Origin of the sequence: Streptomyces sp. NPDC058685 (assembly GCF_042714725.1) — a bacterium.
Classification (GTDB): Bacteria; Actinomycetota; Actinomycetes; order Streptomycetales; family Streptomycetaceae; genus Streptomyces.
This window is the reverse complement of record NZ_JBHXSL010000018.1, coordinates 1-57,025: the sequence shown is the minus strand read 5'-3', so window position 1 is coordinate 57,025 and position 57,025 is coordinate 1. Positions and strand designations below refer to the sequence as shown.

The 57,025-nt window shown below is 70.2% G+C and carries 51 protein-coding genes (1 of these 51 cut by a window edge); 19 read left to right on the top strand and 32 right to left on the bottom strand.

Going from position 1 to position 57,025, the window contains the following annotated elements; translation table 11 throughout:
* The 3 genes in view from ACFWU3_RS17355 to ACFWU3_RS17345 are tightly spaced (at most 8 nt apart) and all read right to left on the bottom strand, a layout consistent with a single transcriptional unit that may run on beyond the window.
* Nucleotides 1-294, bottom strand: partial view of a 3-oxoacyl-ACP reductase gene (locus ACFWU3_RS17355; RefSeq protein ID WP_384437626.1) — the beginning only. 492 nt of this gene lie to the left of the window's left edge; 294 of the gene's 786 nt are visible here — the first part of the coding sequence; the start codon lies at nt 292-294; its stop codon lies beyond the left edge, outside the window.
* 6 nt (nt 295-300) lie between these two features.
* Nucleotides 301-1,668, bottom strand: coding sequence for an aldehyde dehydrogenase family protein (locus ACFWU3_RS17350; protein WP_384437623.1), 1,368 nt, complete (start codon nt 1,666-1,668; stop codon nt 301-303).
* 8 nt (nt 1,669-1,676) lie between these two features.
* Nucleotides 1,677-3,041, bottom strand: coding sequence for a glutamine synthetase family protein (locus tag ACFWU3_RS17345; protein WP_384437620.1), 1,365 nt, complete (start codon nt 3,039-3,041; stop codon nt 1,677-1,679).
* A 78-nt stretch (nt 3,042-3,119) separates the two neighbouring features.
* Between ACFWU3_RS17345 and ACFWU3_RS17340 the strand changes: the two genes are divergently transcribed.
* From ACFWU3_RS17340 to ACFWU3_RS17330, 3 genes are all read left to right on the top strand, one after another.
* Complete coding sequence (locus ACFWU3_RS17340) at nt 3,120-3,848, top strand: FadR/GntR family transcriptional regulator (protein ID WP_384437617.1); 729 nt, start codon at nt 3,120-3,122, stop codon at nt 3,846-3,848.
* Between the two features lie 133 nt (nt 3,849-3,981).
* A complete protein-coding gene (gene eat, locus ACFWU3_RS17335; RefSeq protein WP_313947347.1) occupies nt 3,982-5,427 on the top strand; it encodes an ethanolamine permease in 1,446 nt (481 codons plus the stop codon).
* A gap of 38 nt (nt 5,428-5,465) precedes the next feature.
* Nucleotides 5,466-6,149, top strand: coding sequence for a gamma-glutamyl-gamma-aminobutyrate hydrolase family protein (locus tag ACFWU3_RS17330; protein WP_384437613.1), 684 nt, complete (start codon nt 5,466-5,468; stop codon nt 6,147-6,149).
* A 134-nt stretch (nt 6,150-6,283) separates the two neighbouring features.
* Here ACFWU3_RS17330 and ACFWU3_RS17325 read toward each other — a convergent pair whose 3' ends face one another.
* Nucleotides 6,284-7,222, bottom strand: coding sequence for a LysR family transcriptional regulator (locus ACFWU3_RS17325; RefSeq protein WP_384437610.1), 939 nt, complete (start codon nt 7,220-7,222; stop codon nt 6,284-6,286).
* A gap of 70 nt (nt 7,223-7,292) precedes the next feature.
* On the opposite strand from ACFWU3_RS17325, the gene ACFWU3_RS17320 reads away from it, so the two are divergent.
* Nucleotides 7,293-8,429: a TDT family transporter gene (locus ACFWU3_RS17320; protein WP_384437607.1), complete on the top strand. Its 1,137-nt coding sequence runs from the start codon at nt 7,293-7,295 to the stop codon at nt 8,427-8,429.
* On the opposite strand, the gene ACFWU3_RS17315 is transcribed toward ACFWU3_RS17320, so the two are convergent.
* From ACFWU3_RS17315 to ACFWU3_RS17300, 4 genes are all read right to left on the bottom strand, one after another.
* Nucleotides 8,353-9,123 (bottom strand): helical backbone metal receptor, encoded by a 771-nt coding sequence (locus ACFWU3_RS17315; protein ID WP_384437604.1) that lies wholly within the window; start codon nt 9,121-9,123, stop codon nt 8,353-8,355. The genes ACFWU3_RS17320 and ACFWU3_RS17315 overlap by 77 nt on opposite strands.
* Nucleotides 9,124-9,150: 27 nt before the next feature.
* The gene (locus ACFWU3_RS17310) at nt 9,151-9,729 is read right to left on the bottom strand and encodes a helix-turn-helix domain-containing protein (RefSeq protein ID WP_384437601.1); all 579 of its coding nucleotides are present in this window, start codon (nt 9,727-9,729) and stop codon (nt 9,151-9,153) included.
* A 186-nt stretch (nt 9,730-9,915) separates the two neighbouring features.
* Nucleotides 9,916-12,537: an ABC transporter permease/substrate binding protein gene (locus ACFWU3_RS17305; protein WP_384437598.1), complete on the bottom strand. Its 2,622-nt coding sequence runs from the start codon at nt 12,535-12,537 to the stop codon at nt 9,916-9,918.
* Complete coding sequence (locus ACFWU3_RS17300; protein ID WP_384437595.1) at nt 12,530-13,693, bottom strand: glycine betaine/L-proline ABC transporter ATP-binding protein; 1,164 nt, start codon at nt 13,691-13,693, stop codon at nt 12,530-12,532. The genes ACFWU3_RS17305 and ACFWU3_RS17300 overlap by 8 nt, the downstream gene beginning before the upstream one ends.
* A 331-nt stretch (nt 13,694-14,024) precedes the next feature.
* On the opposite strand from ACFWU3_RS17300, the gene ACFWU3_RS17295 reads away from it, so the two are divergent.
* Both ACFWU3_RS17295 and ACFWU3_RS17290 read left to right on the top strand, forming a co-directional pair.
* The gene (locus ACFWU3_RS17295; RefSeq protein WP_384437783.1) at nt 14,025-14,933 is read left to right on the top strand and encodes a 5'-3' exonuclease H3TH domain-containing protein; all 909 of its coding nucleotides are present in this window, start codon (nt 14,025-14,027) and stop codon (nt 14,931-14,933) included.
* A gap of 48 nt (nt 14,934-14,981) precedes the next feature.
* The gene (locus ACFWU3_RS17290; protein WP_384437592.1) at nt 14,982-15,824 is read left to right on the top strand and encodes a siderophore-interacting protein; all 843 of its coding nucleotides are present in this window, start codon (nt 14,982-14,984) and stop codon (nt 15,822-15,824) included.
* A gap of 55 nt (nt 15,825-15,879) precedes the next feature.
* Here ACFWU3_RS17290 and ACFWU3_RS17285 read toward each other — a convergent pair whose 3' ends face one another.
* Nucleotides 15,880-16,557: a MerR family transcriptional regulator gene (locus tag ACFWU3_RS17285; RefSeq protein WP_384437589.1), complete on the bottom strand. Its 678-nt coding sequence runs from the start codon at nt 16,555-16,557 to the stop codon at nt 15,880-15,882.
* 138 nt (nt 16,558-16,695) lie between these two features.
* On the opposite strand from ACFWU3_RS17285, the gene ACFWU3_RS17280 reads away from it, so the two are divergent.
* From ACFWU3_RS17280 to ACFWU3_RS17265, 4 genes are all read left to right on the top strand, one after another.
* Nucleotides 16,696-17,175, top strand: a complete 480-nt coding sequence (locus tag ACFWU3_RS17280; RefSeq protein ID WP_384437586.1) for an ABA4-like family protein — start codon at nt 16,696-16,698, stop codon at nt 17,173-17,175.
* A 177-nt stretch (nt 17,176-17,352) separates the two neighbouring features.
* Entirely contained in the window at nt 17,353-17,937 is a 585-nt protein-coding gene (locus tag ACFWU3_RS17275) for a sigma-70 family RNA polymerase sigma factor (RefSeq protein WP_352207604.1), read from the top strand.
* A complete protein-coding gene (locus tag ACFWU3_RS17270; protein ID WP_384437583.1) occupies nt 17,934-18,677 on the top strand; it encodes an anti-sigma factor domain-containing protein in 744 nt (247 codons plus the stop codon). The genes ACFWU3_RS17275 and ACFWU3_RS17270 overlap by 4 nt, the downstream gene beginning before the upstream one ends.
* Nucleotides 18,678-18,690: 13 nt before the next feature.
* Nucleotides 18,691-20,058 (top strand): cryptochrome/photolyase family protein, encoded by a 1,368-nt coding sequence (locus ACFWU3_RS17265; RefSeq protein ID WP_384437580.1) that lies wholly within the window; start codon nt 18,691-18,693, stop codon nt 20,056-20,058.
* Between the two features lie 44 nt (nt 20,059-20,102).
* On the opposite strand, the gene ACFWU3_RS17260 is transcribed toward ACFWU3_RS17265, so the two are convergent.
* Nucleotides 20,103-21,377 carry a class I SAM-dependent methyltransferase gene (locus ACFWU3_RS17260; protein WP_384437577.1) on the bottom strand — a complete coding sequence of 425 codons (1,275 nt, stop codon included), beginning with the start codon at nt 21,375-21,377 and terminating at the stop codon, nt 20,103-20,105.
* A gap of 396 nt (nt 21,378-21,773) precedes the next feature.
* Between ACFWU3_RS17260 and ACFWU3_RS17255 the strand changes: the two genes are divergently transcribed.
* The gene (locus ACFWU3_RS17255; protein ID WP_384437574.1) at nt 21,774-22,697 is read left to right on the top strand and encodes an ADP-ribosylglycohydrolase family protein; all 924 of its coding nucleotides are present in this window, start codon (nt 21,774-21,776) and stop codon (nt 22,695-22,697) included.
* Between the two features lie 4 nt (nt 22,698-22,701).
* On the opposite strand, the gene ACFWU3_RS17250 is transcribed toward ACFWU3_RS17255, so the two are convergent.
* From ACFWU3_RS17250 to ACFWU3_RS17200, 11 genes are all read right to left on the bottom strand, one after another.
* The gene (locus tag ACFWU3_RS17250) at nt 22,702-25,530 is read right to left on the bottom strand and encodes a DEAD/DEAH box helicase (protein ID WP_384437571.1); all 2,829 of its coding nucleotides are present in this window, start codon (nt 25,528-25,530) and stop codon (nt 22,702-22,704) included.
* Between the two features lie 218 nt (nt 25,531-25,748).
* Nucleotides 25,749-26,717 (bottom strand): twin-arginine translocase subunit TatC, encoded by a 969-nt coding sequence (gene tatC / locus ACFWU3_RS17245; RefSeq protein ID WP_384437568.1) that lies wholly within the window; start codon nt 26,715-26,717, stop codon nt 25,749-25,751.
* Nucleotides 26,718-26,778: 61 nt separating this feature from the next.
* Nucleotides 26,779-27,072: a Sec-independent protein translocase subunit TatA gene (gene tatA / locus ACFWU3_RS17240; protein ID WP_313947331.1), complete on the bottom strand. Its 294-nt coding sequence runs from the start codon at nt 27,070-27,072 to the stop codon at nt 26,779-26,781.
* Nucleotides 27,073-27,292: 220 nt separating this feature from the next.
* A complete protein-coding gene (locus tag ACFWU3_RS17235; protein WP_328860053.1) occupies nt 27,293-27,490 on the bottom strand; it encodes a hypothetical protein in 198 nt (65 codons plus the stop codon).
* Between the two features lie 47 nt (nt 27,491-27,537).
* The gene (locus ACFWU3_RS17230; protein WP_384437565.1) at nt 27,538-27,801 is read right to left on the bottom strand and encodes a hypothetical protein; all 264 of its coding nucleotides are present in this window, start codon (nt 27,799-27,801) and stop codon (nt 27,538-27,540) included.
* Nucleotides 27,802-27,816: 15 nt separating this feature from the next.
* Nucleotides 27,817-28,773: a helix-turn-helix transcriptional regulator gene (locus tag ACFWU3_RS17225; RefSeq protein ID WP_384437562.1), complete on the bottom strand. Its 957-nt coding sequence runs from the start codon at nt 28,771-28,773 to the stop codon at nt 27,817-27,819.
* Nucleotides 28,774-28,790: 17 nt separating this feature from the next.
* Nucleotides 28,791-29,747, bottom strand: coding sequence for a helix-turn-helix transcriptional regulator (locus tag ACFWU3_RS17220; RefSeq protein ID WP_384437559.1), 957 nt, complete (start codon nt 29,745-29,747; stop codon nt 28,791-28,793).
* A gap of 127 nt (nt 29,748-29,874) precedes the next feature.
* Complete coding sequence (locus ACFWU3_RS17215) at nt 29,875-30,249, bottom strand: FKBP-type peptidyl-prolyl cis-trans isomerase (protein WP_328860055.1); 375 nt, start codon at nt 30,247-30,249, stop codon at nt 29,875-29,877.
* A gap of 43 nt (nt 30,250-30,292) precedes the next feature.
* Nucleotides 30,293-31,234, bottom strand: coding sequence for an FKBP-type peptidyl-prolyl cis-trans isomerase (locus ACFWU3_RS17210; protein ID WP_313947325.1), 942 nt, complete (start codon nt 31,232-31,234; stop codon nt 30,293-30,295).
* Nucleotides 31,235-31,343: 109 nt separating this feature from the next.
* Entirely contained in the window at nt 31,344-32,705 is a 1,362-nt protein-coding gene (pafA, locus tag ACFWU3_RS17205) for a Pup--protein ligase (protein ID WP_313947324.1), read from the bottom strand.
* Between the two features lie 9 nt (nt 32,706-32,714).
* On the bottom strand, nt 32,715-33,983 hold the full coding sequence (locus ACFWU3_RS17200) for an MFS transporter (RefSeq protein WP_384437555.1): 1,269 nt from the start codon (nt 33,981-33,983) through the stop codon (nt 32,715-32,717).
* Between the two features lie 147 nt (nt 33,984-34,130).
* On the opposite strand from ACFWU3_RS17200, the gene ACFWU3_RS17195 reads away from it, so the two are divergent.
* Nucleotides 34,131-35,312 (top strand): LacI family DNA-binding transcriptional regulator, encoded by a 1,182-nt coding sequence (locus ACFWU3_RS17195; RefSeq protein WP_384437552.1) that lies wholly within the window; start codon nt 34,131-34,133, stop codon nt 35,310-35,312.
* Nucleotides 35,313-35,421: 109 nt separating this feature from the next.
* On the opposite strand, the gene prcA is transcribed toward ACFWU3_RS17195, so the two are convergent.
* The 5 genes from prcA to arc form a co-directional block, all read right to left on the bottom strand.
* Nucleotides 35,422-36,186 carry a proteasome subunit alpha gene (gene prcA / locus ACFWU3_RS17190; protein ID WP_313947321.1) on the bottom strand — a complete coding sequence of 255 codons (765 nt, stop codon included), beginning with the start codon at nt 36,184-36,186 and terminating at the stop codon, nt 35,422-35,424.
* Nucleotides 36,187-36,248: 62 nt separating this feature from the next.
* Nucleotides 36,249-37,094, bottom strand: coding sequence for a proteasome subunit beta (gene prcB / locus ACFWU3_RS17185; protein ID WP_313947320.1), 846 nt, complete (start codon nt 37,092-37,094; stop codon nt 36,249-36,251).
* A 146-nt stretch (nt 37,095-37,240) separates the two neighbouring features.
* A complete protein-coding gene (locus ACFWU3_RS17180; RefSeq protein ID WP_037651273.1) occupies nt 37,241-37,459 on the bottom strand; it encodes a ubiquitin-like protein Pup in 219 nt (72 codons plus the stop codon).
* Between the two features lie 137 nt (nt 37,460-37,596).
* Nucleotides 37,597-39,108: a depupylase/deamidase Dop gene (gene dop / locus ACFWU3_RS17175; RefSeq protein ID WP_384437547.1), complete on the bottom strand. Its 1,512-nt coding sequence runs from the start codon at nt 39,106-39,108 to the stop codon at nt 37,597-37,599.
* 261 nt (nt 39,109-39,369) lie between these two features.
* Nucleotides 39,370-41,136 (bottom strand): proteasome ATPase, encoded by a 1,767-nt coding sequence (arc, locus tag ACFWU3_RS17170; protein WP_340472208.1) that lies wholly within the window; start codon nt 41,134-41,136, stop codon nt 39,370-39,372.
* Nucleotides 41,137-41,389: 253 nt separating this feature from the next.
* Here arc and ACFWU3_RS17165 point away from each other — a divergent pair, with 253 nt between their 5' ends.
* Nucleotides 41,390-41,701 (top strand): ferredoxin, encoded by a 312-nt coding sequence (locus tag ACFWU3_RS17165; RefSeq protein WP_313947318.1) that lies wholly within the window; start codon nt 41,390-41,392, stop codon nt 41,699-41,701.
* A gap of 46 nt (nt 41,702-41,747) precedes the next feature.
* Here ACFWU3_RS17165 and ACFWU3_RS17160 read toward each other — a convergent pair whose 3' ends face one another.
* The 3 genes from ACFWU3_RS17160 to ACFWU3_RS17150 all read right to left on the bottom strand — a co-directional run bounded on the left by ACFWU3_RS17160 (nt 41,748) and on the right by ACFWU3_RS17150 (nt 44,863).
* Entirely contained in the window at nt 41,748-42,326 is a 579-nt protein-coding gene (locus ACFWU3_RS17160; RefSeq protein WP_384437542.1) for a hypothetical protein, read from the bottom strand.
* A 253-nt stretch (nt 42,327-42,579) separates the two neighbouring features.
* A complete protein-coding gene (locus ACFWU3_RS17155; protein ID WP_142216178.1) occupies nt 42,580-43,467 on the bottom strand; it encodes a tRNA (adenine-N1)-methyltransferase in 888 nt (295 codons plus the stop codon).
* Nucleotides 43,468-43,615: 148 nt separating this feature from the next.
* Complete coding sequence (locus ACFWU3_RS17150; RefSeq protein WP_384437539.1) at nt 43,616-44,863, bottom strand: site-2 protease family protein; 1,248 nt, start codon at nt 44,861-44,863, stop codon at nt 43,616-43,618.
* A gap of 115 nt (nt 44,864-44,978) precedes the next feature.
* On the opposite strand from ACFWU3_RS17150, the gene ACFWU3_RS17145 reads away from it, so the two are divergent.
* Entirely contained in the window at nt 44,979-45,863 is an 885-nt protein-coding gene (locus ACFWU3_RS17145) for a RecB family exonuclease (RefSeq protein ID WP_384437536.1), read from the top strand.
* 10 nt (nt 45,864-45,873) lie between these two features.
* Nucleotides 45,874-46,545: a response regulator transcription factor gene (locus ACFWU3_RS17140; RefSeq protein ID WP_313947314.1), complete on the top strand. Its 672-nt coding sequence runs from the start codon at nt 45,874-45,876 to the stop codon at nt 46,543-46,545.
* 109 nt (nt 46,546-46,654) lie between these two features.
* Here the strand turns inward: ACFWU3_RS17140 and ACFWU3_RS17135 are convergent, their stop codons facing one another.
* The 3 genes from ACFWU3_RS17135 to metH form a co-directional block, all read right to left on the bottom strand.
* Nucleotides 46,655-48,256 carry an ABC transporter substrate-binding protein gene (locus ACFWU3_RS17135; RefSeq protein WP_384437533.1) on the bottom strand — a complete coding sequence of 534 codons (1,602 nt, stop codon included), beginning with the start codon at nt 48,254-48,256 and terminating at the stop codon, nt 46,655-46,657.
* Nucleotides 48,257-48,784: 528 nt separating this feature from the next.
* Entirely contained in the window at nt 48,785-49,486 is a 702-nt protein-coding gene (locus ACFWU3_RS17130; protein ID WP_313947312.1) for an HAD family phosphatase, read from the bottom strand.
* Between the two features lie 160 nt (nt 49,487-49,646).
* Nucleotides 49,647-53,159, bottom strand: coding sequence for a methionine synthase (gene metH, locus ACFWU3_RS17125; RefSeq protein WP_313947311.1), 3,513 nt, complete (start codon nt 53,157-53,159; stop codon nt 49,647-49,649).
* A gap of 244 nt (nt 53,160-53,403) precedes the next feature.
* Here metH and ACFWU3_RS17120 point away from each other — a divergent pair, with 244 nt between their 5' ends.
* The 4 genes from ACFWU3_RS17120 to ACFWU3_RS17105 all read left to right on the top strand — a co-directional run.
* Nucleotides 53,404-54,168, top strand: a complete 765-nt coding sequence (locus tag ACFWU3_RS17120; RefSeq protein ID WP_384437529.1) for an IclR family transcriptional regulator — start codon at nt 53,404-53,406, stop codon at nt 54,166-54,168.
* A 231-nt stretch (nt 54,169-54,399) separates the two neighbouring features.
* A complete protein-coding gene (locus ACFWU3_RS17115) occupies nt 54,400-55,188 on the top strand; it encodes an MIP/aquaporin family protein (RefSeq protein WP_384437526.1) in 789 nt (262 codons plus the stop codon).
* Nucleotides 55,189-55,218: 30 nt separating this feature from the next.
* On the top strand, nt 55,219-56,745 hold the full coding sequence (glpK, locus tag ACFWU3_RS17110) for a glycerol kinase GlpK (RefSeq protein ID WP_313947308.1): 1,527 nt from the start codon (nt 55,219-55,221) through the stop codon (nt 56,743-56,745).
* A 5-nt stretch (nt 56,746-56,750) separates the two neighbouring features.
* On the top strand, nt 56,751-57,025 hold a 275-nt coding region (locus ACFWU3_RS17105; RefSeq protein ID WP_384437522.1), incomplete at its 3' end, for an FAD-dependent oxidoreductase.

The following is a 57,025-nucleotide window of genomic DNA, read 5'->3' as shown; positions in this document are numbered from 1 at the left end:
GGGCGGGGAGATCCCCGCGTTGTTGAAGGCGATGTCGACGGAGCCGTAGGTGTCGAACGCCGTCTTGAACAGCGCCTCGACCTGCTCGGCGTCGGTGACGTCGACCTGGACGAAGGTGCCCCCGACCTCGTCGGCGGCCGCCTTGCCCGCGATCTCGTCGATGTCGCCGCAGACGACGTTGGCGCCCTCGGAGGCGAGACGGCGGGCCGTCGCCAGGCCGATGCCACTGCCGGCGCCGGTGATGACTGCGGTACGGCCCACCAGTCGGCGGCAGATGTGTGCGGTGTCGGTCATGGGTGCTCAGGCCTCCGTGCTGATGAAGACGTTCTTGGTCTCGGTGAATGCGGTCAGGGCGTCGGGGCCGAGTTCGCGGCCGAGGCCGGACTGCTTGTAGCCGCCGAACGGGGTCGAATAGCGGACGCTGCTGTGGGAGTTGACGGAGAGGTTGCCGGCGGCGACGGCCCGCGAGACGCGCAGGGCGCGGCCGATGTCGCGGGTCCAGATCGAGCCGGAGAGTCCGTAGTCGGTGGCGTTGGCGAGCCGGATCGCGTCGGCCTCGTCGTCGAAGGGCAGGACGGCGGCCACCGGTCCGAAGACTTCCTCGCAGGCGGCCGGGGCGTCGGGGGCGATGTCGGTGAGGACGGTGGGCGCGAACCAGAAGCCGGGGCCGTCGGGGGCGCTGCCCCGGATGCCGGGCAGATCGTCCGGGACGTAGGAGCGCACACGGTCCAGCTGGATCTGCGAGATCAGCGGACCCATCTGGGTCTTCTCGTCGGCGGGGTCGCCCACGACGACGGACTCGATCGCGGGGGCGAGCAGGTCGAGGAACCGGTCGTACACCGTGCGCTGGACCAGGATGCGGGTCCGGGCGCAGCAGTCCTGTCCGCTGTTGTCGAGGAAGGACATGGGGGTGGCCTCGGCGGCGGCCCGGAGATCGGAGTCGGCGAAGACGATGTTGGGGCTCTTGCCGCCGAGTTCGAGCGTCACCCGCTTCACCAGTGGAGCGCTCGTGGCCATGATGCTCTTGCCCACCCGGGTGGAGCCGGTGAACACGATCTTGGCCACACCGGGGTGCTCGACGAGCGCGTTGCCCGTCACGTCGCCCGCGCCCGGCAGCACCTGGAAGAGATGCTCGGGCAGGCCCGCTTCCAGGGCGAGTTCGGCCAGTCGCAGCGCTGTCAGCGGTGTGGTCTCGGCCGGTTTGAGGAGGACGGCGTTCCCGGCGGCGAGGGCGGGGGCGGTGCCCCAGGCGGCGATCGGCATGGGGAAGTTCCAGGGCGCGATCACGCCGATGACGCCGAGGGGTTCGAGGATGGTGATGTCGAGACCGCCGGCCACGGGGATCTGGCGCCCGGTGAGGCGTTCCACTCCCCCGGCGGCGAAGTCGAGGAGGTCGCGGACGTTGCCGGCCTCCCAGCGGGCGTTGCCGATGGTGTGGCCGGCCTCGCGCACCTCCAAGCGGGCCAGTTCCTCGACGTGTTCGTCCACGACGCCGGCGAACCGGCGCAGCAGCCGGGCCCGGTCGGCGGGGGCGGCGGCCGCCCACCCTTCCTGGGCCTTCGTGGCGCGGGCGACGGCGGCGTCGACCTCGGCTGCACTCGTCGCCGGGACGGTCTCGATCACCTGCCCCGTGGCGGGGTTGACCACCTCGTGGTGGGCGTGCGTCACAACGTGCCTCACAGACGTTCGAAGGAGCGGCGAAGCTCCCAGTCGGTCACCGCGGCATCGAACGCCTGGAGTTCGACACGCGCCATGTTGCGGTAGTGCGCGACGACTTCGTCGCCGAAGGCGGCCTTGGCGATGGCGCTGTTCTCCCACAGCTCGGCGGCTTCCCGCAGGGTGGTGGGGACCTGCTCGTATCCGGCGGTGTAGGCGTTGCCGGTGCACTCCTCGGGCAACTCCAGCTTGTGCTCGATGCCGTACAGCCCTGCCGCGACCAGTCCGGCGACAGCGAGGTACGGGTTGACGTCACCGCCCGGGAGCCGGTTCTCGAAGCGCAGGGAGCGGCCGTGGCCGACGACGCGCAGCGCGCAGGTGCGGTTGTCGTAGCCCCAGGCGACGGCGGTCGGCGCGAAGGAGCCGGGCTGGAACCGCTTGTAGGAGTTGATGTTGGGCGCGTACAGCAGCGAGAACTCGCGCAGCGCGGCCAGCTGTCCGGCGAGGAAGTGGCGCATGACCGGGGACATGCCGCCCGGGCCGTCGCCCGCCATGACGTTGGTGCCGTTCTCGTCCTGGAGCGAGAGGTGGATGTGGCAGGAGTTGCCCTCGCGCTCGTTGTACTTGGCCATGAAGGTGAGCGAGACCCCCTCCTGCGAGGCGATCTCCTTGGAGCCGGTCTTGTAGACGGCGTGCTGGTCGCAGGTGATCAGGGCTTCGTCGTACTTGAAGGCGATCTCGTGCTGGCCGGGGTTGCACTCGCCCTTGGCCGACTCGACGGTCAGTCCGGCCGCGGCCATCTCGTTGCGGATACGGCGCAGCAGCGGCTCGATCCGTCCGGTGCCGAGCACGGAGTAGTCGATGTTGTACTGGTTGGCCGGGGTGAGGTCGCGGTAGTGGCGGTCCCAGGCCTGCTCGTAGGTGTCCTTGAAGACGATGAACTCGAGCTCCGTGCCGGCATGGGCGGTGAACCCGTGTTCGGCGAGGCGCTCCAGCTGGCGGCGCAGGACCTGGCGGGGTGCGGCGACGACGGGCGAGCCGTCGTTCCACGCGAGGTCGGCGACGAGGAGGGCGGTGCCCTCGTTCCAGGGGATGCGGCGCAGGGTGGCCAGGTCGGGGTGCATGGCGAAGTCGCCGTAGCCGCGCTCCCACGAGGACATCTCGTAGCCGTCGACGGTGTTCATCTCGGTGTCGACGGCGAGGAGGTAGTTGCAGCCCTCGGTGCCGTGTTCGAGAACCTCGTCGAGGAAGAACGGTGCGGCGAACCGCTTGCCCTGGAGCCGCCCCTGCATGTCGGGGAAGGCCAGGACGACGGTGTCGATCTCACCGCTCGCGATGAGGGCACGAAGCTCCTCGACCCCGAGCGGGGGTTTGCGGTCTGCCACGGGATTACGCCTCCTTGGGTCAGCCGGAAGCCATAAGGTATTACCGAAGACCATTGCCTGGGAAGAGGAAACGGCGACGTGGCGAAGACGAACGATGCGGCCGACCGGCTGACACCCGTGCTGCGCCCCGTACGCGCGGGCAACGGCTTCGAGGAGGCACTGGAGCAGATTCTCCAGCTGCTGCGCCTCGGGCTGGTCCCCGGCGGCGAGCGGCTGCCCGCCGAACGGGAACTCGCCGAGCGGATGGGCATCAGCCGGGTCACCCTGCGCGAGGTGCTGAAAGTCCTCGCCGACCAGGGTCTGGTGGAGAGCCGGCGCGGCCGCTACGGCGGCACGTTCGTGCTGCACCGCCCGGACGCCCACGGCGAGGACGAGCTGCGCCGCCGCGTGGCGGACGTCGACGTCGAGGACACCCTGCGCTTCCGCGAGGTGCTGGAGGTCGGCGCGGCGGGACTGTGCGCCGCGCACGGGCTGACCGACCAGGACGCGAAACGGCTGCGCAGCGCCCTGGCCTCCACGCACGACGCCCCGCTGGCCGCGTACCGGCGCGCGGACACCCTGCTGCATCTGACCCTCGCGGAACTGTCCGGGTCGCCGACGCTGGCCGCCCGGTACGCCGCGGTGCGGGCGACCCTGAACGATCTGCTCGACTGCATTCCGCTGCTCGTGCGCAACCTCGAACACTCCCAGCAGCAGCACAGCGCGCTGGTCGAGGCGGTGCTGGACGGCGACGCCGACGCGGCACGCGAGGTGATGCGGGAGCACTGCGAGGGCACCGCGGCACTGCTGCGCGGCTTTCTGCCCTGATCGGGCGGCCGGCGGGCCGTACGGGGGCGCCCGCGGGCCGATCCGTAACCTCACCTTTACGCACAGGGGTTGCGCATTCCGGATGGCTGCCGCAAAGGTGTCCGCACAAACCTTTGACTGCCAGGAGCGACTCATGGCCGAAGGCACGACCCCGCGCACCACTTCCTCCGCCGACGACGCCTACCTCCAGCGGCGCACCCTGCGCCGGGGCAGCGCCGGCTGGCTGCTGCTCACCGGACTCGGCGTGGCCTATGTCGTCTCCGGCGACTTCGCCGGCTGGAACACCGGCCTCGCCAAGGGCGGCTTCGGCGGCCTCGCGATCGCCACCCTGCTGATGGGCGTGATGTACGCCTGTCTCGTCTTCGCCCTCGCCGAACTCTCGGCGATCCTGCCCACGGCGGGCGGCGGTTACGGATTCGCCCGCCGCGCCCTCGGCACCTGGGGCGGCTTCCTCACCGGCACGGCGATCCTGATCGAGTACATCCTCGCGCCCGCGGCGATATCGATCTTCATCGGTGACTATGTCGAGTCACTCAACCTCTTCGGACTGGAATCGGGCTGGCCGGTCTACCTCGCCTGCTTCGTGATCTTCATCGGCATCCACCTCTGGGGAGTCGGCGAGGCGCTGCGCTTCAGCCTGGTCGTCACGGCCATCGCGGTCGCGGCGCTGCTGATCTTCGTGGTCGGCGCGTTCACCGACTTCTCGGCGGGCGGCCTCGACGACATCGCCGTGGACACGAACGCGTTCGCCTCGAACTCCTGGCTGCCCTTCGGTCTGCTGGGCATCTGGGCGGCCTTCCCCTTCGGCATGTGGTTCTTCCTGGGCGTCGAGGGTGTGCCGCTCGCCGCCGAGGAGGCGAAGGACCCGGTGCGCTCGATGCCGAAGGCCCTCGCCATCTCCATGGGCGTCCTGGCGGTGCTCGCCACGCTCACCTTCTTCGCCGCGACGGGCGCGAGCGGATCGGACGCCCTGAAGGACGCCGGCAACCCGCTCGTGGTCGCCCTGGAGGGCAGCGGCGACCCGACGCCGCTGAGCCGCTTCGTCAACTACGCGGGGCTCGCGGGCCTGGTCGCGTCCTTCTTCTCGCTGATCTACGCGGGCTCCCGCCAGCTCTTCGCCCTCTCCCGGGCCGGCTACCTCCCGCGCTTCCTGTCGCTCACCAGCCGCCGCAAGTCGCCCTACCTCGGCCTGCTGATCCCCGGCGCGCTCGGGTTCGCCCTGGCGGCGGGCACGGGCAACGGCGCGCGGATGCTCAACATCGCGGTCTTCGGGGCGACGATCAGCTACGCGCTGATGGCTCTGTCGCACATCGTGCTGCGGCGCCGGGAGCCGGAGCTTCCGCGCCCCTACCGCACCCCGGGCGGCATCGTCACCTCCTCGGTCGCCTTCGTCCTCGCGCTCTCCGCGCTGGTGGCGACGTTCCTGGTGGACAAGGACGCGGCGTACATCGCGCTCGGCGTCTACGCCGTCGCACTCGCCTACTTCGCGTTCTACTCTCGGCATCATCTGGTCGCGAAGGCACCGGAGGAGGAGTTCGCGGCGCTGGCGGCGGCGGAGGCCGAACTCGAACGCAAGTGACGCGCTTGACGCAACTGCCAGGAACGAACGGAGTCACCGTGTCCAAGCCGCTCATCGGCGTCACCACCTACCTCAACCCCGCCAAGTGGGGGGTGTGGGAGCTGCCCGCGGCACTGCTGCCCGCGGCGTATCCCCGCATGGTCCAGGCGGCGGGCGGGCTCGCGACGCTGCTCCCGCCGGACGAGGACCCGGCCTCGGCCGAGGCGGTCGTGGCCCGGCTGGACGGCCTGGTGATCGCCGGCGGTGCGGACGTGGAGCCCGCGCGCTACGGCGCACAGGCGGACCCGCGTACCGGGCCGCCCGCGCGGGACCGGGACGCCTGGGAGCTCGCCCTGATCCACGCGGCGCTGGCCACGGGCACCCCGCTGCTGGGGATCTGCCGTGGGATGCAGCTGCTCAACGTGGCGCTCGGCGGCACCCTGGTCCAGCACCTGGACGGGCATGTGGGCGGTGTGGGCGTCTTCGGCACCCACACGGTCCGGCCGGTCCCCGGCACCCGGTTCGCCTCCATCACCCCGGAGACGACGAAGGTCCCGACCTACCACCACCAGTCGCTCGACGTCCTGGCCCCGGCCCTGACGGTGGGCGCCCACGCGGACGACGGGACGGTGGAGGCGGTCGAGACCGCGGACGGGTGGGTGCTGGGCGTGCAGTGGCACCCGGAGATGGGCGAGGACGTCCGGGTGATGCGGGCACTGGTGGAGGCCGCGTCGGCGGTCTGACGGGCGGGGCGGCGCGGGCTGTGCTCGGCCGGCGCCCGCCGGCCGGCGGGGCGGCACGGGCCGTTCGGCGCCACCGAGCCGCCAACCGCTCGGGCGGCCGCCCACTGTCCGGGACCACCATCCCGACCCGCCGCTCATCCCCGCGTCAGGGACAGCAGTTCTCTCGCCGGTCCGGTGGGCCGGTGGGAGGACGGCCAGACCGCTCGCAGCGACCGGTCCATGCTCACCGACTCCACCGGGACCTCCGTCAGCCGCCGTGCCGCCACTTCCTCGCTCACCGCGAGCTCGCTCAGCACGGCGGGACCCGCCCCGCTCACCGCCGCCGCCTTCACCGCCGTCGTCGACGCCAGTTCCAGCAACGGCTCCGCCAGGCCCCCGTGGCCGGTGAGGGCCGAGTCGAGCACCTGGCGCGTACCCGATCCGCGCTCCCGCAGGATCAGGGGCTCCGCGGCCAGTTCACCGGCCGTCAGAGGGCGCTTGCGCCGCGCCCAGGGGTGTCCGGGCGCCACCACGACCAGCAGCCGGTCCTGGCCGATCACCGCGCCGTCCAGGCCCTCCGGCACCGACAGGCCCTCCACGAAACCGAGGTCCGCCTCACCCGCGAGCAGTTGCTGGGCCACCGTCGCGGAGTTGCCCGCCAGCAGCGAGACCGCCGTCCCGGGCCGCTGCGAGCGCAGCGCGATCAGCCAGCCGGGCAGCAGATACTCCGCGATGGTCATCGACGCCGCGACCCGCAGGCGCGAGTCGCGCCGCCCCCGCAGCGCCTGAGTCCCCACGTCGAACGCCTCCGCAGCCTCCACGACCCGCCGCGCCCAGTCGGTGACCAGCGCCCCCGCGTCGGTGAGCCGTGAGCCGCGCGGTGAGCGGTCCACCAGGGCGACTCCGAGCTGCCGCTCCATCGAGCGGATCCGGCTGCTCGCGGCGGGCTGGGTGATACCGAGCTCGCGCGCCGCGCGGCCGAGACTGCCGTGCCGGGCGACGGCCAGCAGCAGCTCCAGCGCGCCCAGATCAGGCACGCGGTGAGCCAGCGGTACACGCTCGCCCTGGTCGTCGTCCTTCGGTCCCCTGCTCATAAACCCAGCTTATGGGGCCATAGGAAAAAGATCCCTGGTGGGGAGCGCCGCCCGCCAGGACAGTGGAGACATGGTCACCGCCGTACACCCCCGCAGTCGCACCGTCGCCGACGCGACCACCCCCTCGCGCACGACCGTACGGCTGCCGACGCTGCGCCACTTCGGACCCAACTGGTACGCGAGCGTCATGGGCACCGCCATCGTCGCCAACGCCGGTGCCGCACTCCCCTACGACGTCCCGGGCCTGCGGACCGTCTGCGAGGCGATATGGGCCCTGTCCGCGCTGATGCTGATCGTGGTGCTCCTCGCCCGCGCGGCGCACTGGCTCCACCACCCCGACCAGGCCCGCGCCCATCTGCTCGACCCGGCGATCGCGCCCTTCTACGGGTGTCTGTCGATGGCGCTGCTGGCCGTCGGCATCGGCACGGTCTCCGTCGGCCGGGACGTGATCGGCGAACCGGCGGCGGTCGCGGCCGCGTTCGCCCTCTTCGGCGTCGGGACCCTCATCGGCCTCGTCGTGGCGGTGGCCGTCCCGTATCTGATGGTCGTCCGCCACCGCGTGACACCGGGCACGGCCTCACCGGTGTGGCTGCTGCCCGTCGTCTCCCCCATGGTCGCCGCGTCCCTCGGCCCCTTCCTCGTCCCGCATCTGCCCGCGGGCCAGTGGCGCGAGGCGCTGTTGCTCGGCAGCTACGCGATGTTCGGCATCAGCCTGATCGCCACGCTGGTGATCCTTCCGGTGGTCTTCTCCCGGCTGGTCCACCACGGCCGGCTGCCCCTCGCGCTGACTCCGACGCTCTTCCTGGTCCTCGGCCCGCTCGGCCAGTCGACGACGGCGGTCGGCAAACTCGCGGACGTGGCACCGGACGCGATCCAGGCGCCGTACGCCACGGGGTTCGCCGCCTTCGCCGTGATCTACGGCGTGCCCGTGATGGGCTTCGCGCTGATGTGGCTGATGCTCGCCGGCGCCATGGTGGTGCGGGCGGCCCGGGACGGTATGCCGTTCTCGATGAGCTGGTGGGCCTTCACCTTCCCCGTCGGCACCTGTGTGACGGGCGCGGCGAGTCTGGCCCACCACACCGGGCTGTCGGCGCTGACGTGGTCGGCCGTCGGCCTCTATCTGCTGCTGGTCACCGGCTGGGCGGTGGCGGGGGTGCGCACGGTGCGTGGTCTGCTCGGCGGAACGCTGCTCGCAGCGCCGCGCTGAGGACCGCCGGCGCCTCCGCCAACGACGGCCCGTACCAGGTCAGATGGCGGCCGCTGACGAGCGCCGCCGCCATGTCGGGGAACGCCTCCGGTCCGTCATCGGCGGTGAAGCGGTACGGCTCGTCGGGGAGCACCGCCAACCGGGCTCCGGTGGCGCGCAGTTCGTCCAGGGGGATGCGCGGGTAGCGCTCGGTGTGCCCGGCGTAGGTGTGCGTCACGCCGAGCCTCGCCAGGAGGTCGCCGGCGAAGGTGTCCCGGCCGAGCACCATCCAGGGCCTCCGCCAGATGGGGACGACGGCACGCAAGTGGCCCGGCTCGTCCAGTGGTTCTACGGCCGACCATGCCTCGCGGGCCTCGTCGAGCCAGACCGGCGGGGCGAGACCGCAGCCCGCCACCAGGACCCGGTTCAGTTCGCCGAAGGCCTGGTCCAGGTCGCGTACCTCGGTGACCATGACCTCGACCCCCGCGGCGCGCAGGGCGGAGAGGTCGGGCTCCCGGTTCTCCTCCTCGTTGGCGATCACCAGATCCGGGCGGAGGGCGATCACCGCCGGTACGTCCGGATTCTTGGTGCCGCCGATGCGGGGGACGTCGAGGTCCGCGGGATGGGTGCACCAGTCCGTGGCGCCGACCAGCATCCCGGGCGCGCTGACGGCGACCGCCTCGGTCAGCGACGGCACGAGGGAAACCACACGCATGAGGGCTCCTGAAGGCTGCCGGCCGGTCTACGGTTCCGGTGTCTCGAGGTGCTCGGCGACGGTGACCACGACGATGCGGGTCTCGGGCAGGGTCGCCCGCCACCGGTGCCGTACCCCGCCGGACAGGAACAGGGTGTCCCCCCGGACCAGGCGGTAGGCGCGGCCCTCGGCCTCCAGCTCCACCGCGCCGTCGGCGATGTACATCAGCTCGTCGTTGCGGTGCTGGAACTCTCCGCCGGTGTCGTGCTCCCCGGTGAATTCCAGGGCTTCCAGCTGGTGACGGCCCCGGACGAGCCGTCGCGCTCTCGGCACGGGCGATGCGTCGTCGTCCTCGTCGGCGCGTACGACCGCGATCGTGCGTGCCGCGTCGGACGCGGCGAGCAGCCTGCTCGCCGTGGTCTCCAGGGCGTCGGCGACGCGCTGGAGCGAGCGGACGCTGGGGCGGGCGCGTTCGTTCTCGACCTGGCTGAGGAAGGGGATGGACAGGCCGCTGCGCTCGGCGACCGTGGCAAGGGTGAGGTCGAGCGCGCGACGGCGCCGGCGCACGGCAGCGCCGACGCGGAGACGTTCGGTCTCCTTCGGGTCCTTGCCGTCCTTCTCGTCCATCTGCCGGGCTCCCCTTCCCCTGGTCTGTCTTCACCTTACGCAGCTTCGGGGTCCGACCGCTCCCGCATCAGGTCACGGGCCCGGCTCCGGCGGGGAAAGCCGGACGGGGCGGCCCCCGCCTCCGGCGAGAACCACCCCGTTGCGCTCCGGGTACGGCAGGCAACCCGCCGTCACTGTGCGCGACCGCTACTGCGGTGCCATCCGGTCGGCGATGCCCGGGTTCTCCTCCATCCAGGCCTTCACCGCCTCCTCCTCGTGTCCCGTACCGCGCTTCTGGATCTCGTTCTCCAGGCCGGCGAGCTGCTTCTCGCTGAGCTTGAAGTTCTTGAGCCAGCCGGTCAGCCGCGGATAGTTCTTCGGGAAGTCCTTGCTCGCCACCGTGTGGATCCGGTCCCCCGTGCCGAAGGCCTTCTTGGGGTCCTTCAGCTTGGTGAGGCCGTACTCGCTGTAGGCCCAGTGCGGGGTCCACAGCATGACGGCGATCGGTTCCTTCTTGGCGTACGCCCGCTTCAGCTCGGCGAGCATGCCGGGGGTGGAGCTGTCGACGACCTTGTACTCACCGTCGATGCCGTAGCCCGGCAGAACCTTGTTCTTGAGGATGTTCATGGTCTCGGTGCCCGGCTCGATACCGACGATGCGGCCCTTGAACTCTCCACCGCGGCCCTTGAGATCCTCGAGCGAGTCGACACCCTTCACATAGGAGGGCACCGCGATCTCCAGCGAGGTGGGGCCGTACCACGAGCCGACGTCGGTGAGTTTGTCGCCGTACTTGTCCCAGTACTTCTTCTGGGTGTTCGGCAGCCAGCCGTCGAACTGGACGTCGATCTGGCCGCGCGACATCGCGGTGTACATGGGACCGACCTCGAACTGCTTGAGGTTCATCCTGTACCCGCGCTCCTCGAGGACCGCCTTCCACAGGTACGTGGCGGCGATGTCCTCCTCCCACGGGAACCAGGCGACCTCCAGCGGGCGTTCGCGCTCGTCCTTGCCGTTCGCGGCCTTGCCCGCCTTGGCGACGGGGGTCCACTTGTCGGCGAGCCCGGGGTTCTTGTCCAGCCAGTCGCGTACGGCGTCCTGCTCCTTGCCCTTGCCGGTCTTCTGGATCGTCGCTTCGAGGTCCGTGAGCTGCTTCTCGGTCATCTTGAAGCTCTTGAGCCACTTGCCGACCTGCGGGTTGTCCGCCGAGAAGCCCTTGCGCGCCAGCGTGTGCACGCCGTCGCCCTTGCCCCACGCCACCTTGGGGTCCTTGAGCTTCTTCAGGTCGTAGCTGCTGTAGGCCCAGTGCGGCGACCACAGCGTGGTGACGATCGGTTCCTTCTTCTCGTACGCGCGCTTGAGCTCGGCGAGCATGCCGGGCGTCGAACCGTCGACGACCTTGTACTCGCCCTCCAGGCCGTACTGCTTGAGCACCTTGTCCTTGAGCAGGCCCATCATTCCGGCGCTCGGCTCGATGCCGATGATCCGGCCCTTGAACTGTGCCGACTTCCCCTTGAGGTCCGCCAGCGAGTCGACGCCCTTCACATAGGAGGGCACGGACAGCTCCAGCGAGGTGGGGCCGTACCAGGAGCCGAGGTCCTCCAGTTTGCTCTGGTACTTCTTCCAGTACTGGGCGTGGGTGACGGGCAGCCACGAGTCGGTCTGGAAGTCGATCTGGCCGCCGGCGAGGCCGGTGTAGAGCGACCCGGCCTCCAGCTGCTTGGTCTCGACCTCGTAGCCGCGCTGCTCCAGCAGTTCCTTCCACAGGAAGGTGGACGCGATGCCCTCGTCCCAGGGGATGTAGCCGATGGAGACCTTCTTGCCCTGACCCACGTTCGAGGCGTCGGACGCGTCGGCGGACTTGGTCCCGCCGAACATGCCCATACCGCCGGCGACCAGCGCGAGGACGACGACACCGACGACCGCGACGACGGGCTGCGGGCGGTGGTCCCAGATCTTCAGCCCACCGGTCATGGCCTTGGCCTTGGCGATCGCGCGACGGCCCAGCGGCGAGACCTGACGGCCGAGCGCGCCGGTGATCCGGTCCAGGTACATGGCGAGGATGACGATGGAGATGCCCGCCTCGAAGCCGAGACCGATGTCGACGTTGCCGATGGCGCGGTACACCGCGCCGCCGAGCCCGCCGCCGCCGACCATGCCGGCGATGACGACCATGGACAGGCCCAGCATGATGACCTGGTTGATGCCGGCCATGATCGTGGGCAGCGCGAGCGGCAGTTGTACGCGCAGCAGGGTGTTGCGCGGAGTGGTGCCGAACGCCTCGGCGGCCTCGACGAGTTCCTCGTCGACCTGGCGGATGCCGAGTTCGGTCATCCGTACGCCGGGCGGCAGCGCGAAGACGATGGTGGCGATGATGCCGGGCACCACGCCGACACCGAAGAAGATGATGCCGGGGATCAGGTACACCATCGCCGGCATCGTCTGCATGAAGTCCAGGACCGGCCGGGTCACGGCGCTGACGGTCTTGGAGCGCGAGGCCCAGATGCCGAGCGGGACGGCGATCACCAGCGTGACGATGGTGGCGACGAGCACCAGCGAGAGGGTCGACATCGCGTCGTCCCACAGTTCGATGGAGTCGATGAGGGCGAAGCCCGCGAAGGCGAGCCCGCCGGCGAGCAGTCCGCGCAGCCACCAGGCGACGACGGCGAGCATGCCCGCGAACAGCAGCGGTTCGGGTGCGGAGAGCACCGAGTCGATGCCGTCGTACATCCCGGTGACGACCGAGCTGATGGCGTCGAACAGCCAGGAGAGATGGGACTGGAGCCAGTTGACACCGCTGTCGACCCAGTCGCCGAGATGGAGCCTAGGCACTGGCCACCGCCTTGTCGGCCGCGTCGGCGTCGCCGGTCGTGGCGATGCTCTTCGCGGGGGCGGGGCTCTGCGGCGGCACGGGCGCCGGGGTCATGGGCTCGCCGAGGACGGCGAGCAGCCGGGCACGCGGTACGACGCCGATGAGTTCGCCCTCGTCGTCGATGACGGCGACAGCGACACCGCTGGTGGAGCAGGGCGTGAACAGCTCGATGATCGGGGTGTCCGCGGAGACGGTGGCCGGGGCGGCGGCGAGTACGTCGCGGGCGCCCTTCAGCTCCTTGCCGTTGTCCGTCCTGCTGCCGTACGCGGTCTCCGGGTCGGCCATGATCGCGCCGGCGGTCAGGACGCGGGAGCGGTCGACGTCCTGGGTGAAGGAGGCGACGTAGTCGTTGGCGGGCGTGACGAGGATGTCCTCGGCGGTGCCCAGCTGCACGATCTCGCCGTCGCGCATCACGGCGATGCGGTCGCCGAGACGCATGGCCTCGTTCAGGTCGTGGGTGATGAAGACGATGGTCTTCTTCAGCCGCTTCTGGAGCTCCAGGAGCTGGTCCTGCATGTCGCGGCGGATCAGCGGGTCGAGCGCGCTGAAGGACTCGTCCATCAGCAGCAGATCCGCGTCGGTGGCGAGCGCGCGGGCGAGGCCGACGCGCTGCTGCATACCGCCGGACAGCTCGTCGGGCCAGGAGTTCTCCCAGCCGGCGAGACCGACCATCTCCAGCGCCTCGGCGGCGCGGCGTTCGCGCTCCGGGCGGGCGACGCCCTGGACCTCGAGCCCGTAGCCCGCGTTCTCCAGCACGCTGCGGTGCGGGAAGAGCGCGAAGTGCTGGAAGACCATGCTGATCTTCGTGGAGCGGACGGTGCGCAGGTCGCGCGGGCTCAGGGCGGTGAGGTCCTGGCCGTCGAAGAGCACGCGTCCGGCGGTGGGGTCGAGCAGCCCGTTGAGCATGCGCAGCAGGGTGGACTTGCCGGACCCGGAGAGACCCATGACGACGAAGATCTGACCCGGTTCGACGGCGAACGAGGCATCGATGACCGCTGCGGTCGTGCCGTCGGCGCGGAGCTCATCGCGGTCTGCTCCGCCTTCGAGCCTGCTCACCGCTTCGTCGGGTCGTCTGCCGAACACTTTGTACAAGTGCTCGGCTTGCAGCCTGGACACATACACCTCACCCATCGAACCGAAAACGGTCTGCCACCCCCGACTGGCAGACCGTGGAGCTTTGCGGGGTCGGCCCGCTTGCCCGAGGCAATTGTTGAAACATGCACGGGGTCCGCTCCGGGCCCGCGCCTTCCCTGGCGGGAACAAGCCAAACGAAAGAGTGACCCAGGTCACCTTCGCGGCGCTCAGGGGCCGTTCACCGGGCGGCTCGCGGCCCTCCGTCGCGCCCGCCGGGTCCTTTGTGGGCTCGCGATGGCTCTGCGTGGGGCCCGCCGGGTGCGAGGTGGCTGTCGGTGGGGTGCGGCATCATCGGGGTGTGACGCGACGCCTGATGCTCCTCGACACCGCTTCCCTGTACTTCCGCGCCTATTTCGGGGTCCCCGACTCCGTGCGGGCCCCCGACGGCACCCCGGTCAACGCCGTGCGCGGGCTGCTCGACTTCATCACGCGGCTGGTCCAGGACCACCACCCCGACGACCTGGTGGCCTGCTGGGACAACGACTGGCGGCCGCAGTGGCGGGTCGACCTGATCCCGTCGTACAAGGCGCACCGCGTCGCCGTCGAGACGGAGCGGAGCCTCCCCGACGAGGAGGAGATCCCGGACACGCTGTCTCCGCAGGTTCCGGTGATCGCGGCGGTGCTGGACGCCCTCGGCATCGCCCGGGTCGGCGCGGACGGGTACGAGGCGGACGACGTGATCGGCACGCTCACCGCGCGCGCCACCGGTCCGGTGGACATCGTCACCGGCGACCGTGACCTGTTCCAACTGGTCGACGACGCGCGCGGCCGCCGGGTGCTGTATCCGGTCAAGGGCGTCGGGACGCTCCAGACGACGGACGAGGCCTGGCTGCGCGAGAGGTACGGCGTGGACGGTCCCGGCTACGTCGATCTGGCGCTGCTGCGGGGCGACCCGAGCGACGGCCTGCCGGGCGTGCCCGGGATCGGCGAGAAGACCGCGGCCAAACTGCTGGACGCCTTCGGCGACCTGGCCGGAATCATGGCCGCCGTCGACGACCCGGCAGCGAAGCTCACGCCGTCGCAGCGCAAGCGGCTCGACGAGGCGAGGGACTACGTGGCGGTCGCGCCGACCGTCGTGCGGGTCGCCTCGGATGTCGAACTGCCCCCGTTCGACCCGGCCCTGCCCACGGAACCGCGCCATGCGAAGACCCTCAACGAACTCGCGGCGCAGTGGGGACTCGGCGGCGCGCTGCTGCGCCTGCTGGGGACTCTTCGCGCGTGAGGTGTTAACTTAGGCAAGCCTAAGCAGCACGAGTTCAGGGAGACCGCCGTGGCAGAACGACCGGCCCGCACGTCACCGAAGGCCTATGAATCGCGGGTGGTGCACACCGAGCACCTCACCCCGCACATGGTGCGCGTCGTCCTGGGCGGCGAAGGGCTGGCGGACTTCGGTCTCGACGGCTTCACCGACCACTACGTCAAGCTCCTGTTCACGCCGGAGGGCGTCAGCTACCCGGAGCCCTTCGACATGGACCGGATCCGTGCGGAGTTCCCGCGCGACCAGTGGCCGGCGAACCGCACGTACACGGTCCGGAGCTGGGACCGGGACAGCGGCGAGCTGACGATCGACTTCGTGGTCCACGGCGACGAGGGCCTCGCCGGCCCCTGGGCGGCGCGGGCCCGCGTGGGTGACCTCCTGCGCATCCTCGGTCCCGGCGGCGGCTACGCGCCCGACGCCGCGGCGGACTGGCATCTGCTGGTGGGCGACGAGAGCGCGTTGCCCGCGATCGCCGCGTCGCTGGAGAACATGCCGACGGGTGCGCGGGTGCACGCCTTCGTGGAGGTCGAAGGACCCGCGGACGAGCAGAAGGTCGTCACCCCGGACGGCGTGGAGATCCACTGGCTGCACCGCGCCGGCCGGCCGGTCGGCGAGGCGCTGGTGGCGGCGGTGACCACGCTGGAGTTCCCCGAGGGCACGGTGTGCGCGTTCGTCCACGGCGAGGCCGGCTTCGTGAAGGAACTGCGCCGCCATCTGCGACTTGAGCGGCAGGTACCGCGCGAGCAGCTGTCGATCTCGGGTTACTGGCGACTGGGCCAGAGCGACGAGGCGTGGCGCGCGGTGAAGCGCGAGTGGAACGAGCAGGTGGAACGGGAGCAGGAGCCGGCGGCCTGACGACGGGTCGGGGGTGTACACCCGGGGCCGAGGGCTGATCGGCCGCACCCCGCCTTCACCCCCGCGGCTCCCCCACCCCCGCCGACCTCGCCACCCCTCCCTGTCCGTTCCAGGACACCCACGCCGAACCGTCCGCATGCGCCAGCCTGCGCAGTGACGCCAGGAGCGCGTCCCCGAGGACCGTGCCGACGACCGCGCTCTCCACCACACCCTCCAGGCCCGCCGGGCGCGCGACGTACGCCAGGTCCGCCCGTGCCACCTTCTCCGCCGCGTCCGCGTAGGTGTCGAGCACCTGGGCGAAGTCCCCGTGACCGGCACGCCCCAGCGCGGCCAGTGCCGTCGCGAGCGCGTCCGCGGCCGGGGAGTCGTCCTCGACGAGCCAGCCGCGCCGGGCGATCAGTTCCCGGACCAGCGCACGGGCGGCCTCCCCTTCGGCATCCGCCTCGCCCTCGCCGTACCGGGGGGCGATCAGGTCCGCGGCCACGCCCAGCACGCTGTGCACCGACCTGCCGCCGTCGTCGACAGCGGCGAGTACGTCCGCGACGGCCGCCACCTTGAGGCCGCCGACATCCAACAGGGCGCGGATCAGGCGCAGTCGGCGTTCGTGCGCCTCGTCGTACGCCGCCTGGTTCGGGCTGGTCAACCGGCCGGCAGGCAGGAGCCCTTCCCGGACGTAGTACTTGATCGTCGGTACCGGCACGCCGGTCCTGCGGCTCAACTCCCCTATGCGCACGACGTGTTCATCCTTCCGCCCTTGCCGGTGCACCTGCGCGTCATGGATAGTGAGGCTATCCGATAGTGGGTAGTTCCACTATCCATAGGCCGTTCCCCGGCGACTCGGGCCCATCGGACCCGGAAAGGAGCTAGCGCCATGACCGCCTTCCTCTTCCAGCTCTCCTTCTGTCTGGCGAGTCCGGTGTGGCTGCTGATGATCTTCGCGCCGACCCGGCGCATCACGGCCCGCGTCGCCGCGTCCCCGCTGACCGTCCTCCCCGTGCTGGTCGTCTATGTGACCCTGGCCGTCCCGGTCTTCCCGGAGATCTGGACGGCCGTGAGCAGCCCGGACATCGACAGGTTCCGTGAGCTGACCGAACTGGCGGGCGGCGCGGGCGCCGTGTGGGCGCAGGTCATCGCCTGGGACCTGCTGCTCGGCCAGTGGATGCACCTCGAAGGACGGCGGCTGGGGATCAGTCCCCTGGTGATGAGCCCGCTGCTGGTCTTCACGATTCTGCTCTCCCCGCTCGCGTTCCCCGTCTTCCTGCTGCTGCGCGCGGTGCGGATGCGGTCCGCCACCGGTGCGGCCGGTGGCGCCGACCGCACCACCCGGCCGGTGTCCGTTCAGGGGCGCTAGCCGGGCACATCACGCCCCGGCCGCGCGCGAACCCTCCCCCACCGACGGGTACCTGCGGGACCGCTCGTTCCGCACTCGTGCAACCATCTGCGAACCCGGACCAATCCGCAGCACCAGCAGCACCGAATGCCTGGTGATTCTGTCCGGACGAGATGCCCGCACAGTGGAGGAAGCTGCGTGAACGACGCCGTACGCATCGGCGGTCCCGCCTCGGCGCGACCAGATCTGCAACAGTTGCTCGCCCTGGTGGCCCGCGGTGACCAGGACGCCTTCTCGCGGGTGTACGACGCGGCGTGCGGACCGGTACTCGGCCTGGTCCGGGCCGTGTTGCGGGACCCGGCCCAGTCGGAGGAGGTGACCCAGGAAGTGCTGATCGAGGTGTGGCGCACGGCGGCACGTTTCCAGCCGTCCCGCGGATCGGCCATGACCTGGATCCTGACGCTCGCCCACCGGCGCGCCGTGGACCGCGTCCGGTCGGCGCAGGCGGCCACGGACCGCGAACGGCGGGCCGCGCTGCTGGAGCGGACCCCCGCGTACGACGAGGTCACCGAGCAGGTGGAGGCCAGGCTCGAACGCGAGCAGGTACGGCGGTGCCTCGGCGGACTGACCGAGCTCCAGCGCCAGTCGGTGACCCTCGCGTACTACCGGGGGCTGGCCTACCGCGAAGTGGCCGAACTGCTCTCCGTGCCACTGGGCACGGTCAAGACGAGACTGCGCGACGGGCTCATCCGGCTGCGCGACTGCCTGGGGGTGAGCGCATGACCACCGCTGATCTGCACACGCTGACCGGCGCCTATGTGCTGCACGCGCTGGCGCCCGACGAGCGCGCCGAGTTCGAGCGGCACATGGAGAACTGTCCGTCCTGCGAACAGGAGGTGCGGGAACTCGCCGCGACGGTGAGCAAGTTGGGCATGGCCGCCGCCGTGGTCCCGCCGCCCGCGCTCAAACAGCAGGTGATGCGCAAGATATCCGCCGAGCGCCAGCAGCCGCCGCGCGTCACCCGGCTGCACGCCGGACGGCGCCGCAGCCGCGGGCTGTCCCGCTTCGTGCTGGCGGCCTGTCTCGCCGCGGCCGCGGCCTTCGGCGGGGTCTCCTTCTGGCAGCACCAGGAGGCTCAGGACGCCCGCCGGGCGGCTCAGCGCGCCGAGCAGCAGACGGCCGAACTCGCCGCGGTCCTCGCCGCACCGGACGCCCGGGTCAGCAGCACCAAGCTCCAGGACGGCGGTCGCGGCACGGTCGTCGTCTCCAAGAGCCGCAACCAGGCGGCCTTCCTCGTCTCGGGGCTTCCCAGGCCGCCGGCGGGCAAGGTCTACCAGCTCTGGTTCAACGACGGCGGCACCATGCGGCCGGCGGGACTGATGGACCCGGCCACCGCCGACAACGCGCTCCTGATGGACGGTCCGGTGAACGCGGCCTCCGGCATGGGCGTCACCGTCGAGCCGGCCGGCGGTTCGCCGAAGCCCACCAGCGACCCCGTGGCTCTGATGAACTTCCCCGCCTGAGGAAGGACGGCTCATGAGTGTTGCGGTCATGCTCTTCACCTCCGATCTGCGGGTGCACGACCAGCCGGCGCTGTGCGCCGCCGTGCGCGGCGCGGACGAGGTCGTGCCGTTGTTCGTGGTGGACCGCGGGGTGCAGCGGGCGGGGTTCGCCGTGCCCAACCGCCGCGCCTTTCTGGCGGATTGCCTCGCCTCGCTCGACGCCGGTCTGCGGGAGCGAGGCGGCCGCCTGGTGATCCGTATCGGGGATGTGACCGAGCAGGTGTGCCGGGTCGTCACCGAGACCGGCGCCCGCGCTGTGCACATCGCCGCCGGAGTCAGCGCCTACGCCAAGCGCCGGGAGGAACTGCTGCGCTCGGCGCTGACGGCGGTCCGGTGTGTCCTGCATGTGCACGAGGGCGTCACCACCGCCGTGCCGCCCGGGCAGGTGACACCCGCCGACAGCAACCACCACACGGCGTTCGAGCCGTACTTCGGCAGCTGGACCCGGGCGGGGCTGCGCGCGGTGGTGGCACCGCCGCGCGCCGTGCGGGTCCCCGAGCTTGCGGGCCATCCGCTGCCCCGGCGGACCGCGGTGACCGGGGCGTCGCCCGCGGTCGCCAGGGGCGGTGAGCACGAGGGACGGCAGCGGCTGACCGCCTGGCTCGACCGCGGCGGCGGCATCGAGGGGTACGGGGAGCGGCACGGCGAACTGTCCGGGGACGCCACCTCCCGCCTCTCGCCCCATCTGCACTTCGGCACCCTGTCCGCGGCCGAACTGGTCGGGCGGACACGCGGTTCGGACGGGCCGGGCGCGGAGGCGTTCGTACGGCGGCTGGCACGGCGGGACTTCCACCACCAGGTCCTCGCGGCCCGGCCGGACGCGGCCCACGCCGACTACCGTCCGCGGGGCGACCGGTGGCGCCGGGACGAGAAGGACATCACCGCGTGGAAGGAGGGACGCACCGGCTGCCCCGTCGTGGACGCGGGCATGCGGCAGCTGCTGCACGAGGGCTGGATGCACCACCGCTCCCGGCTGCTCGCGGCGGACTACCTGACGAAGACGCTGTACGTGGACTGGCGCATCGGGGCGCGTCATTTCCTTGATCTGCTGGTCGACGGGGACATCGCCGACAATCAGCTCAACTGGCAGTGGGCCGCGGGCACCGGAACGGAGCCGCGGACGGGCAGGGTCCCCGATCCGCTCGCGTGGGCGCAGCGCCTCGACCCGTACGGCGACCATGTGCGCCGCTGGGTTCCCGAACTCGCCGAGCTGGCCGGGCCCGAGGTGCACCGGCCGTGGGCGCTCGACGATCTGCGGCGTGCCCGGCTCGACTATCCGGAGCCGCTGGTGGACCCGCAGGAGGGCAGGGCACGCTGCGAGCAGGCCCGCGGTCAGGTCTGACCCGGGGCGCTGTCACGAGCCCCCGGGCCCGTGCTCGGGGCCGGTCAGGAAACCGGACCGTCCTTGGTCAGCAGCAACTGCTGGACGTCCAGAGAGCCGGAGCGGAAGCCCGCTTCGGCGTAGGCGAGATAGAAGGTCCACATCCGGCGGAAGGTCTCGTCGAAGCCGAGGGCCTCGACGTCGGCGGCCCGCTCGGTGAAGCGTTCGCGCCACAGCCGCAGGGTCTCCGCGTAGTGCGGTCCGAAACCGTCCCGCGCCGCCACGCGCAGAGCGGTGCAGCCTCCGACGGCCTGCTCGATCGCCTCGATCGACGGCACCATCCCACCGGGGAAGATGTACTTCTGCATCCAGGTGTGCGTGCTGCGGGAGGCGGTCATCCGCTCGTGCGGCATGGTGATGGTCTGGAGGGCGACCCGGCCGCCGGGCGCGAGCAGGCGGTCCAGCGCCATGAAGTAGTCCGGCCAGAACTCCGCGCCGACCGACTCGACGGTCTCCCCGCTCACGATGGCGTCGTAGCGCCCGAGGACGTTGCGGTAGTCACGCAGCAGGACGGTGACCCGGTCCTCGAGACCCGCTCGGCGGATCCGGCGGCGGGCGAGCGACTGCTGCTCCCGCGAGAGCGTCACGGTCAGCACGCGCGCCCCGCGCTGCGCCGCGCGGATGGCCAACTCCCCCCAGCCCGTGCCGATTTCGAGCAGCTGGGTCCCGGCGGTGACGTTCGCCCGGTCGAGCAGACGGTCGATCCTGCGGTGCTGCGCGGCGGCCAGCAGCTGCGGCTCGGCGGGGAATCCGCGGAAGAGGCCGGAGGAGTACGACAGGGTCTCGTCGAGGAAGAGCGCGAACAACTCGTTGGAGAGGTCGAAGTGGTGACTGACGTTTGCCTGGGCGTTCTCGGCGGTGTTGCGGTGCTCGGCGGGCTGCGGGGTCGCCCATGCACCGCGCAGCCGTTGCAGCGTTGCCGGCACGAGTGAGGCGGCGTTCTCGGCGAGCACGGTGAGTACGCCGACGAGGTCACGGGCCTCCCACTCGCCCGCCATGTACGACTCACCGAATCCGATGAGGCCGCTGTGCCCGATGCGCCGGAAGAATCGCTGTGGCTCATGAATCTCCATGAACGGCCCACCCCGCCCGACCGGCTCCCCACCGCCGAGACGCACCCGCAACGGCAGCCTGCCGAGCGCGCGACGCACGAGCCGTTCGGCGACCGCCGTCCGCAGCGGGGACGTCCTGGGCAGGCCGGCCACGTCGGGCCAGCGCCGGGCGTCGACGGGGGCGGTGCGCGGGCGCGCGGGGGACGCTGAGGACACGGACACGGTCACTTCACACCCTCCTGAGGAACATGAACGGGACAAGGCTGTACGAGCAATTCGCGCGAGACCAGGCGAGGTTGAGCCCTGCGGTGCACGGCAGGACGTGAACGGTCGCCGGGTGCCGCATCGAGGGAGCGCCGCACCACGTCCGCCGCGCGCAGATGGGCGACACCGCTGCCCACCATGGCCGTGCGAGACCGGTTGACTGTCATTCCCGCTCCCTCCGAACGGCGTCCGGCACCGTCCTCAGGGTGAATTCGGTGCCGGAGGGGTATCGGATTGGTCGGGATCGATTCGCTGTCCGAGGACGGCCTGTTCCACGGCGAGGCCGAGGACTTGGCAGTCACCGAAGACGTCGGACTCCGCACGCAGGGGGCCGGACAACGCGGCCTCTAGGCTGTCCGGATGCAGCGAACGGAACGGATCATCGGCACGGTCGTCGGTTCGGCGGTCGGTGACGCGCTGGGGGCGCCGTTCGAGTTCCGGGAGGCCGGAGTCTTCCGTACGGAATTCCCCGACGGGGTCGGCCGGATGTGCGGTGGCGGCGGCTGGGACCCCGGCGAGGCGACCGACGACACGCACATGGCCGTGCTGGTGGGGGAATCCCTCGTGGAGCGGAAGGGCCTCGACCTGCCGGACATCTTCGAGCGGTTCCAGCGCTGGGCGGCCGGCGAGCCGAAGGACATCGGTCTCCAGACCGAGGACGTCCTGACGAGCGGCGAACCGTGGGATCTCGCGGCGGCCCTGCACTTCCAGATCACAGGTCGTGCTGCCGGCAACGGCTCCCTGATGCGCGCCTCGACCTCCGCCGTGCACTTCGCGGCGGCGGGCCGCGAGGCCACCATGGCTGCCGCTCGCCGGATCGCCGCCCTCACCCACGGGGACCGGGCCGCCTGGGAGGGCACGGCGATCCTCCATGAGCTGGTCCGCGTGGCTCTGGACGGCGGCGACCCCGTGGCCGCCGTACCGTCCGTGCTTCCCGACGTGGACGCGGCTCACCGCGCACGCTGGTCGACGGTCCTGGCGCCGGACTGGCACCCGGCCGACGCGACGGAGTTCAACGGGGCAGCGTGGCCGTGCCTGGGTTCGGCCCTCTGGGCGCTGCGCACGACGACGTCGTACGAGGCGTCGGTCGCGGCAGCGATCGACCTCGGCGGTGACACCGACACGGTGGCGGCCGTGACGGGCATGCTGTCGGGCGCTGTGTACGGAGCCGGGGCGATCCCCGACCGCTGGGTGGACGCCCTGCATGTACCGCTCCCCGGCTGGGGATCCCGCGTACTACGCGCGCCCGACCTGTCGGCTCTGGCCCAGGCACTGGCCGGCTGACTCCTCAGCCCACCGAGCTGTAGGCAACAACCCCCCGCAGCAACCCCTCCACCGCCTTGCGTGCGTTCTTCGAGACCGTGCTGCCTTCCCTCGGTGCCGCCGCCGCGATCTGGCCCAGTACGTCGATCACCTGCTTCGTCCACCGCACGAAGTCACCCGCCGGCATGTCCGCCTCGCGCAGCACCTCGTCCAGGCTCTTGTCCGACGCCCACTGGTACGCGGCCCAGGCGAAGCCCAGGTCCGGTTCCCGCTGGCCCACGCCCTCCGCCTGGTTGATCTTGAAGTCTTCTTCGAGCGCGTCGAGCCTGCCCCAGATCTGCACCATCTCGCCGAGCGCGACCTTCGCCTTGCCCGCCGGGACCTTCGGGGCCACCGCGTCGTCGGACTGGCGGGCCTCGTAGACCAACGCCGAGACGCACGCGGCCAGTTCGGCAGGGTTGAGCCCCTCCCACACGCCCTCGCGCAGGCACTCGCTCGCCAGCAGGTCGAGCTCGCCGTAGAGCCGGGCGAGACGCTTGCCGTGTTCGGTGACCTCGTCGTCGCGCAGATAGTCCATCTCGGTCAGCAGCGCCACGATCCGGTCGAAGGTGCGGGCGATGGTGTTCGTCCGGCCCTCGATCCGCCGTTCCAGCTGTCGCGTGTCCCGCTGGAGCCGGTGGTAGCGCTCGGCCCAGCGCGCGTGGTCCTCACGCTCGTCGCAGCCGTGGCACGGGTGCGCGCGCAACTCCGAACGCAGCCTGGCGATCTCGCGGTCGTCCGCCGCGGCCGCCCGCTGCTTGCGGTGCCGGTCGGGGACGATGTGGCCCGCCTTGGTGCGCAGCGCGGACGCCAGGTCGCGCCGCGACTGCGGCGACCGCGCGTTGAAGGACTTCGGGATCCGCATCCGCTCCAGCGGCTCCACCGGCACCGGGAAGTCCATCGACGCCAGCCGCTTCACCTGCCGCTCGGCGGTCAGCACCAACGGCCGCGGGCCGTCGTGCTGTTCGAACCCGCGGTGTCCGTTGGTCCGTCCCGCCGGGATGCCCGCGTCGAGCACCAGCGCCAGACCCGCGAACTTGCCCGTCGGCACATGGATGACGTCACCGGGCTTCAGCTTCTCCAGGGAGGACGCCGCAGCGGCCCGCCGCTGGGCCGCGCCCTGCTTCGCCAGCTCGGTCTCGCGGTCCTTGAGTTCGCGGCGCAGCCGCGCGTACTCCTCGAAGTCACCGAGGTGGCAGGTCATGCCCGCGCGGTAGCCCTCCAGGCCCTCTTCGTTCTTCTGGACCTGACGCGAGATACCGACGACGGAGCGGTCCGCCTGGAACTGCGCGAACGACGTCTCCAGCAGCTCGCGCGAGCGGTGCCGCCCGAACTGCTGCACCAGATTGACCGCCATGTTGTACGACGGCCTGAAGCTGGAGCGCAGGGGGTAGGTCCGCGTGCCGGCGAGACCCGCGAGCGCGGCCGGGTCCATGCCGCGCTGCCACAGCACCACGGCATGACCCTCGACATCGATACCGCGCCGCCCCGCGCGCCCCGTCAACTGCGTGTACTCACCGGGCGTGATGTCCGCGTGCTGCTCGCCGTTCCACTTGACGAGCTTCTCCAACACCACGGAACGGGCGGGCATGTTGATGCCCAGCGCCAGCGTCTCCGTGGCGAACACAGCCTTGACCAGGCCACGGACGAAGAGTTCCTCGACGACTTCCTTGAAGGTCGGCAGCATCCCGGCATGGTGCGCGGCAACGCCCCGCTCCAGGCCCTCCAGCCACTCGTAGTAGCCGAGGACGTGCAGGTCCTCCGTGGGAATCGACCCGGTCCGCTCCTCGACGATCTCGCGCACCCGCACCCGCGCATCGTCGTCGTTCAACCGCAGCCCCGCGTACAGGCATTGCTGTACGGCGGCCTCGCAGCCGGCCCGGCTGAAGATGAAGGTGATCGCGGGCAACAGCCCTTCCGCGTCGAGCCGGTCGATGACCTCGGGACGCCCCGGCGTCCAGATCCGGCTGCGCTGACGGCGCTCGCGCTCACGGTCGGCCTCGCGCACCATCTTGCCGCGACGCCGGTCACGCGGGTTGTACGTGCGCTGGTTCTCCATCCGCGCCAGGCGCACCAGGTCGGGATTGACCTCGCGCCGGCCGGTCCCCCGGCCGCCGTGGTCGCTCTCCTCCTCGAACAGGTCGTACATCCGCCGGCCGGCCATGACGTGCTGCCACAGCGGCACGGGCCGGTGCTCGGAGACGATCACCTCGGTGTCGCCACGGACGGTGTCCAGCCAGTCACCGAACTCCTCCGCGTTGGAGACGGTCGCGGAGAGCGACACCAGCGTCACCGACTCGGGGAGGTGGATGATCACTTCCTCCCAGACGGCGCCGCGGAAGCGGTCGGAGAGGTAGTGGACCTCGTCCATCACCACGTAGCCGAGGCCCAGCAGCGACTGCGAGCCCGCGTACAGCATGTTGCGCAGCACCTCGGTGGTCATCACGACCACGGGCGCCTCGGAGTTGATGCTGTTGTCGCCGGTCAGCAGGCCGACCTTGTCCGCGCCGTAGCGCTTGGCCAGGTCGGCGTACTTCTGGTTGGAGAGCGCCTTGATGGGCGTGGTGTAGAAGCATTTGCGGCCCTGCTGAAGGGCCAGGTGGACGGCGAACTCGCCGACGATGGTCTTGCCGGACCCGGTGGGTGCGGCGACGAGCACGCCCTTGCCCGCTTCCAGAGCCTGACAGGCTTCGATCTGGAACGGGTCCAGATCGAATTCGTACATCTCGCGGAAGGGGGCCAGCGCAGTGGCCTCCTCGGCGGCGCGGATGCGGGCGGCGGCGTAGCGCTCAGCGGGAGAGAGGTCCTCGGTCATCTTGTACACGAGCCTACCCGTCAGGTCTGACAGTCACCGCGATCTTTATTCTCCGCCCCGGCGACCCGGCGGGAGGGGTACGCCCGGGCGAAGGCGCCGTACGACATGGCCCGGCGCCCCGCCCGGGACGGCGAAGGGGCCGGACGGAGATTCCGTCCGGCCCCTCACCCTGTCCGTGCCCTCGGCGCGCGACCCCGCGTCTCAGGTGATCCCGCGTCTCAGGTGATGTCGTCGTATCCGTTGAGCCGGTGCGAGCGTCCGCCGTCCGCCTCGCCCGTCGCCTGCTCCGGCAGGGCTCGCGTCGCGGAGACGGGCTCGATCTCGCCGATCTCCTCCGGCGTGAGGTCGAGCTCGGAGGCCTCGTCGGCACCGGGGCCCTTGGCGTCCCGGATGGCCCGGCGGCGGTCGTTGAGCAGCGAGATGCCGGTGGCGACGAAGTACAGCACGGTGATGGGCGCCGCCAGCGCGATCATCGTGAGCGGGTCGGTGCTGGGCGTGGCCAGGGCGGCGAAGACGGTGATGCCCATGATCATGCCGCGCCACCAGCCGAGCATCCGCCGGCCGGTGATGACCCCGCCGAGGTTGAGCAGGACCAGCAGCAGCGGCAGCTCGAAGGCGAGACCGAAGACGATCACCATGCGGGTCACGAGGTCGAGCAGATCGTCCAGCGGCAGCAGGTTGTCCACACCGAACGGCGTGAACTCGATCAGCACCTTCGCGGTGGTCGGCAGCACCTGGTAGGCGAAGTAGCCGCCGCCGAGGAAGAGGGGGAAGCCGGCGCCGACGAAGATCAGCGCGTACTTCTTCTCACTCTTGTGCAGGCCGGGCGCGAGGAAGGCCCACAGCTGGTAGAGCCAGATCGGCGAGGCGAGGACGACACCCGCCATGAGGGAGACCTTCAGCGCGAGGGTGAACGGCGTCAGCAGACCGTTGATGGTGATCTGCGCGCACGTCGTGTCCTCGGGCTTCTTCGCCAGCTCAGAGAAGGAGCTGGGGCAACCCACCGACTCCAGAACGGGCTTGGTGAAGAAGTTGATGATGTCGTTGTAGAAGAAGGCGGCGACGACCGTGATGGCCACGATCGCCAGGAGTCCTTTCGCGAGCCTGTTCCGAAGCTCACGCAGGTGTTCCACGAGGGGCATCCGCCCCTCGGGATCCCTCTCCTGCTTGCGGGCAGACTTGAGCAACCCACGTCCTCATCTCGTGCGGCAGGCCCTCACCGGTGACGGGGCCCTGGGCGGCTCTGTCTCAGCGCTGGGTGGTGTCCGTCGGCTCGGTCACGGGACGCGAGCTGGTCACGTCGCCGGGAGCGGCCTTGATCGTGCGCGGGTTGGCCTGGTCCTGCGGCGTGCCGGGCTGCGGCGGGTCGGCGGGCGCGGGCTGCTGACCGCCCTCCGACTTCATCGCCTTGGCCTCGCTCTTGAGGATGCGGGCGGACTTGCCCAGCGAACGGGCCATGTCCGGAAGCTTCTTGGCGCCGAACAGGAGGATGATGACGACGAGGATCAGGATGATCTCCGGAGCGCCGATCCGTCCGAACATAAGCGTGTACCTTCTCACCGAGGCGGCTGGGGTGGGGCTGGCCTGCTGGTCGGACAGGCGTCCGACCGCCGTGCTGTGTGAGCGATCGTAACCCGGGGGAGTAAACGCAGGGCAATGCCTGTGCATACTCGCCGTTGCGGCCCGTGCCTCGCCGTCTGGGCCGCTGGGAGAAGCCTACCTCCGCGTCCTGCGGCCCCGAAGCCCCTCCCTCACCAGCAGTTCAGCGCAGGGTCTCGCCGGTGCGGGCCATCTCGGTGGCCGCCTTCTCCAGGTCCTCGGCGGCGCGGTTGATCCGCTCCGTGGTGCGGGCGACCTCGTGGCCGAGCCGCTGGGCCTCGACGAACACCCGGATCGCGAGGACCCCGAGGACGGCGATCCCGAGGAAGCCTAGAGCGATGGCGAGCATGGGCCAGAACATGCGCAGAGCCTAGTGCCTCGACCGGCAAACCCCTGCCGGGAGCGGCACTAGACGTTGCGGACGGTGGAGTGGAGCCGCAGCGTGCTCACGCCGCCGCCGGTGAGGAGTTCGACGATCCGCTCCCCCGCCGGCTTGCGGACGGCGGTGCCGCACTCGGGGCAGGTGAAGGAGTAGAAGGTCGTACGGCGGCTGCCGCCGATCGCGAGCCGCAGGGCCCCGGCGGAGAGCTCGAAGCGCGCGCGGCAGTCGGGGCAGCCGGCCTTGAAGAGGACCGGAGCCATCGACGCAGCGAAACCGGATGTCACAGACATGTGGCGCGAATCTCCCTAGTCCTGGCCGTCGTAGGCCGCCAGCGCCTCACGTGCCGCCTGCCGCGCACTGTCCGCGAGGTCCTGGGGCGCGACGATCCGGCCGTCCTGCCCGAGCCGCAGCGCCAGTCGGCGCAGCGACGCCGGGGACGGCGTACGGAGCGTGATGCGCAGACAACCGTCCGCGAGTTCCTCGGCGCTGTCGTGCGGGTAGTACTCCGCCACCCAGCGGCCGCCGGGTCCCACCTCGATGACCACCTCGGGGTCGTCGGCGGACGGCTGGACGAGCCCCTCCGACAGATCCCGCAGTTCGATCTCGGGCGGCGCGGACGGGGCGTCGAGCAGTCTGATCTCGGCGACCCGGTCGAGCCGGAAGGTCCTGCGCGCCTCGGAGAGGCGGCACCAGGCCTCCATGTACGTGTGCCCGACGGCGAACAGCCGGATCGGGTCGACCTCGCGCTCGGTGAGCTCGTCACGCGCGGGCGAGTAGTACCGCAGCCAGAGCCGCCGGCGTTCCGAGATCGCCCGGTCCACCTCGGCGAAGACCCCGCCCTCGGACTCGAAGGTCACGGACAGCCGGGAGCTCGCCCCGGCCACCTCGCCCGCGGCCGCCTCCAGCTTGGCGGTGGCCCGGATCAGTGCCTCGCGGTCGCCCTCGCGCAGCCCGGGCAGCATGGCCACGGCGCGCGCGGCCACCAGCAGCGCGGTCGCCTCGTCGGCCGCGAGCCGCAGCGGCTCGGCGACGTCGTCGGGGTTGTGCCACCAGATGCGGTCGCCGTCGGTGTCGATGTCGAGGAGGTCACCGCCGCGGAAGCTGGTCCCGCACATCGGCAGGACGTCGAGGTCGGAGATCAGCTCGTCCTCGGTGATCCCGAAGGCGCGGGCGACGTCCCCGACGCGGGCGCCGGGGCGCTCGCGCAGATAGGTCACCAGCGAGAGCATCCGTCTGGTCTGATCGATGGCGTTGGCGGCCATGGTCGTAACTGTCCCCCTCAGCCCTTGGCCACGGCGCGCAGCCGGTCCACCACGTCGGCCCGCAGATCCGCGGGCTCCAGGACGACGACATCCGGGCCGAACTCCACCAGCCAGGCATCCAGACCGTGTCCGTACGGAATCTCCAACTCTTCCCAGCCGTCTCCCAGTTCCCGTACCGACGCGGCCCTGGCACGCAGCGGGTAGCCGCAGCCGGTGCGCAGCCGGATCCGGGCGGTGCGGGTCGCGGTCTCCCCCGCCCAGCTCTCCACCGTCTCGCGGACGGTGACGACGTCGGGGACCGGCGCGGTGAAGGAGCCGGCGCGCGAGCGGACCTTGCCGGTGATGCGGGAGAGCCGGAAGACGCGCTCGGCGGCCCGGTCGCGGTCCCAGCCGGCCAGGTACCAGTGGCCGCGCCAGCATTCGAGCGTCCAGGGTTCGACCTGACGCTGCTCGGGGCGTGCGGCGTTCCCCTTGCGGTAGTCGAAGACGACGGGCCTGCGGTGGCGGCAGGCGAGCATCAGCGGCTCGAAGGCGGCTTCGTGCACGGGGATGCGGGGCTCCAGCGCGCTGTGCTGTGCCTCGTAGGAGTCCTCGGCCTCGGGCATGCCCGCCGCGCGCAGCTTCTGGAGAGCGCCGCTGGCCGCTCCGGCGAGCCTGGCCTGCTGCCAGACCTTGGCCGCGAGGCCGAGGGCGGCCGCTTCCTCGGCGTCGAGCGTGATGGCGGGCAGCCGGTTGCTGTCGCGGCGGGCGAGATAGCCGGTGTCACCGTCGAGGTTCTCGACCGTCTCGATGACCAGGCCGAGTTCTCGCAGATCGTCCTTGTCGCGCTCGAACATCCGGTTGAAGGAGTCGTCGGAGCCCGCTTCGAGGTAGGCCTCGATGGATCCGCGCAGTTCGCGCTTACTGAGAGGGCGCCGGGTTCCGAGCAGGCACAGCGCCAGATTCATCAGCCGCTCCGCCTTGGCAATGGCCATCGACGCCCTGCACCTCTTCTGATCGAGTCACTTCCGCCCAGCGACGACCGTACCGCCCCGGGGTGTCGCGGCAAAGCCGAGGGCCCATGCCCCCCAGGGAGCATGGGCCCTTTTCGACCGGAGACGATCAGACGCCGACCAGGTCGCAGACGAAGATCAGCGTCTCGCCCGGGGCGATGACGCCGCCACCGGCGCCGCGGTCGCCGTACGCGAGGTGCGCGGGGATGGTCAGCTGGCGGCGGCCGCCGACCTTCATGCCCTGCACGCCCTCGTCCCAGCCGGCGATGACCTGACCGGCACCGAGCTGGAACTGCAGCGGGGTGCCGCGGTTCCACGAGGCGTCGAACTCCTCGCCGGTGGAGAAGGCCACACCCACGTAGTGGACCTTGACGGTGTCGCCCGCCTTGGCCACCGGACCGTCGCCCTCCCAGATCTCCTTGATCTCCAGGTCGGCCGGCGGCTCGCCACCCGGGAAGTCGATCTCGGGCTTGTCGATGCTCACTGAACTGCTCCTCTAAATGATGAACGGGGCAACCCGGACAGTCTTACACCTTCGTCAGCAGGTCCACGGAGAACACCAGCGTGGAGTTCTTCGGGATGCCCTGCTGCTCCTTGGCACCGAAGGCCTGGTCCGGCGGGATGACCAGCAGGACGCGGCTGCCGACCTTCTTGCCGATCAGACCGTCCTTGAGTCCCTTGAGGGTGACCTGTCCGAGCGGGAAGGTCTGGGTCTTGCCCGTGTCGTACGTGCTGTCGAACTTCTTGCCACCGGCCCACAGGAAGGCCTGGTACTGGACGACGACGCTGTCCTTGTCGGTGAGCGCGGGTCCCGTGCCCTCGATGACGTAGTTCGAGACGAGCTTCTTCGGCGGGTCGGCCTGCTTCGGGAAGGTCATCGTGGGGGCCTTGCCGTCGGTGTTGGTGCCCACCTTCGGCAGGTCGATGTTGTCCTGCGCGACATCCGTGCCCTTGGCGGACGTCGGGATGGTGGTCGCCTTCAGGATGTCGACGACGAAGACCAGCGTGGCGTTGGGCTTGATGTCGCCCTGGCCCTGCGCTCCGTAGCCGAGCTCCGGCGGGATGCCCAGTTCGACGCGGCTGCCGACCTTCTGGCCCTCGAGGCCCTGGTCCCAGCCCTTGATGACCTGGCCGGCGCCGAGGGTCAGATCGAACGGCTGCTTGCGGTCGAAGCTGTTGTCGAAGGGCTTGGTGGAATCCCACGACTGGCCCAGGTAGTTGACCTGGATCGCGTCGCCCTTCTTGACTTTCTGGCCCTTGCCCTCGCTGATGACATTGACCTTCAGCTCCTTGGGCGGATCCCCCTCGCCCTTGGCGAGAGTCGGCTTCTGCCCGAACTTCTCCCCCGCGGTGATCGCGGGCAGTCCGTTCTTCATCGAGGCGGAATCGGAGGCCTTGTCATCGCTGCCGCATGCCACTGACGACAACAGCAGCAGCGGGACGACAAGAAGGCCGGCAAGTCGGCGCACGTGTTCCTCAGATCTCAGACGGCACATTGGGTCCCCGACACTCTAGGGCGTGCCGTGGGCCCCGCACGAGGAACGTACGGGGCCCGAGTCGCGTTCGGCCGACTTGCGGCTACATGCCCGCGATGAGTTTTTCCACCCGGTCGTCGACCGAACGGAACGGGTCCTTGCACAGTACGGTCCGCTGGGCCTGGTCGTTCAGCTTGAGGTGCACCCAGTCGACGGTGAAGTCCCGTCGCTGCTCCTGAGCTCGGCGGATGAAGTCGCCGCGCAGCCGCGCCCTGGTCGTCTGCGGGGGCACGGACTTGCCCTCGAAGATCTTCAGGTCGTTGCAGATCCGGGCCGCCTGGCCCTTCTTCTCCAGGAGGTAGTACAGCCCTCGCCGGCGGTGGATGTCGTGGTAGGCGAGGTCTATCTGCGCGACACGCGGATGCGACATGGTCATGTTGTGCTTGGCCCGGTACCGCTCGATGAGCTTGTACTTCATGACCCAGTCGATCTCGGTGCCGATCCGGTCGAGATCCTCGGCGTCGATCGCGTCCAGCGTGCGGCCCCACAGCTCCAGGACCTGCTCGACGGTGCCGGTGCGGATGCCGCGGCGGTCGACGAAGTCCACGGCCTTCTCGTAGTACTCCCGCTGGACCTCGAGGGCCGAGGCCTCGCGTCCGCTGGCCAGGCGCACCTTGCGCTGGCCGGTGATGTCGTGGCTGACCTCGCGGATCGCCCGGATCGGGTTCTCCAGGGTCAGGTCGCGCATCACGGTGCCGGCCTCGATCATGCGCAGCACCAGGTCGGTGGCGCCGACCTTGAGCAGCATGGTCGTCTCGGACATGTTGGAGTCACCGACGATGACGTGCAGCCGGCGGTAACGCTCGGCGTCCGCGTGCGGTTCGTCCCGGGTGTTGATGATCGGGCGGGAGCGGGTGGTCGCGGAGCTGACACCTTCCCAGATGTGCTCGGCGCGCTGGCTGACGCAGTAGACCGCGCCCCGCGGGGTCTGGAGTACCTTGCCCGCGCCGCAGAGCAGCTGACGGGTGACCAGGAACGGGATGAGGATGTCCGCGAGCCGGGAGAACTCTCCGTGGCGCGCGACGAGATAGTTCTCGTGGCATCCGTAGGAGTTTCCCGCCGAGTCGGTGTTGTTCTTGAACAGATAGACGTCGCCCGCGATTCCCTCCTCGTGCAGGCGGCGTTCGGCGTCGACGAGCAGGCCTTCGAGAATGCGCTCGCCGGCCTTGTCGTGGGTGACCAGTTCGGTCACGTTGTCGCATTCCGGTGTCGCGTATTCCGGATGCGAACCCACGTCGAGGTAGAGGCGGGCGCCGTTCCGCAGGAAGACGTTGCTGCTGCGGCCCCATGAGACAACACGGCGGAAGAGGTAGCGCGCCACTTCGTCAGGTGACAGTCGGCGCTGTCCCCTGAACGTGCACGTGACGCCGTACTCGTTCTCCAGCCCGAAAATGCGGCGGTCCATGTCTGAACATTACGCCTCACGGCCTGAGCTGAAACCGGGTTCGGCAGCACCGTTTCGATCATTTTCCGATGAGCGCGCCATCTCCTTGGTACGCCCGGGAACTGCGAGGACCCGCTGAGTGGTCATCAGAACCAGAAGAGCGGCTATTCCGCCCGCCCCGGCGACGGCGAAGCTCCACGCCGTGCCGCCGAGCTCGACGGCCGGGCCCGCGACCGCGGTGCCGACGGCAGCGCCGACGCCGAACGTCGTCACCAGCCAGGAGAAGGCCTCCGTGACGGTGCCGGTCGGCGCGTGCCGGTCGACGACGATGAAGGCGCAGGCGATCGCGGGGGCGAGGAAGACGCCGGCCAGGGCGCACAGGGCGGTCATGGCGACGACACCGGGGGTGAGCACGAGCGGCAGGTAGCCGAGCGCGAGCAGGGCGACGATGACCCGCAGCCGGCGCTCGGGGGCCCCGGTCCACTGGCGCGCGCCGTAGGCCACGCCGCCGATCAGCGCGCCGAGGCCGAGCGCGGCCATGAGCCAGCCGTAGACCGACTCCTGGCCGTGGTCGTCCGCGTACGCGACTCCGGCGACCGTGATGGAGCCGAGGGCGAGACCGACGAAGAAGAACGCCCCGAGCAGCGCCAGCAGCCCCGGGGAGCGCAGGGCGCCGAGCCAGTGGGCCTCACGGGGCGCCGAGCGCCAGGTGCGGGAGGGCTCCGACAGGACGACGGAGAGGGCGCCGAGTACGCCGATGAGGTTGATGACGAAGAGACCGGCCCCGGCCGACCAGACGGCGACGAGCAGGGTGACCAGCAGCGGGCCGACGGTGAACATCACCTCCTGGGCCACGGCGTCCATGGCGTACGCCCGGTGTACGCGGTCCTCGCGGCCCAGCACGCTCGGCCACAGGGCCCGCAGACCGCCTTCGAGCGGCGGGGTGAAGAGGCCGGCGACGGCGACGGCCGCGTAGGCCAGTGGCAGGGAGCCGATCCCGGCGAGGGCCAGCAGGACCATGCCGAGGGCGGAGACGACGGCCGCGGGCAGCTGGACGCGCGGCTGCCCGTGCAGGTCGACGGCCCGTCCGAGGAGCGGCTGGCCGATGGCGGTGGCGATGCCGTACACGGCGGCGAGCCCGCCGGCGAGGGTGTAGCTCCCACCCTCGGCCCGGGTGAACAGCACGACGGCGACGGGGGCGGTGGCGTTCGGCAGCCGCCCCACGAGCGTCCCGGCCAGCAGCCGGGCGGCGTGCGGGGCCTTGAGTATGTCTGCGTAGCCCGTGGCTCCCGCGGCCATTGCCGCTCCTCTCCTCTCGGCCTGTGCCGAGGTTTTACGTATAACGTACGGCGTCATACGTACCATGTCGACAGTCCGCGGGTCTACCGCTCCGCCCTCGCGGACGGGTGCGGACCCGGCGGACGAGCGGTGCGAGGACGGCGATCGATGTCACAGGGACCCGAGGGACGCGCCCCTCGCCGCGGTTCGCCGCCGGCGGGCGGGGCGGGGGGAGCGACCGCGCCCGCGGCGACACCGGGATCCACTGAGCCGGGGGCGCAGGCCCTCGCGCAGGCGAGTGGCCGGTCCGCGGGCTCCGAGGCGGAGCCCGGCGGCGCACGGCCCACCAGCCGGGACGTCGCACGCGTCGCCGGGGTCTCGCAGGCCACCGTGTCGCTCGTGCTCGGGGACAAGTGGCGGGGCCGGGTCTCCGAGCGGACCGCCGCCACGGTGCGGGACGTCGCCCGGGAACTCGGGTACCGGCCCAATCTCGCCGCACGGAATCTGCGGCTCGGGCGGACCAGGACCGCCCTGCTCGTCGTGCCCGCCCTCACCAACGAGTTCTTCGCCCGGGTCTACACCGGCGCCGCCCGCGTGGCCGCCGAGCACGGCTTCGGTGTGGTCCTCTACCCCTCCCCCGACGGCGTCGGCCCCGCCAGGGACCCCTTCGCGTCCGCCCGCGCGGCCCTGGACGGCGTGATCGCCTCCTCCATGGCCGCCGAAGCCCTCACCGAGATCCGTGGCACGGACCTCCCGCTGGTCATGCTGGACAGCGACCCGTCCGACCCGGGGGCGGCGGCCCATGTGAACCTGGACATCGCCGACGGCATGCGACAGGTGACGGACCATCTGCTGACGCTCGGTCACCGACGCTTCGTCCACCTCGCCTCGGCCGTCTCGTCCTGGACCTTCGACGTACGAGCGGCGGCCCTCGCAGAGGCGCTGGGCGCCGTTCCCGACGCGGTCGTCACCACCGTGCCGGCGCCGCTCGACGTCGGCGGCGCCCGTCAGGCCGCGGAAGCGGCCCTCACCGGCCCCGGGCCCCGCCCCACCGCGCTGATCTGCGACGACGACGTCCTGGCCGCCGGAGCCTGCAAGGCCGTACGCCGGCTGGGGCTGCGGGTGCCCGAGGACGTCTCGGTCACCGGGTTCGACGACCTCGCCCTCGCCACCGCCGTGGAACCGGAGCTCACCACCGTCCGGCTGCCGGCGGAACGGGTCGGCGAGCGCGGTATGTCCGCCCTGCTCGCCGTCCTCACCGGACGGCTCCCGGAGGAGGGCGGGCTGCCGGTCGAACTCGTCACCCGCGGCTCCACCGCGCGCGCTGCCGCCACCCCGTCACCCGCCTGAGCCGGGCACGCCAGGGCGGCACCAACGCCCCACGCAGGGCTGCGCCCCGGTCCGCACGGGCGGGGTCCGGGGCGCAGTCGGTCGTCGTGTCGTCGCAGAGGCAGGCGGGCTACTCCTCGCCGTCCTCCGTCGACTCCTCGTCCGACGGTGCGTCGGTCGGGGTGGAGGCGGCACCGTCCGCCTCCAGCAGCCGGGACAGCTGCCGGCCGACGATGCGCTTGAACTTCCGCTGCTGCGGCCGTGTGCGGTCCAGGACCGCCACCTCGAGGCGCTCCGCCGGGATCTCCCGGTCGTTGCCGTTGGTCTGGTTGGACAGGGCCTGTACGGCCAGCTTCAGCGCCTCCGCCAGGGACATGCCCTCGCGGTGCCGCTGGTCGAGATAGGTGCTGATCTGCTCGGCGTTGCCGCCGACCGCGACCGAGCCGTGCTCGTCCACGATCGATCCGTCGTGCGGCAGCCGGTAGATCTGGTCGCCGTCAGCGGTGGCACCCACCTCGGCGACGACCAGTTCCACCTCGTAGGGCTTCTCGGCCGCGCTGGAGAAGATGGTGCCCAGCGTCTGGGCATAGACGTTGGCCAGCCCTCGGGCCGTCACATCGTCGCGGTCGTAGGTGTATCCGCGGAGGTCGGCGTAGCGCACACCGCCGATGCGGAGGTTCTCGTACTCGTTGTACTTGCCGGCGGCGGCGAAGCCGATCCGGTCGTAGATCTCGCTGAACTTGTGCAGCGCGCGGGACGGGTTCTCACCGACGAAGACGATGCCGTCGGTGTACTGCAGCACAACAAGGCTGCGACCACGGGCGATGCCCTTGCGGGCGTATTCCGCCCGGTCGGCCATGGCCTGCTGGGGTGAGACATAGAACGGCGTCGACACCGGCTATCCGTCCCTTTCTGTCATTGGCGTGAAGGCACTGCCCTGCGGTGGCTGGGGGAGCATCAGAGCAGCGCGGCGCGCGGGCCGTCGGGCTGCTCCAGACGGCGCTCCAGGATCGCGCGGGCGATCTCGGCGGACTCGTCGTCCCCGAGCCTGCGGAAGCCCTCGTCCGTGATGACGGTGACGATGGGGTAGATCCGCCGGGCCACGTCGGGTCCGCCGGTCGCCGAGTCGTCGTCCGCCGCGTCGTACAGCGCCTGGATGACCAGGGTGGTGGCCTGCTGCTCCGTCAGATCGTCGCGGTAGAGCTTCTTCATCGCCCCGCGGGCGAAGATGGAGCCCGAGCCGGTGGCGGCGAAGCCGTGCTCCTCGGAGCGGCCGCCGGTGACGTCGTAGGAGAAGATGCGGCCCTTCTCGCGGTCCACGTCGTACCCCGCGAAGAGCGGGACCACGGCGAGGCCCTGCATGGCCATGCCGAGGTTGCTGCGGATCATGGTGGAGAGCCGGTTGGCCTTGCCCTCCAGGGAGAGCTGGGCGCCCTCCACCTTCTCGAAGTGCTCGAGCTCCAGCTGGAAGAGCTTGACCATCTCCACCGCGAGGCCGGCGGTGCCGGCGATGCCCACGGCCGAGTACTCGTCGGCCGGGAAGACCTTCTCGATGTCGCGCTGCGCGATCATGTTGCCCATCGTGGCCCGGCGGTCACCGGCGAGCACCACACCGCCGGGGAACGTGGTCGCGACGATGGTCGTGCCGTGCGGCGCCTCGATCGCGCCCTGCAGAGGCGGCAGGGTGCGCTTCCCGGGAAGCATCTCCGGTGAGTGCGAGCCCAGGAAGTCCATGAACGAGGAGGACCCGGGCGTCAGGAAGGCTGCCGGCAGACGCCCGGTGCTACGAGGGTTGGCTTCCACGCGTTTCCTTCCGGATTGGCGGCGGCCCGCCATGTCGGGCGCGGGCCGATCTTTCGAACTGTGCACGGACATTACCCGCGCCGTCGCCGGTCATCCGCCCCGGTGCCACCGGCTTTCGCCCACAGCACCAGGACGGACAACCGCGGTTACTCTCCGCCCTTTTGGACGAAGGAACGCACGAAGTCCTCGGCGTTCTCCTCGAGGACGTCGTCGATCTCGTCCAGTACGGAGTCGACGTCGTCGGACAGCTTCTCCTGTCGCTCCTTGAGGTCCTCCGAGGACTGCGCGTCCTGCGCCTGCTCCTCGACCTCCTCCGTCGAACGTGTGGCCTTCTGCTGCCCGCCGCCGGTGTCCTTGGTCGCCATGTCCCTCACCCCGCTCGGTTTGCCCTGACGTGAGTTCGTTCGGTCAAGATCAGACCCTACAAGCAGGGTCCGACATCGGCCCCGCACTTTGCTCAACGTCCGGGGACCACCTCGATGATTCCCGTACGCGACCCATTTCAGCCTCCGGACAGCACCCGGACCAGGTCTTCCGCGGTGCGGCACCGGTCCAGCAGCTCCTTGACGTGGTTGCGAGTACCCCGCAGCGGTTCCAGCGTGGGTACCCGTTGCAGAGAGTCACGGCCGGGGAGATCGAAGATGACCGAGTCCCAGGAGGCCGCGGCGACGTCGTCCGCGTACTGCTCCAGGCAGCGGCCGCGGAAATAGGCCCGGGTGTCCTCAGGAGGCTTCGTCCCGGCCCGTACGACGTCCTGCTCGTCGAGGAGGCGCTTCATCTTCCCGCGGGCCGCCAGACGGTTGTAGAGGCCCTTGTCGTGCCGTACGTCGGCGTACTGGAGGTCCACGAGGTGGAGCCTGGCCGCGTCCCAGCCCAGGCTGTCGCGCCGGCGGTAGCCCTCCATGAGCTCCTTCTTGGCGACCCAGTCCAGCTCTCCCGAGAGGCTCATCGGGTCGTTCTCGAGCCGGTTGAGGGTGTCCTCCCAGCGGATCAGGACGTCCTTGGTCTGCTCGTCGGCATCGGCCCCGAAGCGCTCCTCCACGTACTTCCGGGCCAGCTCGAAGTACTCCATCTGGAGCTGGACGGCGGTGAGTGTCCGGCCGCTGCGCAGCGTGACCAGGCGCTTGAGCGTCGGGTCGTGCGAGACCTGGTGCAGGGTGCGGACCGGCTGCTCGACCGCCAGGTCGACAGCGATGAAGCCGTCCTCGATCATGGAGAGCACCAGGGCCGTGGTGCCCAGCTTCAGATAGGTCGAGATCTCCGACAGGTTCGCGTCGCCGATGATCACATGCAGGCGGCGGTACTTCTCCGCGTCGGAGTGGGGCTCGTCGCGGGTGTTGATGATGGGCCGCTTCAGCGTGGTCTCCAGGCCGACCTCGACCTCGAAGTAGTCCGCGCGCTGGCTGATCTGGAACCCGTGCTCGTGACCGTCCTGGCCGATGCCGACCCGGCCCGCGCCGGTGACGACCTGGCGCGAGACGAAGAACGGCGTCAGGTGGCGCACGATGTCCGAGAACGGGGTCTCCCGCTTCATCAGGTAGTTCTCGTGCGTCCCGTAGGAGGCGCCCTTGTTGTCGGTGTTGTTCTTGTACAGGTGGATCGGCTGGGCGCCGGGGAGCTGGGCCGCGCGCTCGGCGGCCTCGGCCATGATCCGCTCGCCGGCCTTGTCCCACAGGACGGCATCACGCGGATTGGTGATCTCGGGCGAGCTGTACTCGGGGTGCGCGTGGTCGACGTACAGCCGGGCACCGTTCGTGAGGATCACATTGGCCAGGCCGATGTCCTCGTCCGTGAGCTGACTGGAGTCGGCGGCCTCGCGGGCGAGGTCGAAGCCGCGGGCGTCCCGCAGCGGATTCTCCTCCTCGAAGTCCCAGCGGGCGCGCCGCGCCCTGTGCATCGCCGCCGCGTAGGCGTTGACGATCTGGGACGAGGTGAGCATGGCATTGGCGTTCGGGTGGCCCGGAACGGAGATGCCGTACTCCGTCTCGATGCCCATTACTCGCCGTACGGTCATGCGGCCCTCCTTGCCCGGCGGCGCTCCCCTCCGGGAACGGCGCTCAAGTACCGCTGTAGCTCCGGTGCGTGTGCGGTGCCCGTCCCCGCACTGCGCGACTCGGCGGTACCGACGAGCCTAGAACGCCTCTGCGCTGGTGGGGAGATCAATTTCGTCATTGCTCCGGTGTGGCCGAACCTGTCGCGAAAGCAACCGGCTGCGGATGCCCGTCCCCCTGCCCTTCGGCGGGGGGACCTCCAGCATCCGCAGCCGGTCTGCCTTCTACAGGTACTGGCCGGTGTTCGCCACCGTGTCGATGGAACGTCCGGTGTCCGCGCCCTGCTTTCCGGTGACGAGGGTGCGGATGAAGACGATCCGCTCGCCCTTCTTTCCGGAGATCCGGGCCCAGTCGTCCGGGTTGGTGGTGTTCGGCAGGTCCTCGTTCTCCTTGAACTCGTCCACGCATGCCTGGAGGAGGTGGGAGACCCGGAGGCCCTTCTGGTTCTGGTCGAGGAAGGCCTTGATGGCCATCTTCTTGGCCCGGTCGACGATGTTCTGGATCATCGCGCCGGAGTTGAAGTCCTTGAAGTACAGGACTTCCTTGTCGCCGTTGGCGTACGTGACCTCGAGGAAGCGGTTCTCCTCGGTCTCCGCGTACATCTGCTCGACGACCGACTGGATCATCGCGTGCGCCGCGGCGTCCTTGGACCCGCTGTGCTCGGAGAGGTCGTCCGCGTGCAGCGGCAGCGAGGACGTGAGGTACTTCGCGAAGATGTCCTTCGCGGCCTCCGCGTCCGGACGCTCGATCTTGATCTTCACATCGAGGCGGCCGGGGCGCAGGATCGCGGGGTCGATCATGTCCTCGCGGTTGGAGGCGCCGATGACGATGACGTTCTCCAGGCCCTCCACACCGTCGATCTCGGCGAGCAGCTGCGGGACGATGGTGTTCTCCACGTCCGAGCTGACACCGGAGCCACGGGTGCGGAAGAGGGACTCCATCTCGTCGAAGAAGACGATGACGGGGGTGCCCTCGCTGGCCTTCTCACGGGCACGCTGGAAGACGAGGCGGATGTGCCGCTCGGTCTCGCCCACGTACTTGTTGAGGAGCTCGGGGCCCTTGATGTTGAGGAAGTAGCTCTTCCCCGCGGGCTGGCCGGTCACCTCGGCGACCTTCTTGGCAAGGGAGTTGGCGACGGCCTTGGCGATCAGCGTCTTGCCGCAGCCGGGCGGGCCGTAGAGCAGGATGCCCTTCGGCGGCCGCAGTTCGTGCTCCTTGAAGAGGTCCGGATAGAGGTACGGGAGCTCGACCGCGTCGCGGATCATCTCGATCTGGCCGCCCAGACCGCCGATCTTCTCGTAGTCGACGTCCGGGACCTCTTCGAGGACGAGCTCTTCGACCTCGCTCTTGGGAACCACTTCGTAGACGTAGCCGGAGCGGGGTTCGAGCAGGAGGGCGTCACCGGCGCGGATGGTGATGTCCAGCAGCGGCTCGGCGAGCCGCACCACCCGTTCCTCGTCGGTGTGCCCGACCACCAGGGCACGCTCGCCGTCCTCGAGGATCTCCTTGAGGGTGACGATGTCCCCGGCGCGCTCGAACTCCATGGCCTCGACCACATTGAGCGCTTCGTTGAGCATGACTTCCTGGCCGCGCCGGAGCTCGTCGAGCTCGACGCTGGGGCTGACGTTCACCCGGAGCTTGCGGCCCCCGGTGAAGATGTCGCACGTGCCGTCCTCGATGGCCTGCAGGAAGACACCGAAGCCGGCCGGCGGCTGCGCGAGCCGGTCGACCTCCTCCTTGAGGGCCACGATCTGGTCGCGGGCCTCACGGAGCGTGTTGGCGAGCCGCTCGTTCTGAGCGGACACGCCGGCCAGGTTCGTCTGCAACTCGACGATCCGCTCTTCGAGAATCCTCGTATGACGCGGAGAGTCGGCGAGCTTGCGGCGCAGGACGGCGATTTCCTGCTCGAGATAGGCAACCTGACCGGCGGGGTCCTCAGACCCTCGCCCCGGCCGGATGCCGCGGTTGATGTCGTCGTCGTGGGCTGCCACGGTCCTCACCTCCTCCAAGGGGAGCTGGACGCTTCCTGACCCTACCTGGGCGGGTGGTGATTGAAACCCCTAGATCACAAAGACGGTAGGGGTGTGTCCGATCTTCACCCTTGCGCTCTCCCTCACGCCAGGGGAATACCCACCCATCAACATCGGAAAGCGGCCGGAGGTATCGTCGAAGTGTTCAACACCCGTCAGGGCTGGCGCGACTTGCTTCACATTGCTACACCCGACGAAGGAAACGGCAGGAGAAATGACCGTGCAGCACGAGGCTCCGCCCGAAGGCACCGCAGACGCCCTGGAGGTCTGGATCGACCAGGACCTCTGCACCGGGGACGGGATCTGCGCGCAGTACGCCCCGGAGGTCTTCGAGCTCGACATCGACGGGCTCGCGTATGTGAAGAGCGGGGACGACGAACTGCTGCAGAACCCCGGCGCCACAACCCCCGTACCGCTGCCGCTGCTGAACGACGTCGTGGACTCCGCCAAGGAGTGCCCGGGCGACTGCATCCATGTACGCCGCGTTTCGGACAGGGTCGAGGTCTACGGCCCCGACGCACCGTGACGGATCATCCACCGGCTGCTCGGCGGCGGACACTCAGCGTGCCGGATCACGCACCCGCTGCCGAGTTTTGCGCGGAGCGAACGAACTTACCGCCCTGCCACCGCCACTTGACCTTCTCCTGCACGTCGGGGCAGCAGCTCGGCACGTCCGGCGCGGAGTAGCCGAGCAGGGTGGCGGTGATCGCTCCGTCACGCACGGCGAAGTCCCCCACGCTGAGCTTCTGCGCGGGCTCCACGAGCGTGGCCACCACCCTGGGGCCCGCGCCCCGGGCACCGGCCAGGACGTAGACGCCGCTCGGCGGGGTCCCGGAGCCCGCGTCGCAGCGGGCCGCCACCACCGTCTCGGGGTTGCCGTCGCCGTCCAGGTCGCCGGAGGCGCGCGCGGTGACGAGGGGCTTCACGGAGCCGCACCGCAGCGGCAGCTCGACCGCGGCCGGATCGGGGGCGGGAGCGGCCGCCACGGCGGTGCCCGAGTTCGTCCGGGGCCCCGGCTGTGAGGCGGTCGCCGCCCTCGGCTGAAGGAGTCCGGCGGCCGCGACGACCGCGGCCATCGCGGTCGCGGTGGCCAGCCAGTGCACCGGCCGGGCGTGGGTGTGCGCGAGGTCCGGGACCGCGGAGGTCTGCACGCGTGAAGTCTCCTGTGACTGCGGAGCCGGCCAGGGGTCGGCGGCGGGAGAGGGAGGTCTGCATCGTGCCATACGTCACAGTGGCGCGGAACAGCGGGGTCCTGCCGCGCAGGTCAAGAAATCGTGCGGGAACGGGGGCGGCAACGCGAAGACGCCGCCGCCGAGTTCCCGAATGCGATCGGGGAACTCGGCGACGGCGTCCTGACGTTGTCACGGGAACCGGCACTCCGCGAGTGCCTGCCGGCCGGCGGCCTCAGCCCTTGTTGGGGCCCTCGTAGTCCTCGCCGTACGCGCCCTTGGCGGGCCGGCGGCGGCGCATCGGGGGCTCGACACCGTCGGCCAGGCGGCGCGCGGTGACCAGGAAGCCGGTGTGGCCGATCATCCGGTGGTCCGGGCGGACGGCCAGACCCTCGACGTGCCAGTTGCGGATCATGGACTCCCAGGGCTGCGGCTCGGCGAAGCACCCGATCTCGCGGATGGACTCCACCGTGCGCGCGAGCTGCGTGGTGGTCGCCACGTAGCAGCACAGGATGCCGCCCGGGACGAGCGCCTTGGAGACGGCCTCCAGGCACTCCCAGGGGGCGAGCATGTCCAGGATGACGCGGTCGACGTCGGCGTCGGTCAGATTGTCCTGGAGGTCGCCCACGGTGAGCTGCCAGGCGGGGTGCGGACCGCCGAAGTAGCGCTCCACGTTCTGCTGGGCGATCTCGGCGAAGTCCTCGCGGCGCTCGTAGGAGTGCAGCATTCCGTGGTCGCCGATGGCGCGCAGCAGGAAGGCGCTGAGCGAGCCGGAGCCCACCCCGGCCTCGACGACGCGCGCGCCGGCGAAGATGTCGGCGAAGGCCAGGATCTGCCCCGCGTCCTTGGGGTAGACCACGGCGGCGCCGCGGGGCATGGACAGGACGTAGTCGGGGAGCAGGGGGCGCAGCGCGAGGTAGGCGACGTTTCCCGTGGTACGGACAACACTGCCCTCAGGAGCGCCGATCAGCTCGTCGTGCGGGAAGGACCCCTTGTGGGTGTGAAAGTTCTTCCCGGCCTCGAGCGTGAACGTGTAGTGGCGTCCCTTGGGATCGGTGAGCTGGACCTGGTCCCCGACCTTGAAGGGCCCGCGTCGGCGGGCGGCACCGGTCGGTTCGGACATGTGACCAGCCTACCGGCCCCGACGGGGCCCGGGGACCACGGCGGGGGCCCGCTGCCGGGCCACCGCCTCATGATCGACAAACCCCCGGGAGCCGAGGCCGGCCCCGGGAGTGGCCGGAACCTGTCGCCCTGTCGTGCCCGGCCGGCCGTCAGCCCTGGGGGCGGGCCATGGCCGCGACGAAAGCGCGCTCGACGTCCGCCGTCGACAGGACGCCGTAGATCTCGCCGCTCTTCTCCACCACCAGGTACTCGGTGGCGGGGGTCGCGCGCAGGCGGTCGAGGAGTGCCTCACCGGCCAGTTCGGCGGGGACCCGCATGCCTTCCGTGAGGTCCTGGGCCAGTCCGCTGACCGCGACCCAGGGCCGGCGGTGCTCGGGGACGCCCACGATCGCGGCCTCCCGCACCAGGCCGGTCGGGTCGCCGTGACCGTCCACGACGACGAGGGCGCGGGCACCGGCCTCGTTGGCCCGGCGCAGTGCCTCGGAGAGCGGTGTCGTGGACTCCACCGGCACGGCCCGCCTGGTCAGGGTGCGCGCCTCCAGCTCGGGCAGGTGCTCGCGCAGCCGGGCCATGCGCAGGCTGTTGCCGGCTCCGGTCCAGATGATCGCCGCGAGGATCGCCGCCAGCAGGGCGTCGGTGACGGTCTCCATGCCGCCGATGTCCTCGGTGGCATTGCCGAGGGCGCCGGTGTGGGTCAGCAACGGGAGGCCGATGAGGACGGCGACGGCGAGCGCCCGGCCGACCCAGGCGGCCGCGATGGTGCCGCTCATCGGCTTGCCGGTGATCTTCCAGACGACGGCCCGCAGCATCCGGCCGCCGTCCAGCGGCAGTCCGGGCAGCAGATTGAAGGCGGCGACGATCAGGTTGGAGATCATCAGCCCGGCGAGCAGGACGCCGGGGACCGTGCCGGGATCGACGGCGAACATGCCCAGGTAGAAGACAGCCGCAAGGATCAGTGAGAGCAGCGGTCCGACGAAGGCGAGGATGAACTCCCGGCCCGGCGTCTCCGATTCCTTCTCGATCTCCGACACCCCGCCGAAGAACTGGAGCTGGATGCGGCGGACCGGCAGCTTGAAGCGCAGTGCCGCGACGGTGTGCGCCAGCTCGTGCACGAGCACGGAGGCGTAGAAGGCGACCGCGAAGAAGAGCGAGACCAGATAGCGGGCGCCGCCGAGCTCCGGCAGCACGCGGTCGAGCTGGCCGCCGAACACCCAGGTGATGAGGGCGGCCACGATGAACCAGCTGGGGGCGACGTAGACCGGCACACCGAAGGGACGGCCCATCAGGATTCCGCCGCCCGGGCCGTCGGAGCGCTTCCGCTTGCCGCCACCGGGTCCGGCTCCCCCGCCGTCCGTCCGGGCGCGGCCGCGCTCGTCGCCCGTGTCGTCCTCGTTCACGTGTTCCCTTCGTCGCGGGATTGCCGATGCATCGTTCGTTCGATCATGCAGTGCTCAGGGTCTGAGGTCGATGGTATTGCGCTCGCTGTCAGTGGCGGGTCGTAGGGTCTGCGTCATGAGTACGAGTCAGGAGCCGATGCCGGCCCGGCAGCCCGCGTCACTGTCGCCCTCGCGGGCGAGCGACTTCATGCAGTGTCCCCTGCTGTACCGGTTCCGGGTGATCGACAGGCTGCCCGAGAAGCCGAGCGAGGCGGCCACGCGCGGCACCCTGGTCCATGCGGTCCTGGAGCGGCTCTTCGACGCACCCGCCGCGGAGCGCACCGCTCCGCGCGCGAAGGCCCTGATCCCGGGCCAGTGGGACCGGCTGCTGGAGAACCGGCCGGAGCTCAGCGAACTGTTCGACGCGGACGAGGGCGGCGAGCAGCTGTCGCGCTGGCTGGGCGAGGCCGAGTCGCTGGTGGAGCGGTGGTTCTCGCTGGAGGACCCGACGCGGCTGGAGCCGGCGGAGCGGGAGATGTTCGTCGAGACCGAGCTGGAGTCGGGCCTGCGGCTGCGCGGTGTCATCGACCGCGTGGACGTCGCGCCCACCGGCGAGGTGCGGATCGTGGACTACAAGACGGGCAAGGCCCCGCGCCCGGAGTACAGCGAGGGCGCGCTGTTCCAGATGAAGTTCTACGCCCTGGTGATCTGGCGGCTGAAGCAGGTCGTCCCCCGCCGGCTCCAGCTGGTGTACCTGGGCAGCGGTGACGTCCTCACCTACGACCCGGTCCCGGCGGATCTGGAGCGCATGGAGCGCAAGCTGCTGGCGCTGTGGGAGGCGATCAGGCTCGCGACGGAGACGGGCGACTGGCGGCCGCGGCCGACGAAGCTGTGCGGCTGGTGCGACCACCAGGCGGTGTGTCCGGAATTCGGCGGTACTCCCCCGGTATATCCGCTGAGCATTTCCCCGGCCGACTCGCCGGAGGATGGTCAGGGCAGAATGGGCCCGGACCGAATGTAGAGGAGTTCCCGTGGCTATCCGCGTCCTGCTGGTCGACGACCAGCCGCTGCTGCGTACCGGTTTCCGGATGATCCTGGAGGCCGAGCAGGACATCGCGGTCGTCGGCGAGGCCGGGGACGGTCTTCAGGCGCTCGACCAGGTGCGGGCGCTTCAGCCCGACGTCGTTCTGATGGACATCCGGATGCCCCGGATGGACGGGGTCGAGGCGACCCGGCAGATCACCGGTCCGGGGCGGGACGGCCCGGCCAAGGTGCTCGTGCTGACCACTTTCGATCTCGACGAGTACGTGGTGGAGGCCCTGCGGGCCGGCGCCAGCGGCTTCCTGCTGAAGGACGCACCCGCCAATGAGCTGGTGCAGGCGATCCGGGTGGTCGCGGCGGGCGAGGCGATGCTGGCCCCGAGCATCACCCGCAGGCTCCTCGACAAGTACGCGGACCATCTCCCCTCCGGCGAGGAGGCGGTGCCGGACACCCTGCACACGCTGACCGAGCGCGAGGTGGAGGTCCTCAAGCTGGTCGCGCGGGGCCTGTCCAACGCGGAGATCGCGGCGGACCTGTTCGTGAGCGAGACCACCGTCAAGACGCATGTGGGCCATGTGCTCACCAAGCTGAGCCTGCGCGACCGGGTGCAGGCAGCGGTCTATGCGTACGAGAGCGGTCTGGTGCGCCCCGGGGCACAGTAGGCGCTCCCCCACCGCGGTCGAGGCGCGCGATCGACCGGGCGGGGCAGGACATGCGAAAGGCGGCGGGCAGATGCCCGCCGCCTTTCGTTTCCACCGGATACCGCGGGGGTCAGGAGCCGCTGCCCCGGCCGAGCTCCCACAGCTGCATGTCGGAGCTGGCGTTGAGCAGGCTCTCCACACCGGTCACGCCGGTGCGGGCGGCGACGTACTGCTTGCCCTGCCACAGCGGCAGCACGGGCACGTCGTCGGCGACGATGTCCTGGATCTTGTTGAAGGCGGTGGAGGCCGCGGTGCGGTCGGCCTCGCGGCGCGACTGCGGGATGAGGCCGCGGGCGACGGTGCTCACGTACGGGCTGTTGAGGAAGTTGCCCTTGTCGAGGAACGGCGCGATGTAGTTGTCCGGGTCCGGGAAGTCGGGGAACCAGCCGAGGCCGTAGACGGGGTAGTCACCGCGCTTCTGGGCGGGGCGGAACTTGCTCCACTCCGTGCCCTCGATGCTGACCGAGAACAGCTTGCTGCCGTTCAGCTGGTCACGGAGGACCTCGAACTCCTTGGCGGTGCCCGCACCGTAGTGGTCGGTCGTGTAGTGGAGCTTCAGCTTCACCGGCGTCTTGATGCCGGCCTCGTCCAGGATCTCGGCGGCGTTCGTACGGCTCGGCTCGCCGTACTTGTTGTAGAACGAGTTGGTGTGCGCGCCGATGCTCTTCGGGATGAGCGAGTAGAGCGGCTCGGCGGTGGCGCCGTAGACCTGGCCGGCGATCTGGCCGCGGTCGACGACAGCGGCCATGGCCTGGCGGACCGCCTTGTCCTTCACCGACGGGTCGTTGGTGTTGAAGGCGAGGTAGCGGATGGAGAGCCCGGGCATCTCGGTGAGCTCGATGCCCTCCTTCGGGCTGTCCGTCATCTCCTTGATCTGCTCCGGGGCCATCTCGCGCGTCATGACGTCGATGTCGCCGGCTTCCAGGGCCTTGCCCATCGCATCGGCGTCCGGGAACAGCCGCAGCTCGACCTTGTCGTTGTGGAGCTTGATGTCGCCCTTGTACGAGTCGTTCTTGCTGAAGACGACCTTGGTGATCTTGTCACCCTCGGTCTCGGTCTTCATCGTGTACGGCCCGGAACCGTCGACCTGGAAGCCCTCGCGGAGCTTCTTGGCCTCGTAGTTCTTCTTGCTGATGATCGCCGCGGCCGGCGTCGAGAGCTTGAAGGGGAAGGTCGCGTCCGGCGTCGCGAGGTGGAAGACGACCTCGTCGTCACCGTTGGTCTCGATGGTGTCGATGTTGTTCAGCAGGGCCGCGGTGCCGTTGTCGGTGTCGATGTCGAGCACGCGCTGGATGGAGAACTTCACATCCTCGGCCGTGACGTCGGTGCCGTCGGCGAACTTCAGGCCGTCGCGCAGCTTGCAGCGGTAGCTCTCGCTCGCGTTGTCGGTGAAGGAACACGACTGGGCGGCGTCCGGCACGGGCTCGCCGCCGCCGCGCGGGGCGTGCATCAGCGTCTGCACGGTCTGGCGCAGTACGTTCCAGGCGCCGGTGTCGTAGGCGTAGGCCGGGTCGAGCGGGGCAGGAGCGTCCTCGGTGGCGATGAACTGGTCCGTGGTGCCGACGACGATGGCGTCGCCGCCACCGGAGCCGCCCTCCGTGCTGCCGCAGGCGACGAGCACGGGCGCGAGCATGCCGGCCAAGGCCGGCAGCACCAAAGTCTTGCGGTTCATCCTGGACGTTCTCCCTCATCCGGCACTGGGATACAGCGGTGTGTACGGGAGACTCCGCCGCGGCCGCCCGGTCGGGGCGGTTTCGAACGGTCCGGGAAACAGGACGATCGGTCCTGTGTTCGCGGCGGTTGTGCGACCGCCGGGGCGCATCGGGGTTGCGGCGAAGTTCTCGCGAAGAGATTAGTCGGCAACGCCACGAAAGCTTGACCGGGCCCGAGTTGGGCCGTATTCGCTGAGTGATCGGTTATGCCTGTGAGTGGATGGTCACGTCACGGAATGTTTCGTACACCACTCCACCAATGCGGACACAAGGGCACAGCCGGACCGGTGTGGCGGGGCTGCCAGAGGGGCCGGAAGCACCCGATCCAGGACACCCACAGTGACGAACGTCACCTGCCAGAGTCCCTTGACCGCCCCGGGAAAGGGGCCGGAGCGATCATCGAAAACCCCGGTCCACCGTCACCCGGAGTTTCCTCTGCATTCAGCGGGAACTCCGGGACACTTCGAGAAACACGGACCGTACACGCATCAGTTCATTGTGGTGATGAGTGTGCGCAGAAAGCCGAGGTCGACTTCTTCGAGCGAGCGGACGACGACCCTGCCCACGGCGGGCGGGATGGGCGCCACGGACGGTACGGCGACCACCCGGCAGCCGGCCGCCTCCGCCGAGGCCACACCGGTCGCCGTGTCCTCGATGACGGCGCATCTCGCGGGCTCCGCGCCGAGGCCGCGTGCGGCCAGGAGGTACGGGTCGGGGTGCGGCTTGGTCCGCGGGACCTCGTCACCGGCGACGGAGAGCGCGAAGTTCTTCGGCCCGAGCGAGGCCAGCACGCGGTCGATGATGCGCCGGTGCGAGGCGGAGACCAGCGCGGTGGGCACCCCCTGTGCGGCCAGCTCGGCGAGCAGCCGCTCCGCGCCCGGCATGAGCGGCACACCACGGCCGATACGCGCCTCGAAGCGGTCGTTCAGGAGCACGGTCAGCTCGGCCATGGTGATGTCGGCGCCCGTCGCCTCGATGAGGTAGCCGGCGCTGCGCGTCATGGGGCCGCCGACCACCACGTCCCGCCATGCCTCGTCGAGCTCGTGACCGAGATCCGCGAAGACCTCCACCTCCGCGTCCCACCAGAATCCTTCGGTGTCCACGAGGGTGCCGTCCATGTCGAGGAGAACGGCCTGAAGGGCAGACCCTTCCGCCGTACGGGTCAAGGACGCGGGGACCGTGCTGGTCATCGGCACACCTCCGTGAGGGACGAGAAGGCCGGCCACCTTTCCCTGCGGCTATTCCCGCGGGGAGAGACGACCGGCCTGCACTGGACCGACCAGTGTACGACTCGTCCGGCGAACATGCGCGGAAAGGACGTCCAACGCGCGGTGACGCGCTGTGCGCCGTCTATCGCGCGTTGAAGTACTTCGCCTCCGGGTGGTGGATGACGATCGCGTCCGTGGACTGCTCGGGGTGGAGCTGGAACTCCTCGGAGAGCTCGACGCCGATGCGCTCGGGCTCCAGCAGCTGGGCGATCTTCGCCCGGTCCTCCAGGTCCGGGCACGCCCCGTAACCGAGCGAGAACCGTGCGCCGCGGTACTTCAGCGCGAACATGTCCTCCACCTCCGCCGGGTCCTCGCCGCCGAAGCCGAGCTCGGAGCGGACCCGGGCGTGCCAGTACTCCGCCAGCGCCTCCGCGAGCTGGACGGACAGTCCGTGCAGCTCCAGGTAGTCGCGATAGGAGTCCGAGCCGAAGAGCTCCGCCGTCGCCTCACCGATCTTCGATCCGACGGTGACGACCTGGAGGCCGACGACGTCCCGCTCGCCGGACTCCTCCGGACGGAAGAAGTCCGCGAGACACAGACGGCGGCCGCGGCGCTGGCGGGGGAAGGAGAAGCGGGTGCGTTCCGAGCCGTCCTCGTTCAGCAGGATCAGGTCGTCGCCCTTGGAGACGCAGGGGAAGTAGCCGTAGACCACGGCCGCCTCCAGCAGGTTGCGGGTGTGCAGCTGGTCCAGCCAGCCCCGCAGCCGCGGCCGGCCCTCGCTCTCCACCAGCTCCTGGTACGAGGGACCGTCACCGGCGCGCGCCTCCTTCAGGCCCCACTGGCCCTTGAAGAGGGCGCCCTCGTCCAGCCAGGAGGCGTACTCCTTCAGCTGGATGCCCTTGATCACCCGGGTGCCCCAGAAGGGCGGTTCGGGGACCGGGTTGTCGACGGCGACGTCGGAGCGTACGGCCCCTTCCTCGGGGCGGTCCTCGACGACGGCGTTCGTGGTGGCCCGCACACGGCGCTGCTTGAGGTCCGGGAGCGTGGCGCCGGGGACGCCGCGCTTGACGGCGATGAGGGCGTCCATCAGCCGCAGGCCCTCGAACGCGTCGCGGGCGTAGCGGACTTCGCCCTCGTAGATCTCGTGGAGGTCCTGTTCGACGTAGGCCCGGGTCAGGGCGGCACCACCGAGGATGACCGGGTAGTCGGCGGCCATCTTGCGCTGGTTGAGCTCCTCCAGGTTCTCCTTCATGATCACCGTGGACTTCACCAGCAGGCCGGACATGCCGATGACATCCGCCCGGTGCTCCTCCGCCGCCTCCAGGATCGCCGAGACCGGCTGCTTGATACCGAGGTTGACGACGTTGTAGCCGTTGTTGGACAGGATGATGTCGACGAGGTTCTTGCCGATGTCGTGGACGTCGCCGCGGACGGTCGCCAGCACGATGGTGCCCTTGCCGTCGTCGTCCGTCTTCTCCATGTGGGGTTCGAGGTAGGCGACGGCGTTCTTCATGACCTCCGCGGACTGGAGCACGAACGGCAGCTGCATCTGGCCGGAGCCGAAGAGTTCACCGACGACCTTCATGCCCTCCAGCAGCGTGTCGTTCACGATGTCCAGCGCGGGCCGGTCCTGGAGCGCCTCGTCGAGGTCCGCGTCCAGGCCGTTCTTCTCGCCGTCGATGATGCGCCGCTTGAGCCGCTCGTCCAGCGGCAGCGCGAGCAGCTCCTCGGTCTTGCCCGCCTTCATCGACTTGGTGTTGACGCCTTCGAAGAGGGCCATCAGCTTCTGCAGCGGGTCGTAGCCCTCGGCGCGACGGTCGTGGATCAGGTCGAGGGCGGTCTGCACCTGCTCGTCGTCGAAGCGCGCGATGGGCAGGATCTTCGACGCGTGCACGATCGCCGAGTCCAGGCCCGCCTTGACGCACTCGTCCAGGAAGACGGAGTTCAGCAGGATCCGGGCGGCCGGGTTGAGGCCGAAGGAGATGTTGGACAGGCCCAGCGTGGTCTGCACGTCCGGGCGCCGGCGCTTGAGTTCGCGGATGGCCTCGATGGTGGCGATGCCGTCCTTGCGGGACTCCTCCTGACCGGTGCAGATGGTGAAGGTCAGGGTGTCGATGAGGATGTCCGACTCGTGGATGCCCCAGTTCCCCGTGAGGTCCTCGATGAGCCGCTCGGCGATGGCGACCTTGTGCTCGACGGTGCGGGCCTGGCCCTCCTCGTCGATGGTGAGAGCGATGAGGGCGGCGCCGTGCTCCTGCGCCAGCGCGGTGACCTTGGCGAAGCGGGACTCCGGTCCGTCACCGTCCTCGTAGTTGACCGAGTTGATGACCGCGCGGCCGCCGAGCTTCTCCAGTCCGGCCCGGATCACCGGGACTTCGGTGGAGTCGAGCACGATCGGCAGGGTGGAGGCGGTGGCGAAGCGGCCCGCCAGCTCCTCCATGTCGGCGACGCCGTCGCGGCCGACGTAGTCGACGCACAGGTCCAGCATGTGTGCGCCCTCGCGGATCTGGTCGCGGGCCATCTCGACGCAGTCGTCCCAGCGGGCGTCCAGCATGGCCTCGCGGAACTTCTTCGATCCGTTGGCGTTCGTGCGCTCGCCGATCGCCATGTACGCGGTGTCCTGACGGAACGGAACCGTCTGGTACAGGGAGGCGGCGCCCGGCTCCGGGCGAGGGCTGCGGTCGGTCGGCGCGAGGTCGCGGACGCGCTCGACGACCTGGCGCAGGTGCTCCGGCGTCGTACCGCAGCAGCCGCCGACGAGGGAGAGGCCGTACTCGCGCACGAACGTCTCCTGCGCGTCGGCGAGTTCGCCGGCCGACAGCGGGTAGTGGGCGCCGTCCTTGCCCAGGACCGGCAGACCGGCGTTCGGCATGCAGGAGAGCGGGATACGGGAGTGGCGCGCGAGATAGCGCAGGTGCTCGCTCATCTCGGCCGGCCCGGTGGCGCAGTTCAGACCGATCATGTCGATGCCGAGCGGCTCCAGCGCGGTGAGCGCGGCACCGATCTCCGAGCCGAGAAGCATGGTGCCGGTCGTCTCGACCGTGACGGAGCAGATGAGGGGGAGGTTCGTGCCCGTGGCGTCCAGGGCCCGGCGGGCGCCGATGACGGCGGCCTTCGTCTGGAGGAGGTCCTGGGTCGTCTCCACCAGGAGGGCGTCCGCGCCTCCGGCGATCATGCCCTCGGCGTTCTGCTGGTAGGCGTCGCGCAGTTTCGTGTAGGGGGCATGGCCCAGCGTCGGCAGCTTGGTGCCCGGGCCCATGGAGCCGAGCACCCAGCGCTGCTGTCCGGTGGACGCGGTGAACTCGTCGGCGACCTCGCGGGCGATGCGGGCACCGGACTCGGAGAGCTCGTGGACCCGCTCGGGAATGTCGTACTCGCCCAGCGCGGCGAGGTTCGCGCCGAAGGTGTTCGTCTCGACGCAGTCGACGCCCACCTCGAAGTAGGCCGAATGGACGGTGCGGACGATGTCCGGGCGCGTCACATTGAGGATCTCGTTGCAGCCTTCGAGGTCCTGGAAGTCCTCGAGCGTCGGGTCCTGGGCCTGGAGCATCGTGCCCATCGCGCCGTCCGCGACGACGACGCGCGTGGCCAGGGCCTCGCGGAGGGCTTCGATTCGGGTCCGGCTGTCAGCGGAAGGGGTCGGCGACGAGGCCATGGATGAGCTCCCTGGGATGCGACGGCTGTCGGCTTTGCGCCCCCGGTGGAGGGCGCACGGACTTCAGACTAGCCGGGCGGACCCCATCGGGGCGGGAGCGTCCCACGACGCGGACGGACCGGTCGGGCCGCGAGGGCTTTCCGCATCCTGTCGGCCACGAGATACTCACTCGGCGGTCACCAAGGTCGGCATCGACCGATAGTGTTCAGCATTGTCGAACCGCTGTGAAGAAGGGCACGAGGCGATGGCGAAAAATATCCAGTCGCTCGAGCGTGCGGCGGCGATGCTGCGACTGCTCGCCGGCGGGGAACGCCGGCTGGGCCTGTCGGACATCGCCTCCTCGCTGGATCTGGCCAAGGGCACCGCGCACGGCATCCTCCGGACCCTCCAGGCCGAGGGCTTCGTCGAGCAGGACCCGGCGTCCGGCCGCTACCAGCTGGGGGCCGAGCTGCTGCGGCTCGGGAACAGCTATCTCGACGTCCACGAGTTGAGGGCCCGGGCCCTCGTGTGGACGGACGACCTGGCCCGCTCCAGTGGCGAGAGCGTCCACCTCGGCGTGGTGCACCAGCACGGTGTGCTGATCGTCCACCACGTCTTCCGGCCGGACGACAGCCGCCAGGTCCTGGAAGTGGGGGCCATGCAGCCGCTGCACTCCACCGCGCTGGGCAAGGTGCTGTCGGCCTACGACCCGGTGGCGCACTCGGAGGCGCTGGAGGTGGACCGCAAGGCCTTCACCCCGCGGACCGTCACCGACCTGGCCGGATTCGAGTCGGTGCTCGACCACACCCGCGCGCGCGGGTGGGCGGCCGACCTGGAGGAGACCTGGGAGGGCGTCGCCTCCGTCGCCGCCCCCATCCACGACCGCCGCCGGATGCCGGTGGGGGCCATCGCCATCACGGGCGCCGTGGAGCGGCTGTGCAAGGACGACGAGGTGCGGTCCGAGCTGATCGCGGCGGTGCGGGACTGCGCCCGTTCGGTGTCACGCGACCTCGGCGCCGGGCGTTTCTGACCGTTTTGAGCGCAGCATCGGTAACGATACGGTTTTCGGCCACTCACCCCTTGACGCGCTGTTAACCGGAGGGCAAAACTGCCGTTCATCGGTCGGCATTGTCGAACACCTACCGGCAATACGCGCTAGAGTGTGGCAGTGCCAGGGCCGACAAACGCTCTCACCTGAGGGCGCGGACCGCGGAGGGACCCGAGGTCCGCTTTCCCTGGACGAAGGACAAAGGAGTCGCGGGTGTCCAGCTCCGACATCTTCATCGGCGAGCTCATAGGTACCGCCGTACTCATCCTGCTCGGTGGCGGCGTGGTCGCCGCCGTCGTACTCAAGCGCTCGAAGGCCCAGAACGCCGGCTGGCTGGCGATCACCTTCGGGTGGGGATTCGCGGTCATGACCGCGGTCTACATGACGGGCACGCTCTCCGGCGCCCATCTCAACCCGGCGGTCACGGTCGGAATCGCGATCAAGGACGGGGACTGGAGCAACGTCCCGGTCTACTTCGCCGGACAGATGGTCGGCGCCATGGTCGGTGCCGCACTGGTCTGGGTCGCCTACTACGGGCAGTTCCACGCCCACCTCACCGATCCTGAGATCCTCGCGGCCCAGCCCGAGGAAGAGGGCCTGGTCGACCAGAAGGCCGCACCCAAGGCCGGCCCCGTGCTCGGAGTGTTCTCCACCGGTCCCGAGGTCCGTGTGGTGTGGCAGAACCTGGCGACCGAGATCATCGGCACCACCGTGCTGGTGCTCGCCGTCCTGACCCAGGGCCTCAACGACAGCGGCAAGGGCCTCGGTGTGATCGGCGCGCTGATCACCGCCTTCGTCGTCGTCGGCATCGGTCTCTCGCTCGGCGGCCCGACCGGCTACGCCATCAACCCGGCCCGTGACCTGGGCCCGCGCATCGTGCACGCCCTGCTGCCGCTGCCCAACAAGGGCGGGTCGGACTGGGGCTACGCCTGGATCCCCGTCGTCGGCCCGCTGGCGGGTGGTGCCCTCGCAGCGGGTATCTACCAGCTCGCGTTCGCCTAAGCCGTCCCTTCGACCCCGCAGGAGCACTCCGTGACCGACGCACACACCACCGGCCCGTTCATCGCGGCCATCGACCAGGGCACCACCTCCAGCCGCTGCATCGTCTTCGACAAGGACGGCCGCATCGTCTCCGTCGACCAGAAGGAGCACGAGCAGATCTTCCCGAAGCCGGGCTGGGTGGAGCACGACGCCGCCGAGATCTGGACCAACGTGCAGGAAGTGGTGGACGCTGCCGTCGCGAAGGCCGGCATCACCGCCGCCGACGTCAAGGCGATCGGCATCACCAACCAGCGCGAGACCACGCTGCTGTGGGACAAGAACACCGGTGAGCCGGTCCACAACGCCCTCGTGTGGCAGGACACCCGCACCGACGCGCTCTGCAAGGAGCTCGGCCGCAACGTGGGGCAGGACCGCTTCCGCCGCGAGACGGGCCTGCCGCTGGCCTCGTACTTCGCCGGTCCCAAGGTCCGCTGGCTGCTGGACAACGTCGAGGGCCTGCGTGAGCGCGCCGAGCGCGGCGACATCCTCTTCGGCACCATGGACTCCTGGGTCATCTGGAACCTCACCGGCGGCACGGACGGCGGTGTGCACGTCACGGACGTCACCAACGCCTCGCGCACCATGCTGATGAACCTGCACACCATGGAGTGGGACGACAAGATCCTCAGCTCCATGGAGATCCCGGCGGCGGTGCTGCCCGAGATCCGCTCCTCGGCCGAGGTCTACGGCAGCGCCAAGGGCGGCGCCCTGGCCGGCGTACCCGTCGCCTCCGCGCTCGGCGACCAGCAGGCGGCCCTGTTCGGCCAGACCTGTTTCGCCGAGGGCGAGGCCAAGTCGACGTACGGCACCGGCACCTTCATGCTGATGAACACCGGTGAGACGCCCGTCAACTCCTACAACGGGCTGCTGACGACGGTCGGTTACCGCATCGGTGACCAGAAGGCCGTCTACGCCCTCGAAGGTTCCATCGCCGTCACCGGCTCGCTCGTGCAGTGGATGCGCGACCAGATGGGCCTGATCAACTCCGCGGCCGAGATCGAGACGCTGGCCCTGTCGGTCGAGGACAACGGCGGCGCGTACTTCGTGCCGGCCTTCTCCGGACTGTTCGCCCCGTACTGGCGTCCCGACGCCCGCGGTGTGATCGCCGGCCTCACCCGCTATGTCACCAAGGCGCACATCGCGCGCGCCGTGCTCGAGGCCACCGCCTGGCAGACCCGTGAGATCAGCGACGCCATGACCAAGGACTCCGGCGTCGAGCTGACCGCACTCAAGGTCGACGGCGGCATGACCTCCAACAACCTGCTGATGCAGACCCTCTCGGACTTCCTGGACGCACCGGTCGTGCGCCCCATGGTCGCCGAGACGACCTGCCTCGGCGCGGCCTACGCCGCCGGCCTGGCCGTCGGCTTCTGGCCCGACACCGACGCTCTGCGCGCCAACTGGCGCCGGGCCGCCGAGTGGACCCCCCGCATGGACGCCACCCAGCGGGACCGTGAGTACAAGAGCTGGCTCAAGGCCGTCGAGCGGACCATGGGCTGGCTCGAGGACGAGGAGTAAGAATCATGACCACCCTGCAGAGCGGCCCCGCCACGGGGACGCATCCGGCCGCCGGCTCCCTGCCGGGCCGTGCCGAGACTCGGGAGCACCTTTCCAAGGCGACGTACGACCTCCTGGTGATCGGCGGCGGCATTCTGGGCATCTCGACCGCCTGGCATGCCGCGCAATCCGGGCTGCGGGTGGCACTGGTGGACGCCGGCGACTTCGCCGGCGCCACCTCCTCCGCCTCCTCCAAGCTCCTCCACGGCGGTCTGCGCTACCTGCAGACCGGCGCGGTGAA

What these genes read in the sequence shown, in the direction of transcription:
- dop (WP_384437547.1), bottom strand. Translation starts at nt 39,108, where the DNA reads ATGACCGTACGGCGAGTAATGGGCATCGAGACGGAGTACGGCATCTCC.
- ACFWU3_RS17315 (WP_384437604.1), bottom strand. Translation starts at nt 9,123, where the DNA reads ATGCGTGTGGTTTCCCTCGTGCCGTCGCTGACCGAGGCGGTCGCCGTC.
- ACFWU3_RS17280 (WP_384437586.1), top strand. Translation starts at nt 16,696, where the DNA reads ATGACCGCCTTCCTCTTCCAGCTCTCCTTCTGTCTGGCGAGTCCGGTG.
- tatA (WP_313947331.1), bottom strand. Translation starts at nt 27,072, where the DNA reads ATGTTCGGACGGATCGGCGCTCCGGAGATCATCCTGATCCTCGTCGTC.
- pafA (WP_313947324.1), bottom strand. Translation starts at nt 32,705, where the DNA reads ATGGACCGCCGCATTTTCGGGCTGGAGAACGAGTACGGCGTCACGTGC.
- ACFWU3_RS17145 (WP_384437536.1), top strand. Translation starts at nt 44,979, where the DNA reads ATGAGTACGAGTCAGGAGCCGATGCCGGCCCGGCAGCCCGCGTCACTG.
- eat (WP_313947347.1), top strand. Translation starts at nt 3,982, where the DNA reads ATGGCCGAAGGCACGACCCCGCGCACCACTTCCTCCGCCGACGACGCC.
- ACFWU3_RS17120 (WP_384437529.1), top strand. Translation starts at nt 53,404, where the DNA reads ATGGCGAAAAATATCCAGTCGCTCGAGCGTGCGGCGGCGATGCTGCGA.
- ACFWU3_RS17295 (WP_384437783.1), top strand. Translation starts at nt 14,025, where the DNA reads ATGCTCCTCGACACCGCTTCCCTGTACTTCCGCGCCTATTTCGGGGTC.
- ACFWU3_RS17225 (WP_384437562.1), bottom strand. Translation starts at nt 28,773, where the DNA reads ATGGCCGCCAACGCCATCGATCAGACCAGACGGATGCTCTCGCTGGTG.
- ACFWU3_RS17325 (WP_384437610.1), bottom strand. Translation starts at nt 7,222, where the DNA reads ATGAGCAGGGGACCGAAGGACGACGACCAGGGCGAGCGTGTACCGCTG.
- ACFWU3_RS17250 (WP_384437571.1), bottom strand. Translation starts at nt 25,530, where the DNA reads ATGACCGAGGACCTCTCTCCCGCTGAGCGCTACGCCGCCGCCCGCATC.
- ACFWU3_RS17130 (WP_313947312.1), bottom strand. Translation starts at nt 49,486, where the DNA reads ATGACCAGCACGGTCCCCGCGTCCTTGACCCGTACGGCGGAAGGGTCT.
- metH (WP_313947311.1), bottom strand. Translation starts at nt 53,159, where the DNA reads ATGGCCTCGTCGCCGACCCCTTCCGCTGACAGCCGGACCCGAATCGAA.
- ACFWU3_RS17230 (WP_384437565.1), bottom strand. Translation starts at nt 27,801, where the DNA reads ATGTCTGTGACATCCGGTTTCGCTGCGTCGATGGCTCCGGTCCTCTTC.
- ACFWU3_RS17165 (WP_313947318.1), top strand. Translation starts at nt 41,390, where the DNA reads ATGACCGTGCAGCACGAGGCTCCGCCCGAAGGCACCGCAGACGCCCTG.
- ACFWU3_RS17235 (WP_328860053.1), bottom strand. Translation starts at nt 27,490, where the DNA reads ATGTTCTGGCCCATGCTCGCCATCGCTCTAGGCTTCCTCGGGATCGCC.
- ACFWU3_RS17320 (WP_384437607.1), top strand. Translation starts at nt 7,293, where the DNA reads ATGGTCACCGCCGTACACCCCCGCAGTCGCACCGTCGCCGACGCGACC.
- ACFWU3_RS17310 (WP_384437601.1), bottom strand. Translation starts at nt 9,729, where the DNA reads ATGGACGAGAAGGACGGCAAGGACCCGAAGGAGACCGAACGTCTCCGC.
- ACFWU3_RS17265 (WP_384437580.1), top strand. Translation starts at nt 18,691, where the DNA reads ATGAGTGTTGCGGTCATGCTCTTCACCTCCGATCTGCGGGTGCACGAC.
- ACFWU3_RS17195 (WP_384437552.1), top strand. Translation starts at nt 34,131, where the DNA reads ATGTCACAGGGACCCGAGGGACGCGCCCCTCGCCGCGGTTCGCCGCCG.
- ACFWU3_RS17155 (WP_142216178.1), bottom strand. Translation starts at nt 43,467, where the DNA reads ATGTCCGAACCGACCGGTGCCGCCCGCCGACGCGGGCCCTTCAAGGTC.
- ACFWU3_RS17270 (WP_384437583.1), top strand. Translation starts at nt 17,934, where the DNA reads ATGACCACCGCTGATCTGCACACGCTGACCGGCGCCTATGTGCTGCAC.
- ACFWU3_RS17180 (WP_037651273.1), bottom strand. Translation starts at nt 37,459, where the DNA reads ATGGCGACCAAGGACACCGGCGGCGGGCAGCAGAAGGCCACACGTTCG.
- ACFWU3_RS17255 (WP_384437574.1), top strand. Translation starts at nt 21,774, where the DNA reads ATGCAGCGAACGGAACGGATCATCGGCACGGTCGTCGGTTCGGCGGTC.
- ACFWU3_RS17220 (WP_384437559.1), bottom strand. Translation starts at nt 29,747, where the DNA reads ATGGCCATTGCCAAGGCGGAGCGGCTGATGAATCTGGCGCTGTGCCTG.
- ACFWU3_RS17200 (WP_384437555.1), bottom strand. Translation starts at nt 33,983, where the DNA reads ATGGCCGCGGGAGCCACGGGCTACGCAGACATACTCAAGGCCCCGCAC.
- ACFWU3_RS17135 (WP_384437533.1), bottom strand. Translation starts at nt 48,256, where the DNA reads ATGAACCGCAAGACTTTGGTGCTGCCGGCCTTGGCCGGCATGCTCGCG.